The following is a 57,671-nucleotide window of genomic DNA, read 5'->3' on the forward strand; positions in this document are numbered from 1 at the left end:
CACCACGTAGCGGTAGTTGCCTTGGGCATCGAGTACCAGGCTGCCGTAGTTGCCAGCCAGGGCTTGGCCAGGCGTGCCGTTGACACCGCTGGGGTTGACCACGGCGCTGACGATCAGGGTGTCGCCATCGGGGTCGGTATACGCGCTGCGGATGCTGCCGCTCGGGTCCAGCCCCGGCTGGCCATTGTTCACTCCCCCGGCCTCAATGGCATCGACCGTGACCGGGTTTACCACGGGCGGGTCATTGACGCCGGTGACAGTGATCACCAGTTGCGCCTGGTCGGTCAGGCCGCCGCTGTCGTGGATCTGGTAGGTAAAGATCACGTCTAGGGTTTGCCCAGCCGCTAGCGCACGGATGGCCGGGTCGGCGCTGTTGACCTCGAAGGTGTAGCTGCCGTCTTCGTTCAGAATCAGCTGGCCAAAGTCGCCGCTGATCAGGCTGCTGTCAGCCAGGCGGGCGACTGTGCCAGTGAGGGTTGCAGGTGCGCCGTTGGCTACCGGCGTAAGGGTACCGCCAGTGACTTCCAGGCCGCTGCGCACGCCATCGACTTTGAGCTGTGTCGCGGTTGGCTGGTCGAAGTTGTCGACGTCAGTGTCGGCACCCACGCCGCCATCGCCGGTGATTACATTACCGCTGGCGTTGACCGGCACGGTGCTGCCGTCGCTGGCACCCGCGCTGGCGGTGCCGTGGTCGTCCACGGCCACCGGCGCATCGTTGGCGCCCTGAATGGTGATCACCAGCACGGTCACGGAACTCAGGCCCCCAGCATCGACCATCTGGTAGGTGAACTGCTCGACCAGTGTCTGCCCTGGGGATAGTGCCTGCACCGCGGCGTTGCTGTTGTCGATGACGTAGCGGTAGCTGCCGTCGGCGTTGATGGTCAAGCTGCCGAAGTCGGCGAGCACACTGCTCGATTGGCCGCTGACCACCGGAATGATCCGGCCGCCGCCCAGCCCATCGAAGCGCACCGCGCTGACCTGCTTGGTCTCGCCCAAGGCCACGGAGTCGACGTCGGTGTCGTTATCCAGCACATTGCCAGTGGCATCCTGCCCTAGGGTGCCGTTGTTGGTACCTCCGGCCTCGATGGCGGTGCCGATGTCGCCCTGAGCCACCGGTGTGTCGTTGGCGCCATGGATATTGATCTGCAGCACCGAGCTGCTGGTCAAACCGCCGGTGTCGACGATGTCGTAGCCGAAGAAATCACTGATGAAGTTGCCGGCGGTGCGCAGTGCCTGAACCTCAGGGTTGTCGTTGTCGACGATGTACTGGAAACCGCCGCTGGCGGTGATCGACAAGGTGCCGTACAGCCCTTGCAAGGTCGTGACCCCATTGGCGGCCACTGCGACACCACCGGGGGTGGTGGTGTTGGCGATGCGGGTGACGGTAAGTACGTCATTGTTGGTCTGGATATCGACATCGGTGTCGTTGGCCAGCACGTTGCCGGTGGGGTTCACGCCCGGGTCGGCGTTGTTGAAGCCACCGGCTTCCACGGCGATGGCCAGGTCGGCGTTGGCGATCGGGGCATCGTTGACCGGGTCGATGATGATGTTCATCACGTCGGTATCGGTCAGCGCATCAGCCGGGTTCTGCCCAGGCACACCGTCACCGTTGACCGGTGCGTCGCCGAAGTTGCCCTGGTCGTTGGTGACCATGGTCAGGGTTTCCGGGTCGCGGAAGGTGTTGAAGTCCTGGTCGCCTTTGTAATACAGCTGGCTCAGCAGCACGTTCAGTTCGGCCAAGGTGCCGGTAAGGACCAGGCTGCGCCCAGCGCCGGCAGGAGGTGTAGCTGTGGCCGCCGGCGGGGTGGCGGTTTGCCAGATGACCCCGTGTACCACGGTCAGGGTAATGGTCATGACGCCGTCGGCAGTGCCGGCGTTGACGTCCACGTCACTGATGGCCAGGCCACCGATGTGCAATACCGTGTCTTCCTGGCCATGCTGGTCGGACACCGTGTTGACCGGCGCCTCGTTAACATGCACGTAGCCGGCGTCAGCGGTGCCAGTTGCGCCTTCGCCGAGTGCCAGGTTGATACTGCCCAGGCCTGTAGCCGCAGCGCCCGTGTCGGTGTCTATACGCACCCGGAAGCTGTTGTTGGCGCTGACCTGGTGGTCTTGTGCCACCGCGATCAGGTAGCTGCCGGAGGGCAGCAGGGCGAACTGGTAGAGGCCGCCATTGGCGGTAACGGTATTGAACGTGCGGTCGTCCGCGGTGCCGAACTGACCGTCGTCACCGGCCCAGGTCAGGGTGACGTCGATGCCGTCCAGGCCGGGGCCGTCCGGGCTGACGTTGTCCGTGGCGCTGCGGGTGTCGTCCCACAGCGTGCCCTGGATCACGCCCATGCCGGCGCCATCGCTGAGGATGTAGTTGTTCAAGCCGGTTGCGCCGTCCTGGCCGGTGCGCTCGCCGTCGGCAGCGCCAGCGCCCGCCGGCAGCGAACCGCCCCAGCCGTTTGTTTCGAAGTCGGTGGGCAGGCTGGTCCAGGTGAGCACGGCGGAACTGGCGGTGTCATCGGCGATGGTCACATTGGGTAGGGTGACGGTGTAGATCACCTGGATCGCGTCGTTGGGCGCAAGCCGTGCGAAGTCCATGACGATACCGCTGCCATCGCTGAAGCTGATACCGCTGGGCAGGTTGCCCAGGTCCAGCGCCACGCCATTGAGCAGGATGCTTTGCACCTGGTAGTTGCTGCCATTGGGGAACTGGTCGGTCAGGTGGGTGTTGTAGGCGGGTGCACCGCCATCCTGGGTGAAGCTCACCGAGACGGTGGCGGTGGTCGTGCCGGCGCCCGGGGCCACGTCGATGACCGACTTGTCCATGCTGGTGAAGCTGGGTTCCACCACGCGCTCGAACACCGTATCGCTGCGGCCGCGGTCCACGCCATCGCCAGGGCCCACGTGTTCGAACACGGTCATGCCTAGCTGGGTGTTGGCCTGGTTGCCGGTCACGTTGTTGACGCGCACGTTGAACTCAAGGATCACGCCTTCGATATCGCTGTCGGCAGCCTCGCTATTGGTCACGTTGCCAAGGTTGAAGGTGATGGTCTGACTACCGTCTAGGTTGGTCGTGATCTGCAGTCGGCCATTGTTACCGTCGAAGATACCCGAAGGCGCCACGCCGCCCAGATCGGGGTGGATCGGCAAGGCCACTTCGCTGTTCTGGTTGCCGGTCATGTACAGCGTATTGCCATTACCGAGCACCAGGTCGGTGGCGTCGGTGGTCAAGCCGCCTAGCTGGCTCGACACCATGGCAATCAGGATGTTGTTGAGGTCGGCGGTGATGAACTCCAGGCCGGCGGCCAGCTCGATGCGGATCTGGTAATTGGGGTTGTCGCCGGTCGGTACCAGCACGGCCACGCGGTAACGGACGATTTCGCCGACTACCACGGTCTCCAGCAGGCCGCTAGTGTCGGTGGCGCCGCTGCCGTTGGTGGCCGGGGGCGTGTCGGTGACGCCGCCGACGCGGGACACCTGGATGCCGTTGGTGACCGGGATCAGCAAGGCACTCAGCACCCTGTAATCGTTGAGCACGCCTGAATTGAGCAGGCCATCGTCGCCGCTGCGCTCGCCATTGACGGTATCGGTGCTGTCGCTGCTGCCGTCCAGGCTGCTCCATCGAACCACGACGTTGTTGGCGATCGCAGCCTCGCCTGCGGCCGTGGCATTGACCACGCCGGTCAGGGTGATGACGATGCTCCCGCCGTTAGCGATGTCGATGTTGGCGCCATTGGCGGTCACCAACTGACCGTTGAGGATGACGAAATCAACGCCGCCATTGTTGGTGGCGCCGCCGCTGTACTGGACGGTGCCACTGATCACCAGGTTGTCGATTTCAGTCGGCAGCACGTCCAGCAGGCTGATGTCGAACGCGTCGGTGCCCGAATTGTTGGCCACGGTGATGGTGAAGGTGACGGTATCGCCCTGGTCGAAGCCGCCAAACGAGGGAGTCGAAGTGATCTGCTGGGTGACGCTGAGGGTCGGCTCGACGATGGTCACGCCGGGCTGTTCGGCACTGTTGATGTTGCGATCCACGGCGGTGGTGCCATTGGGGGTGTCGCCATCGGGGTCGCTGTACACCAGCTGCGCGCCGTTGTTCAGCGTGGTGCCTTGCTGGTTACCGGTCACGTTGCTGGCCACCAGTACCAGGCGGATGACGAAGCTGTTGTTGCCAGTGATGTTGTCGGCCGTGGCCCCGGCGCTGCCGAACACCAGCATCAGGTCGGCGCCGTCGCTGCCGTCCAGGGTCACCGGGTTGACGTTCAGTACACCGTTGAAATCGGCCGTGAGGGCGGCACTGCCTGTGGTGCTGGTGATGATTTCATAGCCTAGGTTGCCATTGAACCGTGGGTCCAGGCGCAGGCCCGGAGGGATCAGGTCATTGATGCGCAGGCTGCCCGTTGAACCCTCGGGCAGGGTGACGACGATGTCATAGGTGATGCTTTCGCCGATCACCAGGTTGCTGCCCGTGGTGTGCCCGGCGCTGGAGTCGTCCTCGGTCAGGCTACCGTCCTTGTAGGTCTTGCTGATGGTCGGCGCGGCGACTTGCTGGTTGGCGACCTCGGTCAGGTCGGTGGGGGTGAAGTCCTGGCCGCCATCGACGCTGGCGTAGTAGGTCAGCGCGGCAGTGCTCTGCAGCGTGCTGGAGGCGAGGATGGCATTGTCCACGCTGACGTCGTAGGTGATCACCACCACGTTGGCCCCGGACAGGTCGCTGGCGGTGCCGGCGCGGCCGGCCAGCAGGGTGGCCTGGCCGTTGGCGTCGAGGAAGGTGATGGCGTTGCCGTCGACACGGTAGTCGGTGCCCTGCACCAGCACGCTGCCGTCGCCGCGGTAGATCTGCAGGTTGGCCGCGCCCAGGCTGCCACCGACGAACGACAGGCCAGCGGGCAAGGTAATGCTGGTGCTGACATCGTAGGCACCGCCGCCGCCGGTGTTTTTCAGGGCGGTGGCCAGGCGAAGGTTATCGGCACCGTCGATGCCGCTGACATTGCCGTCCACCGCCGCCAGGCTGGTCACGCTGCCGCTGAACGGCACGCCACTGCTGCCAGGGGCGGCCCAGCTGCCGGTGGTGCCGGTGACCGTGCCGTTGCTGCTGGACACCACGCCGTGCTTGATGTCCAGCACCGGCTCGGCGACCGACTGGATCACCGCCACATCTGATGAGGTGAGTACGGTCTTGTCGACCGTGGTGGTCTGGCTCGACTGCGCTAGCACGTCGAGTTCTCGTTGGTCGGCATACGGCTGGTCGCCCACTACCATGGTGAAGCGTACCTGCACGGTGCCGCCACTGAGGCCGCCAGAGACGAAATCGCCGAAGTCGAAGATGATCGAGTTACCCGGGCCAGTGGTGACGCTATCGGGCACATCGAGAATGGTATTACCGCTGCCGAACGTCCACTGGCCAACCCCGTTGCCAATGCTCCAGTTGATGCCGCTGGCATTGAGCAAGGGCAAGGGCAGGTACGCCGTAAGTTTGAAGTTCTCGTAATCGGCCACCAGCAAGTCATAGCTAATGGTGAAGGTCACCACATCGCCCGGGCGCAGCTCGCCGTTGCTCGGCGGGTTGCCGCCGTTGACCTGGGTGAGTTCGATATCGACCGAGGAGCTTGCGATGGTGCTGGTGGTACTGGACCCGTCTGTCTGGGTCCCGCCCAGGTTGACCGCATCGCGCAGCACGGTGGCATCCACCGTGGCGCTGTTGCCGACGCTGTCACCTTCGTTGAGCTGGTCGTGGGGTGGGTGGTCACTGGTGTAGGTGGGGTTGATCAATGCGTCGTAGACGATGCTCAGGCGCGTGGCGCCTTCCTGCAGGGTGTCGTCGTAAAGGTCACCGAACAGTGCCGCCACGCCGGGGCCGGCAATCGCCTGGCGAATGGACTCGGCAATGTCGAAGACCAGCGTGGTGCTGCCGTCGGCATTCACCGTCTGGGTGTAGACCAGGGCAATCGCCTGGGACCCACCATGCTGCTGGATGATCAGCGTAGGCGGGTTGCTCGGGTCGAAGGTCTGGCCGTCGCCAAGCAAGTCGGTCAGGGTGAACTGGCCCTGCTCGAGGATGTTCTCGCCAAAGGCGAAGAAGTCGGAAATGGCCACGTCCATGGTGTAGCGCAAAGTGTCGCCGGGGGTAAGGCCGGGTGTGCCGACGTCGTTCTGCAGGTCGACCTGCTTGAGCAGGGTGATCGACTTGGCGACGAAGGTCACGCCCTGGCCGTTGCCGGTCTCGGTGAACGGGTAGCCGTCCGGGTCGGTGGGGCGGTCGCGTGGGTCGAGCGGGTTCCAGCCACCGCTCACGCTGGCGGTGCCGAAGTTGATGGTGACTGGGTTGCCGGTGGTCGGGTCGATCACTGGCCGGCCGTTGGCGTCGATTTCCGGCACGTAGAAGCTGACTTGGGTTTCGCTGGCCGCGCTTAGGGTGTCGTAATGGATCTCATAGCTGGCCACGAAGGCGTTGGGGTTGGCCAATGCCGCAGCGATAAGCAGGGGGTTGGTCAGCACCGTGCCGTCGTGCAGGGTGACCGACGTCAGGGTGCCGCCGGCCCCCGGCGTGATGGCGCTGACATGCACCTGGTCAGGCACGGTCTGAGTGACGGTGACATTGCTTAGCGTTTGCCCGGGGGCCGGGGTTACGGTCACGGTCTGGGTACGGGTGAAGTTCGGCCCGGTTACCGTTTCGCCTTCTGGCATGTTGACCGTTTGCGTGACCTTGAGCAGGGTCGGGGTGACGATGAAACTGTGTAGTGCGCTTTCTACCCGGCTTGGGTCCTGCACCGGATTGTTCAGCGAATCGTTGCCGTACTCGAAGCCTGCCCGGGCGTTGATGGTGAGGTCAGGCGTGCCGTCGGAGTAATGGGTGTCGGCCAGATTGCTCAACTGCGCGGTAATCTGCACATCGATGGCGGGCTGGCCGTTGGTGACGCTGGCATAAGGCAGTTGCAGTACCACCATCTGGTCACCGGGCTTCATGCCGACACTGGCGGCATTGATCACCAGGGCATTGCCGCTGGCGTCCTTGGCCAACGGGTGGGTGGCATTGCCGTTGGCATCGAAGGTGATCACGAAGCTGTTCACCGCCTGGCCCAAGTAGGTGGCGGAGACGAAGGTGGCGCCATCGTCGCCGTCGCGCCCGGTGGCCGGCATGAACACATCGAGGAACGGCGCGTAGCCTTCCTGGGTGGAGGGGTTGCTGAAACTGACGGTGAAGTTGAATTGCTCTCCCAGTTGCACCTCGGCGCCGCCGCTGCCCAGGCTGGCGGTGGGGCTGGCATCGGCCAGCAGACCCTGGAAGCCGTTCAGGGTGGCTGCTGCCAGGGCAATGGTCTTGTCGACATCGCCACTGCTGACCTCAAGGCGCCAGTCGCCGCCGGCCAGTTGGCTGCCGGTGGCGTTGCTGGAGGCACCGACGTCAGCGCCGGTCCAGCGCGCCAGTTCGTTCACCAGCGCCTGGCCTGCACTGCCGGCACCGACATCGCAGCCATACAACTGGATGTCCGCGCCCGCGTTGAGTTCACCGCGCCAGGCGCTCAGGCGGTCGCCCAGCTGCTCGACGGTTTGGCTGGTGAATACCTGGTTGCCCAGGGTGAACTGGCCAGACGCGCCGTGCGAGAACACTTGGATCGAGTCGACCTTGCCCAACTGCGCCAGCACATTGCTGATGGCTGCGATGGCATCCTGGCCAGGGTCCACCACCAGCGCGGTGGTGCCGGTTGGCAAGTTGGCGGCCAGCTGGTCGCGGTTTTCCACCCGGGCATCGATGACCACAAGGTTGCGTGGTGCGGGCGCTGCTGCGGTGGTTTGCGCCTCGCTGGCAGTGGGGGCAGGATGGCTGGTGTCCTTGGCCTCTGCTGTACCGGGATCACTGTGATGCTGCTGGTCGACAGCCGCTGCGCCAGCGCCGTCGAAGAGGATGCGTTGCTCAAGGGCAACTGTCTGCGACCGAGGGCGCGAAACCATGGCGAAGCCGGCTCTGCTCTTGATGTCCATTTCCAATCCTGCCCAGAAGTTACGATGCCATTTCCGAAACTAAATCAATCCTAGTCCGATTTTTTCGGGGTGCCGGGTGAGGCGCCGGAAGGTCTTCAGAAGCCGCTTTCGCGCAGCCCGACCCCCAGAATCCATTTAGCCAGCTCACCGAGGATGCTGCGTTTTTCCCCTTCGATCTTCAGCTTGCCGCGGGTTTCGCGCACGCTGGCCAACGGCTCATCCAACGCGACCAGTACCTGGAACAGCGCGTTGCTGGGCACCAGCGACTGGCCGCTGGTCGGCACCGGGCCGCCGAAGTGCGAAGACAACATGCGGTGGGCCAACTGCCCGGCGCGGGTGCTGCCAATGGCCAGCACTTTGCCGCGCAGCGCGGTGGCCTGGCCTTCGGGGTAGAACTTCACGGTATTGCCCACGGCCAGGTGATGCACTTGGTCCTGGGCGACGTAGGCATCGACCTGCCAGTGGCTGGGGTCGATCAGCATGCCCAGTGGCTCTTCGCGGTTGAGCCACTGGCCAGGGCGCCAGTCCGGGTCCAGGTCCAGCCAGGTGCCAGCGAATGGCGCCTGCAGGTTGAGGCGGGCGATTTCGATGCGTGCCGCGCGGGCTTCTTCGTTCTGCACCTTCAGGCGTTGCTGGGTGGCAGCGTCCTCGGCCAGCCCGGCGGGGTCGGCCAGCAGCCCAGAAAGGCGCGCCTGATAGCTGCGGGCGCTGGCCTGGCTGCTGCGCATGCGCGAATCCAGGTCTGGCTCTTCGAGCACTGCCAACACGTCGCCGGCCTTGACCTGGCCTTGCGAATGCAAGCTTTTCAGCCGCGCAGGGTAGGGCGTGTACACGCGCAACTGGTGTTCGGCCCGGGCCACGCCAACGGCGTCGACCTGGCTGTGCCAAGGCACCGCCAGCGCCAGTAAGGCAAGGCCTGCGCCTAGGTAGAACAGCCGTTTGCGCTGCCCCGGGATGCGTGCCCGCTGTTGCCACCAGTGGCTCAGCTCACGTTTCACCGGCAGTGCGATAAACCACGCCAACTCGACCATGAACAGCACGATCCCTAACAGTTTGAAGAAGAACAGGTACACCGCCGCGGCAATGCCGAGGAACAGCACCAGGCGGTACAGCCAGGTGGCAAAAGCGAACGCGACCAACAGGCGGCGTTGCCCCACCGGGAACGGCTCGGGCCACGGCTCGTTGAGCCCAAGCAGGTTGCGCCGCAGGGCCACCCGCGCCAGCGCCGAGGCGCGTTCGTGCAGGTTGGGGAAGTCGAGCAGGTCGCTGAGAATGAAGTAGCCGTCGAAGCGCATGAATGGGCTGGCATTGAGGGCCAGCGACAGCACCCAGCTAGTGGTCGCCAGGTACAACAGCGCGTTGCGCAGGGCGCCGTCGTCGCACAGGGCCCAGCCGAGGGTGGCCAAACCCGCCAGGGACAATTCGGTGATGATGCCGGCCGAGGCGATGGCCAGGCGCTGGTGGGCGCGCTTGAGCTTCCAGCTTTCGCCGGTGTCGGTGTAGAGCATCGGCCACAGCACCAGAAACGCCACGCCCATGTGCCCCACGCGCAAGCCCAGTCGCGTGGCGACCAGCGCGTGGCCAAGCTCGTGCAGGGTTTTTGCGACCACCAGAGCCAGGGCAAAACTGAACAGGCCTTCGGTGGAGAACGACTCGACCACCGCATGGGTGAAGGCGTCCCACTGCTGCATCACCAGGATGATCCCGAGCAGGGTCAGGCCGATCACCAGCACCCCGGTAAGCGGATGGAACAGCCAGCCCAGCGCTACCGCCAGGCGCTGCAGACCGGCTTGCGGGCGCAGCAGCGGCACGCGGAAGAACAGGTAGTGGTGCAACCACCAACGCCAGCTCGACCAGGTGCGCGCCTCGCTCGCGGCCTGCAGTTTGGCCAATTGCTCGGGGCCGGGGCGCAGCAGGTGGTGGTGTTCGAGGAACGTGCGCAGCGCCAGCACCTGCTCGACATCGGGGTTGAGCGCGCTGTCCCGCGACACTTGCTCGCTGATTTGGCGCGGCGTCTGGCCCCAGCGCAGCAGGCACTCGAACTCCAACCAGCCAATCCGGTAGAAACGGTTGACCACGGTGTCGTGGATCATCCATGCCGGTTCCCCTTCACGGCTGTCGGCGGCCTCGCACAGGCGCAGGTCCTCGCGCAGCGGGGGCAGTGGCAGGTCGGACAGGTCGAGCATTACCAGCCACTCCAGGCACGCACCGTGGCCAGCGGCCGGCGCAGCAGGTAATAGCCGAGCATTACCCGGCCACCGTACAGTTTGGCGGTGCCGTGCAGGCCCAGGCGGGCATGCTCGGAGCGTTCGTCGATGCTGGCCAGCAGGCGGTAGGCGACCACGCCGTCATCACTGGGCTTGGCCTGGTAGCTGGTTTCAAGGATTTTGCCCTTGAGCGGGCTGAGTGGGTAGGCGGTGAGGAACAGCGTGACCTCGGCGCCTGGCTCCAGGGCGATGGCATCGGCCACGGCCAGCTGGATCTGCATGGCCGGTTGCGCCGGGTCGGCCACGTGCATGATGCGCTCACCGGTCGACACCGGCTTGCCGAGCCAGTCGTTGGGGTCACTGAACACGGCAACCCCGGCCCGCGGTGCCAGTACCTGGGTACGCCGCAACTGCGCCTGCACTGCGGCCAGCTCGGCGCGGCGTTGCTGGGCACGGCCTTGCAGCAAGGTCAGCTCGTTCTTGCTTTGCGGGTTGTCGAATGCACGCTGGCTGGCAGCCAGCAGCTCGGCGTCGGCCACCGCGACTTCCTTGCCGAGTACCTCGGCGCGGCTGCGCAGGGTGGTTTCGTCGAGGGTGAACAACGGGGTGCCGGCTTCCACCGGCTGGTTCGGGCGCACCAGCACTTGGGCGATCACGCCGTCGATCGGTGAACTGACGATCTGTGCCTGGCGCGACACGATCTGTGCCGGTGCCAACGCCGTTTGCCGCACTGGGAGCAGCAACAGCCCGGCGGCCACCAGCAGGGTGATCAGTACCTGGCGGCGGCTGGGGCGCCAGCGGCCGATTCGCCGGCGCCGGGTCAGCGCATGCCAGCAATAGGCCCAGGTGCGCGTCAAACCATCCAGCTGCTGGTGCACCACCGCCGGCGGTGCTTCTTCCAGCAGCAACACCAGCAGGCCAAGGCGCTGGCCGGTCGGGGCATGCAAGGGTATGCACCACAGGCCGGTAGGCCACCACTCGGCCCAGCCCTCGGCGATGTCTTCAGGTGGCGCAGCGTTGGCCTGGGTCAACCAGGCGGGCTGCGGCTCGACCAAGCGCTCGGCCAACCAACGGCTGGCGCGCCTGAGCCAGACCAGGTAGGGCGAGTCTTCGCTGGGGCGCGCCAGGCCAGACACGCACAGCAGCTCCAATCCGCTGTTGCCTTGCTCGAACACCAGCGCCTGGTGGAAGGGCAGTAGCGGGTACAGGTCGTTGGCCATGCTGAATGCCAGCGCGCCCAGCGTCTCGGCGGCCATGGCTTTATCGCGCAGAGCGTCCAGTTGCAGCAACAGCTGCGGGTGGGGCAGTGGCCTATTCACGGTCATGGTCGAACCGCGCCGTGCCGCTCATGCCGGCCATCAGTTCGGGGTAGCGCTGATCGAAGCGCGCTTCAAGCTCCACCGTCTGCGCCACGGCATCGACCCTTGAGTTGATCACGCTGACCTTGGCCGGGTAGGTCTTGCCAGTCTCATGCACAGTCACCTGCAGCGTCTGACCGGGGCTTAGGCTTTTCAGTTGGCTGGAGGGCACATTCAGGCGCACCTTCAATGCGCCGTCGCTGACCAGGTCGAACAGTGGCGTACCTGCGCTGACGGTCTGGTATGGCTTGACGTAAACCTTGGCCACATGGCCCGAGAAGGGGGCCAGCACCTGGCAGTAGCTCATTTGCGCTTCGCCCATGGCGCGGGCGCCATCAGCCTTCTGCACTTCGGTATTGGCTGCGGCCACTTCGATATCGCCGACGGCGTCGAGCTTGCGCAGTTGCTTCTTGGCTTCCAGGTTCTGGCGGGCCATGGCCAGCTCGGCCACGGCGACCTTGCCGCGGGCTTGGGCCTCGTTGCAATTGAAGCGCGCCAAGGTTGCGCCTTTGGGCACGTGTTCGCCGAAGCTGGTCTTCAGCTCGCCCAGGGTGCCGCTCATCTGGCTGGACAGGGTGGTTTCCAGCTCGGCTGCCAGCAGGACACGGATCAGTTGTGGTTCTTCGGTGGTTGGCTCTTGCTCGGCGTGGGTGGCAACGCTGGCCAAGGCCAGCAACAAAGGCAGGTAACGGTGTGCAACGACAGTCAACGGCATTCTCAATTCCTTGCTGAGAGACATCGAGCAGCGCAACGCAAATCATTCAACGCCTTAATACTAGAAAGTAATTTTCCGTTTGCCCAACTTAGGGGTGTGCATTTTTGCATGGTCGTATATGCATAAATGCGCGACTGGTTTCTGCAGCTGCGCAAAGGCCATCCATGTGTACTAGGGTCAAGCATTGCTGGGTAATGTGCTGTTAGATCGGCTCGCAACAGGGCCGGCAGAACTGACCGTGGAGCGAGCGAATGGGGCACTGGGCACAGGTAGTGCGACGCATGCGGGTAATGGCCTGCTTGAGTGTTGTGTGGTTGTTGCTGAGCAGCGCCAACCTTGGTGCGGCTGCCTTGCCTTCCCTGGCCACTGAACGTGAGGGCTACGCCGAAGCCGGCAGTTGCCAGGCGTGCCATGTCGAACAGGCCAAGCAGTGGCAACACTCCGATCATGCCTGGGCGCTGCGCGATGCCAACCCGGCCAACGTGCTGGGCAACTTCAATGACGTGCGCTACGACCAGGATGGGGTCAAGGCCCGCTTCTATCGCAAGGGCGATGGGTTTTTCGTCAACATCGACGGCGAGGATGGCAAGCCGGCTGATTTTCAAGTGCTCTACACCTTTGGCTTCGAGCCGCTGCAGCAATACCTGGTGTCACTGTCGCGAGGCCGCTTGCAGGCCTTGACCCTCGCCTGGGACAGCCGGCCGACGGCGCAGGGCGGGCAGCGCTGGTTCTCGCTGTACCCTGGGCAACGCTTTGCCCCTGATGACCCGCTGCACTGGACTGGCCGCTACCAGAATTGGAACGGCATGTGCGCCGACTGCCACTCGACCCGGTTGGTCAAGCATTACGATGATGCGAAGGACAGTTTTGCCAGTACCTGGCAGGAAAAGACCGTGGGTTGCCAGGGCTGCCACGGCCCTGGCCAGGCCCATGTTGACTGGGCCAGCCAACACCCCGGCGTTTCGCCTGCCCAAGGGCTTGCGGTGGATTACAAGGCGCTGGGCAGCAAGGGCCTGGTAGAGCAATGCGCCTATTGCCACAGCCGCCGACAAAGCCTGGGCACTGGCCAGATGCCGGGCCACCCTCAGCTGGACCAAAGCTTGCCCGCCACGCTGCGCACGGGCCTGTACCATGACGATGGGCAGATCGACGGCGAAGTCTATGAGTACGGCTCATTTACCCAGAGCAAGATGTTCGCCGCCGGTGTCGGTTGTACCGATTGCCATAACCCCCATACCACCAAGGTACGCATAGAAGGTAACGGGCTGTGCCTGCAATGCCATAACACCCAGCCCAATACTGCACGTTTCACTGGCTTGCAGGCCAAGGACTATGACAGCCCAGCGCATCATCACCACGCGGTGGGCTCGCCAGGTGCGCAGTGCGTCAATTGCCACATGCCGAGCAAAAATTACATGGTGATCGACCCCAGGCGCGATCACAGCCTGCGTATACCCCGGCCGGACCTTGCCGCAGAGGGCAACGGCCCGGATGCCTGTACCACCTGCCACCAAGACCGCAAGCCCGAGTGGGCGGCCAAGGCCATTGAAGGTTGGTTCGGGTCACCGAAGCGCCCCGCTCATTACGGCCAGAACTTCCACGCCGTGCGCGAAGACCCGAGCACTATCCTGAGCCGCCTGGGTTATCTGCTTGCGGACAAGAGCAACCCGGCCATCGTCCGCGCCACCGCCGCCGACCAGTTGGCAGACTTGGGCCCCGCAGCGGCCAGCAACTTGCAATGGGCACTGCAGGACAAAGACCCGCTAGTGCGCGCCTACGCTGTGGCCGGATTCACCAGCCTGCCCCCCGAGCAGCGTTTGAAACCGTTGCTGCCCCTGCTCGAAGACCCCACCTTGGCCGTGCGCGACGAAGCCGTGCGGGCCTTGGCCGATGTCCCGGCAGCACAGTTACCTGAAGCCAGCCGCGAGTCGTTCAAAACGTTGCTTGACGATTACGAGCAGCGCTTGCGCAGTAACGCGGACCTGCCAGGGGGGCGGCTCAACCTGGCGGTGCTTATGCAGCGCCAGGGCCGCGACGAGCAGGCTGTGGAGCAGTATCGCCAAGCCTTGCGCATGGACCCGTATTTCGTCCCGGCGCGGGTTAACCTGGTGACCCTGGCCAGCAGCGCGCAACGCCTGGACGATGCTGAGAGCCTGCTGCGCGAGGGGGTGGCGCTGGACAAGATGCCCGCTGCCGACCGTGGCAACCTGGCCTACATGCTGGCTTTGCTGCTGGTCGAGCGCGGCAAGCCTGACGAGGCGCTGGGCTGGATGGAGCAGGCCGCCGTGGCGCTGCCGGGCAATACGCGCATTCGTTACAACCAGGGCCTGCTGCTGTCGCGCATGAACCGCCGTGATGAAGCCCTGCAAGCGTTACGCAGCGGCTTGGAGCAAGCACCGGAAAACGCCGACCTGCTGTATTCGCTGATCTACCTGCATGCATTGGCTGGCGAGCGCGAGCAGGCTTACGGCTATGTCGAGCGGATGCGCGCGGTGGCACCAGATGATCCGCGGCTGCAGGCCATAGAGCCGTATTACCAGAAGGGGCGGTGAAGGGGGAGGAAAGTGAAGCCGGAAACTTACCATGTTCTCTTCACGACACCCCATTGCACCCTGGCCTGGCACTACTAGATTTACCCAATTGCCAACCGCTGACAGGGACCGGGCCAGTGAACACCCATGAACACGTCAAAGCGCTGGAAGCGTCGGTCGCCGAGAAGGTCCTCGGCCAGGCCGAGACCATTCGCCATGTACTGCTGGGGCTGCTTGCCAACGGCCATGTGCTGCTCGAAAGCCTGCCGGGCCTGGCCAAGACGCGCACGGTCAAGGCCCTGGCCACGCACCTGGAAGCGCAGATGCGGCGCATCCAGTTCACCCCCGACCTGCTGCCCTCGGACATCACCGGCGGCGAGATCCTGCAGCAGTCGGCCGAGGGCAACAAAATCAGCTTTCAACCCGGGCCACTGTTCGGCAACGTGATCCTCGCCGACGAAATCAACCGTGCCCCGGCCAAGGTCCAGGCGGCCTTGCTTGAGGCCATGGAGGAGCGCCAGATCACCGTGGCCGGGCAAAGTTATCCGATGCCGGGGCTGTTCATGGTGCTGGCCACGCAGAACCCCATCGAGCAGGAAGGCACCTATCCATTGCCTGAAGCACAGATGGACCGGTTTTTGATGAAGCTGCAACTGGATTACCCACACCCTGATGACGAAACCCAGGTGCTGCGCCTGGTACGTGCAGAGGACCAGGCCAGCGATGCGGGGGCCGTGCAACCGGTGCGGCTGGCCCAGCAAGTGATCTTCGATGCCCGCAGCGAGGTGGCGCGGGTGCATGTTGCCGAGGCGATCGACCGTTACCTTATCGACTTGATCAACGCGACCCGTCACCCAGGCGACTACGATACCGACCTGGCGCGCTGGATCACCATCGGTGCCAGTCCGCGCGGTGGCATCAGCCTAGACCGGGTGGCGCGCGCGCATGCCTGGCTCAACGGCCAGGACTTTGTTTCACCGGACAACGTGCGCGCGGTGGTGCACCCGGTTTTGCGCCACCGGCTGCAACTGTCGTACGACGCGGTCAGCGATGGCGTGGCGGCGGACCAGGTTATCGACAGGCTGTTGGACAAGGTGGCCATTCCGGCCTGACGGACACGCTCATGCCCGCTAATAGCGCTACGCCTGACGGTTTTGTCTACGCCTCGCTCACCGAACTGGTGGGGCTGGACGCGCGCGCGCGGGGGCTGAGTTTCGTCGCCCGGCAGCCACTGTCGAGCATTCTTTCCGGTAACCATGCCTCGCGCCTGCGCGGGCGCGGGTTGAGCTTCGACGAGCTGCGTCACTACATCCCCGGCGACGATTTGCGCCACCTGGACTGGCGTGCCTCGTTGCGTTACGGCAAGCCTTTCGTGCGCACCTTCACCGAAGAACGCGACCGGCCTACGCTGGTGCTGGTGGACCAGCGCATGAGCATGTATTTCGGCTCCCAGCGCTATTTCAAATCGGTTACTGCGGCGCAGTTGGCGGCGTTGTGTGCATGGATGGCGTTTCACGCCGGTGACAGGGTCGGTGGCCTGGTGTTCGGCAATCAGCGGGTAGAGCACGTGCGGCCGTTGCGTAGTCGCGCGCGGGTCGAGGCCCTGTGCAGTGCAGTGGTCAGGGCCAACCACGCGCTGACGGCGTTCGCCAGCGAAGACGCAGATGGCCAGTTGGACAAGGTGTTGCGCACCTGCGTTGCCTCGGCAGGCCATGATCACTTGATCTGCATCATCAGCGACTTTGCGGGTATCAGCGAGCACACCTTGCCGCTGCTGCGCCAGTTACGCCAGCACAACGATGTGATCGCCCTGCAGGTGTACGACCCCATTGCACTTCAAGTGCCCGACAGGGGGCGAGTGAACGTGACCCAGGGTGCGCAGCAGGTGGAATTGGAAGTGGGCAAGCGCCGGGTTAGCAAACCGCTGGGTGATTTTCTCGCCGGGCGCCTGCGCGATGTAGAAGCGCTGCTGCGCCGCAGCCAGGTGCCGCTGATGCTGATCAGCACCGCCGGGGACAGCCTTGAACAACTGCGCAGGGAGCTGGGCCGCCTGGCCCAGGTGCCGCGATGAGCACTGCTGTCATACCGTCAATCGATCAGCTGCGCGAGCTGGCACCCGGCACGCCGCCGTTCAGTTACCTGCCGCATACCTGGGCTTGGTTGGTGTTGGGGCTGGTGATGCTGGCCTTGCTCCTGGTCTGGGCGGCCCTGCGCTGGCGGCGTTGGTCGCGTGAGCGCTATCGTCGCCAAGCCTTGCAGTATCTTGACCTGCTGGCCAAGGCCGAGGGTAATCAGCGCCTGGCCGCCCTGCGGGAAGTGCCCGTGCTGCTGAAACGGGTGGCGCTGTCGCTGCCAGATGCGCCGCCTGTGGCCAGCCTGGCCGGCGCGCAGTGGCAGGCCTTTCTTGAGCAGCGTGCCGGTCAGCCGTTACCTGCCGGTTTTGTGCAAACCCTGCAAACGGTCGCTTATGCGCCCGACGCCCAACTGCTCGCGCTCGACGCGCAGCAGGTCGCGGCGTTGTACAGCACCAGCCGACGCTGGATCGAGGGGCATCATGTGGCAGTTTGATTACCCGTGGGTGTTCTTGCTGTTGCCGGCTGCTTGGCTGGCCTATCGTCTGTTGCAGCCCTATAGCGAAAGCCGCAGTGCATTGCGGGTGCCGTTTTTTGCGGCGATGAGCCGCGCCACCGGGCAGCAGCCGGGGCAGGCGAGTGCAGCGGGCGGGCGCTGGCAATTGTGGCTGAACCTGCTGGTGTGGGGGCTTGTGGTGGCGGCCTGTGCACGGCCGGTATGGGTGGAGCGGCCGATTGAATGGGAGCGGCCGATCCGCGACATCATGCTGGCCATTGATATTTCCCAGTCCATGCAGGCCAACGACTACACCAACGCCAACGGCGAGCGAACCGATCGACTGACTGCGGTGAAGTCGGTGGTGCGCGACTTCATCGCGCGCCGCAAGGACGACCGCATCGGCCTCATCGTGTTCGGCACCGGCGCTTACCCTCAAGCGCCCTTGACCCTCGACCACGCCAGCCTGCTGATGCTGCTGGATGAAGTCGGCATCGGCATGGCCGGGCCGAACACCGCACTGGGCGATGCGATCGGGCTCACCATCAAGGCGTTGGCCAACACCCCCGAGCAGGAAAAGGTGCTGATCCTGCTGACTGACGGCAACGACACTGGCAGCGCCATCACCCCCGAGCACGCGGCTCGCCTGGCCCATGAAGAGCGTATCGTAGTACATACCATTGGTATCGGTGACCCAACCGCGACGGGCGATGACAAGGTCGACCTGGGCGCTCTGCAGGAGATTGCGCGTACTACCGGCGGGCAGTTCTTTCGCGCCGATGATCGCCAGGCGTTGCAGCAGGTATACGCGACCCTGGACCGGTTGACCCCGCATCAGGTCAAGACCTTCAGCCACCAACCCAAGCGTGACTTGTTCGTTTGGCCGTTGGGCCTGGCGCTAGGGTTGCTGCTGGTGGCCCACCTGCTGGCCTTGGCGCGCGCCCGCCTGGTCGGCCGCCGGCCAGTGCCCGGAGCACCGCCGGCATGACCTTCGACCCCGCTGCGTTCCATTTCATGCGGCCGCTGTGGTTGCTGCTGATCGTGCCGGGCCTGCTGTTGCCTGTGCTGTGGCTGCGCCGGCATGATCTGCGCCGACAATTGGAGGGCATCATCGCGCCTCACCTGGTCGAGCACTTGATGATCACGCCAAAGGAACAGCGGCGTTTGCGCCCGGTGCACCTGTTGGGGGCCAGTCTGGTACTTGGAGCTCTGGCCGCTGCCGGGCCGACCTGGGTGCAGGACACCCCCGACTTTCTCGATGACCGCGCCCCTTTGATCATCGCCGTGGACCTGTCGCCGTCGATGGATGCCGACGATGTGCCGCCCACTCGGCTGGCGGCTGCTAAACACACCCTGCACGACTTGGTCCTGCGCCGTGCGGGCGCCCGTACCGCACTCATCGTCTATGCCGGCAATGCCCACTTGGTGCTTCCTGTCACCGAGGATCCGGCGTTGCTCGATACCTTCATCCAGGCACTGGCCACGGACCTGATGAGCACCCCGGGCAAGGATGCCTTGGGCGCGATAGACCTGGCCTTGAAGCTGCTGGCGGCTGAGCAGACGCCGGGCACTTTGGTGCTGCTGACCGATGGCGGTGATGCCAGCCAATTTCCAGCGATTGCTAAACGCGTCTCAGGCTCGCCCTTGCAAGTATTGGTGTTGGCGGTTGGCAGTCAGTCGGCTGCGGCAGGCTTCGATGAGCAGGGCCTGAAGGGGCTCGCCAAGGCGGCCAGTGCGCCCCTAGGCAGCCTGTCGCTGAACGATGACGACCTGGACTGGGTCGAGCTGCATGCGCAGCGCCACTTCAAGGCTGCCCAGGGCGACGATGCCCAACTGCACTGGAAGGACGCCGGTTATTGGTTGTGCTGGCCGTTACTGCTGGTGGTGCTGGCGACGCTGCGGCGCGGCTGGCGAGTGAACTGGCTGCCTGGCGTGTTGCTGGCCCTGCTGCTGGGTGGCAATGCTGAGCCAGCAAGGGCCGGTGCGCTGGCCGATGCGTTTTTCACGGCCGACCAGCAAGGGCGCTGGGCGTTCGAGCAGGGCCACTATCCGCAGGCGGCAACGCGGTTCCACGACCCTTACTGGAAAGGCATCGCTGCATACCAGGCGGCTGATTTTGAGGCCGCGCTGGTCAGCTTGGGCAAGGTCGATAGTGCCCCTGCCTGGTTCTACCAAGGCAACAGCTATGTACGCTTGTTCAAGTTCCCACAGGCGATTGCCGCCTACCAGCAGGCCCTGCGCCTGCAGCCGTCGTTTACCGAAGCCAAGGCCAACCTGGCGTTGGCCGAGGCCTTGCTCAAGGATTACGAGGATCAACAGGAACAAGGCCCGCCCACTGAAAAGCCCGACAAGGTCGTCGAAGACCAGACGCCCTCGGGCGGCAAGACGCAGCAACAGAACACCCAGCAGGCTGCCTCGGACCAGCTGTGGCTGAATAACCTGACCACGTCACCGGCGCAGTTTCTCAAGCGCAAGTTTTCCATTCAGGACGCCGCCCGCCAGCAGGCGGCGAAGGAGGCGCCATGAGGCGCGGGGCCTTGCTGTTGTGCTGCCTGGCGGGTTGGGCGGTAGCGGATGACCCACAGGTGCGGGTGGAAGCGCGCCTGGTGCCAGGCACCACGGTCATGACCGGCGCCACACTCAGCCTGGAAGTCGACCTGCTGGTCGACACCTGGTTCACCGATGCCCCCGTAGTGCCCATGCTGCAGCTGCCGGGTGCGGTCGTCAGCCCACCGAGTGGCGAAGCCCAGCACCTCAACGAAAAACGCGAGGGCAAGGCGTTCTTCGGCCTGCGCTACCGCTATGCGATCACCCCGACACAGGCGCAGCGCTTCGACATCCCGGCGCTGACCTTTCGCGTGCAGCCTGGCCCCAGTGGCGGGCCGCAGGCGGTCACCAGCCAGCCACTGTCGTTTGAGGCCAAGGGCCTGGCGGGCAGCAGTGGCGAACAACGCCTGGTGGCGCGCAGCGTGCACCTCAGCCAGGCGATCCAGTATTCCCACCAGCCGCTGCGTGTGGGTGACAGCGTGACCCGGCACGTGCATGTCGACGCTGAAGGCACGCAGGCGATGCTGCTGCCGGCACCGACCTTCGCCGAGGTCGACGGACTCAAGCGTTACCTGCAGACGCCTAGCATCAAGCCGCTCAGCGATGGGCGTGGCGGCACGCTGGGCGGCCAGCGCGACGACAGCGCCAGCTACGTAGCCACGGCAGCTGGCCGTTATCGCTTGCCCGCCATCGACCTGCAGTGGTGGGACGCGGCCACGGGTGAGCAGCACAGTGTTTCGGTACCTGCGGTGGAGCTGGTGGCAGAGGAGGGCGTGTACCAGGCGCCGTTCTCGCTTGCCGAAGACCTGCGCGCACTGGGCCAGAACGCCCAGGTCAGCATTGCAAGCCACGGGCTGCTGTTGGCACTGGCATTGCTGCTTCTGGGTGGGTTGGCCTGGGCCGGGCGTGCCTATGGTCGGGCAGGCTGGCAATGGCTGCGCGCCTGGCGGCTGCGTCGTCGGCACGCCTGGCTGGCGTCTGAAGGCTACGCCTGGCGCCAGGCGCGGCAGCAATGCGGCCATGAGCCTGCTCGCCTCGATGGCCTGTATCTGTGGTATCGGCGGGCCAGCGGGCAGCGCACCTTGTCGTCAAGTGAACATCCTCCTGGCGGGGAGGATTTGCTAGCCTTTTTCGAGGCTGCCTATGGTCCGCACCGCGGCCAGGGGCTTACCACCAATGCCCGGCGGCGGCTGATGTCGGCCCTGCGCCAGCAACTCGGTACGCACCCACAGTCACGCCCCGATAGAAATGGGCTGCGTGACCTTAATCCCTGAAATGTGGAATACAGCTCAAGGAGGGCCAGATGTATCACTTCAAGCGCGATCTGCGGTTCGTGCGCAGTGTATGGTTTGTACTCTGCCTGCTGCCCCTGCTTGCCCAGGCCGCCGATCCATTGCCCGCCTGGCGCGAGGGCCCGTCACGCACGGCCATCGTCGCCTTTGTCAAGGACGTCACCACTGAAGGCGGCCCGCGCTATGTCGCACCTGCCGAGCGCATCGCTGTGTTTGACAACGACGGCACGCTGTGGAGCGAGCAGCCGATGTATTTCGAACTGCTGTTTGCCTTGGACGAGGTCAAGCGCCTTGCCCCTCAGCACCCGCAATGGCGCAACGAGCAGCCGTTCAAGGCGGTATTGGAGAACGATCAACAGGCACTCGCCGCCCAGGGTATGGACGGCTTGCTGAAAATCGTCGCCGCCACCCATTCGGGCATGAGCACGGAACAGTTCACCGCAGTTGCCCGCAAATGGCTGGCCAGCGCCCGCCATCCGCGTTCAGGCAGGCCCTACACCGAGATGGTGTTCCAGCCGATGCTCGAACTGCTGAGCTACCTACGCGCCAATGGCTTCAAAACCTACATCGTTTCGGGCGGTGAGGTGGCTTTCATGCGGGCCTTCGCCGAAGAGGTCTATGGCATCCCACCCGAGCAGGTCATCGGTACCACATTGGGCGCCAAATTCGAGGACCAGGCCGGTACTTTGAGCATCCAGCGCCTGCCCAGTATTCAGCACAACGATGATGGCCCTGGTAAACCGGTCAGCATCGATGCCGTCATTGGGCGCCGGCCGATCCTCGCGTTCGGCAACTCGGACGGCGACCTGCAGATGTTGCAATGGACCATGGCCGGCCAAGGCGCGCGTTTTGCAGGCCTGGTGCACCACACTGACCAGCGCCGCGAGTGGGCCTATGACCGCAAGAGCCATTTCGGCCGGTTGGACAAGGCGCTCGACCAGGCGCAAACCCAGGGTTGGACCGTGGTGGACATGGCGCGGGAATGGCGCCGGGTCTATCCCTTCGATTCGCAGTGACCATTCCAGTTGGTAAACAAAGCCGCAGGAGCACAGCAAGCCGGCCGCTACCGGTGTGCCCGAAGTCGTGGACTACAGCAGTGAGTGCATACGGAGAGCATAGCTATGAAGTCCAGTACAACCTGGTTGTCTGCGGTCGCCCTGACGGCCGCGACGACCCTCGGCGCCGGCATTGCCAGCGCGGCGGACAAGCCGAATATCCTGGTGATTTTCGGCGATGACATTGGCCAGACCAACATCAGCGCCTATGGCAAAGGGGTGGTGGGCTACCAGACGCCTAACATCGACCGCATCGCCAAGGAAGGCATGATGTTCACCGATTACTACGCCGAAAACAGCTGCACGGCGGGGCGCTCGACGTTCATCACCGGCCAGGCCACGCTGCGCACAGGCCTGTCCAAAGTCGGCATGCCGGGCGTGCCGGTGGGCCTGCAGGCGCGTGACGTAACCATCGCCCAGGCGCTCAAGGCCAAGGGCTATGCCACCGGGCAGTTCGGCAAGAACCACTTGGGTGACCGTGATGAATACCTGCCCACCAACCACGGCTTCGACGAATTCTTCGGCAACCTGTATCACCTCAATGCCGAAGAAGAGCCGGAACGGGCATTCTGGCCCAAGGACGATCAGGAGTTCGTCAAGGCTGCATCGCCACGCGGTGTGATCAAGTCGAGTGCCGACGGCAAGATCGAAGACACCGGTGCGCTGACCAAGAAGCGCATGGAGACCATCGATGACGAGACCACCCAGGCCGCGATCAACTTCATCGACAAGCAAGTGAAGGCAGACAAACCGTTCTTCGTCTGGATGAACACCACACGCATGCACGCGTTCACCCACGTGCGCGAGGCCATGCAGGGGCAGAGTGGCATGGTTGGCAATGAATACGCCGACGGCATGCTGGAGCACGATGGTGATGTGGGCAAGCTGCTCAAGACGCTGGATGACCTGAAAGTCGCCGACAACACCATCGTCGTCTACACCACCGACAACGGTCCCAACCAGTGGTCCTGGCCGGATGCCGCGACCACGCCCTTCCGCAATGAGAAAAACTCCAACTGGGAAGGCGCGTTCCGCGTACCTGCCATGATTCGCTGGCCAGGCAAGATCAAGCCAGACTCCGTCAACACCCAGATGATATCGGGCCTGGACTGGTTCCCGACCTTGCTCGCGGCCGTGGGTGACACCGACATCAAAGACCGCTTGCTCAAAGGCGCCGACGTGGGTGGCAAGACATTCAAGGTGCACCTGGACGGCTACAACCAGCTGGACATGCTGACTGGCAAGACCGACAAGAGCGCGCGCAACGAGTTCTACTACTTCAGCGACGACGGCGACCTGGTCGGCATGCGCTACGACAACTGGAAGATTGTGTTCTGCGAGCAGCGTGCACCCGGCGGCCTGCAGGTCTGGAGCGAGCCGTTCGTGTGCCTGCGGGTACCGAAAATGTTCAACCTGCGCATGGACCCGTACGAACGGGCCGATATCGTGTCTGATCAGTACTATGATTGGCTGACCAAGAACGACTTCTTGGTTTTCAACGGTGTGAGAAAAGCAGCGGCATTCCTGCAGACCTTCGTGGAGTACCCACCTAGCCAGCGGCCGGCCAGCTTCAGCATCGACCAGATCCGTGCTGACGTAGACAAAAAGATCGAAGAAAGGATGAAGAGCCAGTAACACCGATGCGGCCGGCTCCCTATAGGAGCCGGCTTGCCGGCGATGGGCTGCAAGGCAGCCTCGGCATCTCTCTACCCGACAAGGCATCCCTGCATGGCATCATCCGCAGCAACCCGCGCTGTTATCGATAAAGACCATTCCAAGGCGCGCATGCTGTGGGCCTTGCCGGCCACGCTGCTGTTCTTCTCTGGTGCTGCCGGCCTTGTCTATCAGGTACTTTGGATCAAGCAACTGTCACTGGTGGTCGGCGTCGAAGTGCACGCCGTGGCCACCGGCATCAGTGCCTTCTTCGCCGGCCTGGCGCTGGGCGGCCTGCTGTTCGGGCGCTGGGCCGACCGGTTGCGGCGCCCGGTGCGGCTTTATGTGTGCCTGGAGTTGGCCGTCGCCCTGCTCGGAATCGCCGCCACCCTTGGCCTAGCCCAAGCCGCTGGCCCGTTCGCCCGCCTGGAGGCCAGCGCGGGCCTGCTGGCCTGGGCCTTGCCGTTCATGCTGGTCGGGTTGCCGGCGCTCTTGATGGGCGGCACCTTGCCGGTGCTGGTGCGCGCGTTGGCGCCGGCCACGGGGCAACTGGCAGAGGCGGGTGGGCGCCTGTATGCCGCGAATACCGCCGGTGCCATTGCGGGCACCTTGCTGGCCGCCTTCGTGTTGCTGCCGCGCCTAGGCGTGACCGGCAGCGCCTGCGTCGCCGCCATGTTGAACCTGCTAGCTGCCTCGGGCGCGTGGCTGGCGCGCCATCGCGACACGGCCTTGCCAGCGCCTGGCAACCTGTCTTCGGCGCCCCGTACCGCACAAGCACGGCTTGCCATCGGCCTGTACTGCATTGCCGGGGGCGTGGCGCTGGGCTACGAAGTGGTCTGGAGCCAGTCGATCGTGCCGTTCATGAGCACCCGTGCCTTTGCCTTCGCAGTGGTGTTGGCGACTTATCTCGGCGGCCTGCTCGTGGGTAGCGCGGTGTATGCGCGGCGTGCCGACCGCATCCGTGACCCTTGGGGCCTGTTCGGCCTGTTGATTGCCTTCGCCGGCTTGCTGGCATTGCTGCAGATCGCTGGGCTTGGGCGCTGGTTGGTGCTGCTGCAGACCCAAGCCGAAGCCGTTGCCCTGCAACTGTTCGGCAGCGAACTGGCGGGCATGTGCGCGCGCTTCGCCATGGCCGCTGTGTGCATGGTGCTGCTGCCGACGACTTTGCTCGGCGCCGCGTTTCCGCTGGCCCTGCGCCTGGCGGTGGACAGCGGCCATGTCGGCCGTGACGTGGGGACTGTGGTGGCGCTCAATACCTTGGGCGGCATCGCCGGTGTGCTGCTCACCGGCTTCGTACTAGTGCCGCAGGTAGGCTTGGTGCGCGCTTTGGGCGTGCTGGCCGGCGTCGCTGCAATGGTAGGTCTGGTTGCTGTCTGGCGCGGGCCTGGCGTGCGGCGCCCAACGGCCATTGTTGTGGGTGTAGTGGTAGTGGCGACTCTGCTGGTAGCCGTTCTCACACCTCCACAGCGCCTGGCCGAGCTGTTGCCTGGCGCGCGTAACGGCCAGCTCACCTATTACCACGAAGGCAAGGGCGGCACCGTGGCGGTGGTTACTCAGGGGCGCCAAGGCAAGACGTTCAGCCGGCTTTACATCCAGGGTGTATCGAACACGGGCGATGCCATGCCGTCGCTTCGCTACATGCGCCTGCAAGCCTTGCTGCCGCTGTTGATCCACAGCGGTGAGCCACGTTCGGCGCTGGTGATCGGGTTTGGCACCGGCATCACCGCTGGCGCCATGCTGCGTTATGCCGGGCTGGAGCGCCCTGTGGTCGCCGAACTGCTGCCTGAAGTCCTGCAGGCGGCGCCTTTGTTCAAAGGCAACTATGCAGCGGTCGTCGACCCGCGGCTGGAAATCCGCTTGCGCGATGGCCGCCGCGAGTTGCTGCGCAGCGAACAGCGCTACGACCTGGTGACGCTGGAGCCGCCGCCCCCTTCGGCGGCCGGGGTGGTCAACTTGTATTCGCGTAATTTCTACCAACTGGCCGCCTCGCGCCTGCAGCCTGGCGGGCTGGTGGCCCAATGGCTGCCCTTGCCGACCCAGAACGATGAGGACAGCCGCGCGCTGGTACGCAGCTTCATCGACGTGTTCCCGCATGCCTCACTGTGGACCACTGAGTTTCACGAGATGCTGCTGATTGGCTCGCTGCAGCCGCTGCAACTGGACGTACCGCGCATTCGTCAACGCCTTGCGCAACCCGCCGTCGCCGCAGCCCTGGCCGAGGTGGGCATCGGTTCGGCGCAGGCGCTGTTGGCCACCTGGATCACCGACCGTGCCGGCCTTGAGCGTTACGCAGCGGACGCGTTGCCGGTCACCGATGACCAGCCCCGCATCGAGTACGCCAACTGGGTGCGACCGCGGGAGATCACCCGTGTGCTGCCGGCCTTGCTGGCCCTGCGCAGGGCACCGCCCTTGCAAGGGGGCGAGCCCGCCTTCGCCAGTGCGGTGAATGACCAATGGAACACGCTGGCGCGCTTCTACAGCCTTAGCCTGCATGCCTACAACGGCAATCGCCAAGCCTGGGCCCGCGAGGCGCGTGAGCTGGCCCGCAGTGACGGCGACAACCCTTACTTTCACTGGTTTCTAGGGGCAGCAGGCGGCCAGTGACAGCTGTGCTATCACTACAAGGATGCCGTCCGTCCGAAGGCTGGGGAGTGAGCGATGAATCACCTGTTTCGCGTGTTGATGGTGCTGTTGGCCTTCTTGCCCATGGTGGGGCAGGGTAATGACGCCGCCACCATCGCCACCGAAGGCATCCCTGCCGAACCAGCCGAGCTGGTGATCGCCAACCGCAGCGTTTTCACCTTCCACGCGACCTTGCTGGGGGAGACGCCAGTTGCCCGAGCGCAGCGGGCTACGTCAGTGATCGAAGAGGCCCTGCGCGGCACCGACGATCTGAAGGTCAGCGTCGACCCGATTCTCAGCAGCCACCTGGTGCTGCTGGGCGGCCGGCGCGCGTTCATCGTCGCGCCCCAGGACCTTGAAATCAGCGGCGCTGACACCCGCGAAGCGGCCGAGCAGGCAGCGGCGGTGCTGCGCCAGGTGGTCGAGGAGTCTGGCGAGGCGCGCAACCTGCATTTTCTGCTCAAGGCCTTGGGCTTGTCGGCCCTGGCCACGCTGATCTATGTGGCACTGCTCAAGGGCGCCCACCTGGCCCGGCACAAGCTGCGTGGGCGGCTGCCGCAACTGATGCGCGAACGTGCCCGGCAAATTCGTGTCGGCCAAATGCCGTTGTTCGACATGCAGTACGTGTACCGGCTGATCGACAGCCTGCTGCGCCTGCTGTATTGGGCGGTGGTGGTGCTGCTGAGCTACCAGTGGCTGAGCTTCGTGCTGTCGCAGTTCCCCTATACCCGGCCGTGGGGCGAAAGCCTGAACGTGCACTTGCTCGACCTGCTGCGCTACTTGCTTGACGGCATTCTGCAGGCCATCCCCGGGATTGTTGTGGCCATCACGATCTTCTTCATCGCCCGTGGCATCAGTGGTTTCAGCCGGCGCGTGCTGCAGCGTATGGCGCGCCCAGGCACGCTCAAGTGGCTGACCGAAGAGACGCTGCAACCCACCATGCGCCTGACCTCGCTGGCGATCTGGCTGTTTGCCCTGGTGATGGCCTACCCGTACTTGCCGGGTTCGGGCACCGATGCCTTCAAAGGCCTGTCGGTGCTGCTGGGGCTGATGATTTCACTGGGCGCATCCAGTGTAGTGGGGCAGGCGGCGGCGGGGCTTATCCTGACCTATTCGCGCACGTTGAAGGCTGGCGAGTACGTGCGGGTCGGTGACAACGAAGGCACGGTGACCGAAGTCGGCATGTTCAATACGACGATCCGTACCGGATTGGGCGAAGTGCTGACCTTGCCCAACTCGATGATCACCGGCGCCGTGACGCGCAACTACTCCCGTGCGGTGCAGGGCCAGGGCTACATCGTCGATACCGTGGTGACCATCGGTTATGACACACCTTGGCGCCAGGTGGAGGCGATGCTGGTGGCGGCTGCCGAGCGCACCGAGGGCATCCTCGAAAAACCGAGGCCGCAAGTGTTTCAGACTGGGCTATCGGACTTCTACCCCGAATACCGCCTGGTGGCCCAAGCCGTGCCAAGCGCGCCTCGGCCGCGGGCGGAGTTGCTGAGCCTGCTGCATGCCAACATTCAGGATGTGTTCAACGAACACGGCGTACAGATCATGTCGCCGCACTACCTGGGTGACCCGCAGCAGGAGAAGTGGGTGCCGCGCGAGAAGTGGTTCACAGCGCCGGCGCGCAGGCCGGACGGGGATGGCGATGGCATCTGAGGAAGTGGGAAGCGTCGGTTAAAGCGCGGCAGTCAGCGGATCGCCGTGCAGGCGCCGGTGCTCCATTGGTGTCATGTCGAACCAGCGCAGGTGGGCGCGGCAGAAGGAGGTGGTGCGGCGATAGCCCAATTCGCTGGAAATCTGCCCTACCGACAAGGTGGTGCTGCGCAGCATCTGCTGTGCTTGTTGACGACGCAGGTCGTCCAGGTAACCTTCAAAGTCGATGCCGTCACTGGCCAGGCGGCGCTGCAAGGTCCGGGGGTTGAGTTCTAGCGCCAGGGCCACCTGCTCTAGGCTGCAGCGTTGGTTCGGCAGCAACATCTGGATCCTACGTTCGACTTGTGCACGCAGGCTGTCACAAGCTACCGCTTGGTTTTCCAGGTAGTGGCGGACGATGGCGTGCAGGGTCGGGTCATGGCTGACAGACCCTTCCAGCAAGACATCCGCTGACAGCACCAGGCAGTTGTGATGTTGCCCGAACAGCACCGGGCAGTCGAAATAACGTGCATAGCCCTTGGCATCGCCCAACGCGCTGTGACGGAACATCACTGCCTTGGGCCTCAGCGGCACACCGCGCAGTTCAGCGATTAACAGCTTTGCGCCCATTATCGACTTTTCGATGATTTGTGGCGTCTGCTCGGACGAGGGCAGGCCGTTGTCGAAGTACAGCAGCGCCTGCCCTGCGCGTTGCTCCAGGCGATAATGTAGCGCAGGGCTGTAGTGGCGCATGTAGCGGATCACCGCTATCAGCGCATGCCCCACCGTGGGGGCTGACTTGGCCAGGTGTTGCAAGGGGCCTACCAGCGTTGAGCCTTGGCGCATGGCCAGTTCAAGGCCAAAGCGGGGAAGGCTCAGGGCATGCGCGCTACCCTCGAACAAGCGCACAAGGTTGAGGTAAGGCAATGTCTTGCCATAATTCCCAACTACCTCAAGGCCGATCTTCAGCGGGACCAGGAAATCTTGTTGCACTGCACCGTGCTCGGCCAGCAGTTGGTCGAATTGAAGCAGCGCGCTGCCGCGAATGCTCTCCATAGAATCGCGCCTCCGTTGTTACTGGATCGGTTCAACACACCCCGCTGCAGGCTCCGCCCCGCAGCGGGGTGAACGGCTCACTTTCTCAAGGTTTGGAATGAGCCGACCATGTCTTTTGCCCAGCCATCGAGTACCGCCTTGGCATCCTTGGCCTGCATCACTTGTGAGGAATTATCAAGTTCGGTCCCTGCACCTTTACGCACTACCTCAGCCACCACCTGATTGGTTTCACCATCGAGGAACGCGGCTTCGGTGGCAATACTGGTGTCCTGGTCACGGATACCGGTTGCGGTGCTGATGCCAGCGGCGATCAGCGCGATAGGGATCACTTCATACGGCCGCAGGCTTTTAGTCTGGGCGCTGACGGCGGTGATCGCCGGGCGCACTACCAGCACACCCTTTCCTGGGCTGGTGGCCAATGGCAGTACCTGGGAGAAGTGGTTTTTCAGGGTTTGGTCGTAGTACTGAGTGATGCCTTGCAAGGTCGATTGTGGAACCTTTTCGGTCGGTTGCGGCTTGGGATAGAGCTGGCTAGGTTCGATGTAGACGCTGGTGTAGCGCTTGGCGTCGACCCCAGGCTTGATCCAGCGCATGACCGGCGCCCCCGACGGCGACTTGTCTTCCTTGAGGACGCTGTAGTCCTTGAGAAACCCCGAGTACTGGTCGGATTCCACGTACTTGCTGGCACAGCCTTGCAGCATGAGCGTTGCCAGGCACAGCGATGCAGCCAACGTCTTGGTGTTCATGCAGCTTCTCCTTCTCACAATGAACCGTGCCCCCTTGCGCGCAGGGGCCTCAGAACCGCCAGGTCGCGCCGCCACCGACGATGTGCAGCGCGCTGTTGTCGTAACTGCCGGACAACGTATTGCCGGAACGGGCCTTGGTCTGCTCGACATCCATGTTGCCGAGCCACACCAGGGTATAGGCCAGGTGCAGGTCGAAGCCTTCCTCGACCTGGTAATTGACCCCGGCTGCCAACCGCCAGGCTTCGCCCATGGGGTTGTCGACGGTGCGGTCCTTGTCATCCACGGCCGAGCTGTCGTAACCCAGGCCGACACTCCAGCGCCATTGCCGGGTGGCCTGGTATTGCGCGCCCAGCGAGGCGTGCCAGGTGTCTTTGTACTGGCGGTCTACAGTGCGGCTGGTGCCGCCGGCGTTGCTGTCGACGTCTACGCCGACGTCGCCGAAATCGCTCCAGTCTTGCCAGTTCAGGCTGCCCAGCAAGGTCCACTGGTCGTCGAGCTGATGGGCGATGCTGAAGGTCACCGTCTGCGGCACGTTCAGGTCCAGTTCCAGCGCGTCCACATCCAGGCGGCGCAGCGCGACATTGAGTAGGGGGTTGCTGATGTCCTTGAGGTGCGGCTTGTCTTCGAACTCCAGCTTGACCTTGCTGGTGTAAGCCAGGCCGACGCGTGTACGGGCATCGACCTGGTAGAGCAGGCCGAGGTTGACGCCAACCCCGACGTCGGTGTCTTTGTATTCGAGCTGGCCGTCCGGCCGGTCGGCCAGGCCGAGCAGGTTGTTGTTGATGGCCATTTCAGTGCGGTAGTAACCGACCATGATGCGCGGGCCGATGCCGATCGACAGGTCGTCGGTGAACTTGTAGGCCAAGGTGGGCTGCATCGAAACGCCGATGACTGCGGCTTCCTGGGTGAAGTAGCGGCCGGCCCAGTCATCGTCATAGTCCAGCGCCAAGCCGAAGTTGCCGTACATGCCAAAACCGATGGCAGAGCGCTCGTCCAGCTGGTGGCTGATGAACAGGCTGGTGCCTGGCAGGTACTGCAAGGCATTGCCGCCCTCGTTGCCGTCGAACTGGTTATTGCTGGCCCGCGAGAAGCGCAGGTCGCCGAGGATCACCTGGGCATTGGCGCTGATCTGCGTGCCTCTGAGCTGGGTGATACCGGCCGGGTTGCTCATCAATACACTGGGGTCGTTGGCCAGTGCAGCAGCGCCTGCGTTGGCCAGGCCATTGCCTTCCTGGCCTGCTTCGTAGATGAGGATGCCGCCGGCCCACGTGGTGGTGCCATGCAGCAGTACCGCACAGGCGACTGCGAGTGCCAGTTTGCCCGACAGGCGAGGGCGGTAGTCCATATCACACGCTCCTTGTTCAGTCAGAAGCGCTGTACCGACGGGCGGTAACTGCCAGCGAACAATGTGCTAGCAAAGCAGGGTAGCTGTGTCGAAATGAAGCAGCGGGTGAACAGCCTTCTCATTTCGCGACATCGCATCAAGTGTTGAATGAGAAGCAAAGGCTGTTTGCCCGACTTGATACTTTAGACGACACCGTTTGCCGCGCAAGGCTGCCAAGCCTGTCATCAAATGTGTACAGCTTGAAAAAGCAGGTTGCCTGACAGTTGGCTAATCTTGCCTGCCAGGTAAGCGCCATTTCGGGGGGGCATGCATGGCCCAGGCGGATGATGTGATCATTTGCGAGTATTGCGACGCCGTGTACCGGCGCACGCCTTTGCAGCGTCATCAAAGTGCGTGCTGCCAGCGCTGCGGCGGCGTGCTGTATCGCCACAATCCACTGAATGTTCAGCAGCGTCTGGCGTTGTGCATCACCGGTGGGGTACTGCTGGTCTTCGCCAACGCCTACCCGGTGATGACCATCAGCATGAGCGGCTTGAGCAATTCGGCGACCTTGTGGGATTCGGTGCAGATCCTCAGCCAAGGCAGCATCACCTTCATCGCCCTGGTACTGGCGCTGGCGATCATCTTTGCCCCGGTGCTACAGATTGCCCTATTGTGCTGGGTGTTAGGGTTTGCCCTGGGCAGGCGCCGCGCGCCGGGCTTTGCCGCCTGCATGCGGGCGCTGGAGGGGTTGCGGCCCTGGAGCATGCTGGAGGTGTGCCTGCTGGGTGCCATGGTCGCGGTGATCAAGCTAGCGGGCTTGCTTGATGTGATCCCGGGGATCGGGCTGATGGCCCTTGCAGCGCTGAGTGTTTTGCTGATCTTCATCGCGGGCCGCGACATTCGCGACTTGTGGGTGCAGGTATGACCGCCCCGGCGCTGGCCGACCAACTGCACCTGTGCCTGTGCCACGGCTGCGGCCAGGCCTGCGACCTGCGCCAAGGCCAGCACCAGTGCGACCGCTGTGGCGCGCCGCTGCACCGGCGCAAGGCCAACCCGATTGCACGGGGCTGGGCATACCTGTTTGCCGCGCTGATCTTCTACGTGCCGGCCAATGCGCTGCCGGTGATGCGCACCGAGATGCTCGGCCAGGGCAGCGACAGCACCATCGTTGGCGGGGTGCTGGAGTTCTGGGAGGCGGGCGCGTGGGACATCGCGCTGATCATCTTCATCGCCAGCATCGGCGTGCCGGCGATCAAGTTCATGTCCCTTGGCCTGTTGCTGTTCACTGCCCAGCGCCGCAGCCAGTGGGCGCGCCGCCAGCGTTCGCAACTGTTTCGCTTCGTCGAGCTGATCGGCTACTGGTCGATGCTCGACGTCATGGTGGTGGCGTTGGTGGCCGCGCTGGTGCAACTACGCGGGCTGGGCACCATCGAGCCACGGCCGGGCATCCTGTTCTTCGGCCTGGTGGTGGTACTGACCATGCTCTCGGCCATGAGCTTCGACCCACGCCTGATCTGGGACGACCATCCACACGACGGGGAGCATCACGATGGCGCTGGAGACTGAGAACCACGCAGGGCCCGGCCAGGCCCAAGTGCGGACACGCCGCTTCAACGTTTCGCTGGTGTGGATCGTGCCGATTTTGGCACTGCTGGTAGGCGCCTCGCTGGTGGTGCGCAATTGGATGGAGCAGGGGCCGGTGATCTCGATTTCCTTTCGCAGCGGCGAGGGGCTGGTGGCGCACAAGACCCAGGTGCGCTACCGCAGCGTGGTGATCGGCGAAGTCACCTCGGTAGAGCTGGCGGCGGACCACAAGAGCGTGGTGGCCAAGGTCGAACTGTCAAAAGAGGCGGAGTCGTTTGCCACCGAAAGCGCCCGCTACTGGGTGGTGCGCCCGCGTATCGGCGCCGGTGGCATATCCGGGGTCGACACCTTGCTTTCGGGAAGTTTCATCGGCGCCGATGCCGGTGAGTCGAAAAAGCCCGCGAAGACCTTCGTCGGCCTGGAATCACCACCGGCCATAACCTATGGCGAGAAGGGCAAGCGCTTCGTGCTCAGCGCCAATGACCTCGGCTCGCTGGATATCGGCTCGTCGATCTATTTTCGCCGGATCCCAGTGGGCGAGGTGGTGTCCTACGCGCTGCAGCCCGATGGCAGGGGCGTGGACATCGACATCTTCGTGCAGGCCCCCTATGACGCGTTCGTCACCCTCGACACGCGCTTCTGGAACGCCAGCGGCATCGACATGCAGCTTGGCGCCAACGGGCTGAAGGTCGAGACCCAGTCGTTATCGTCGATTCTTATGGGCGGCTTGGCCTTCGGCACGCCCGAATATGCCGTTGCAGCCGAGCCCGCCGCCGACCAGCAGGCGTTCGAGCTGTTCGTCGACCGCGATGCGGCCCTTGCTCCGCCGACTGGCAGCCCACAGTACTTGCGCCTGCGCTTCGACCAGTCGATGCGCGGGTTGACGGTGGGGGCGCCGGTGGAGTTCAAAGGGGTCGAATTCGGCAAGGTGACATCGATTACGCTGGATTACGATCCGAAGAAGCAGATTTTTCCCGTGGTGGTCGATGCGGCGATCTACCCGAAACGTTTGGGGCCGGTGCACCAGAAAATGCTCAAGGTGTTCAACCATGCAGAAGGCGACGCCGCCGGTGCCCGACGCTTGATAGGCACCTTCGTCGAACACGGCCTGCGCGCTCAGGCGCGCAGTGGCAACCTGATCACCGGGCAGATGTACATCTCGCTCGACTTCTACCCGGAGGCCCCGAAAGTGGCCTTCGACATGAGCGCCGAGCCCATCGTCATCCCCACCGTGCCCGGCAGCCTGGAAAAACTCCAAGAACAGCTGCAAGGGGTGGTCGAGCGCATCGGCAAGCTGCCGCTCGAAAGCATTGCCGGCAACCTGGACGGTACGCTGCGCCAGCTGCGCAGCACGGTCAAGCGCGTTGATGCGCAGACCCTGCCGGGTGTCGCGACCACGCTGGATGAACTACAGAAAACCCTGCGCACGGCCAATTCGGCGATCTCCGAGAACTCGCCGCAGCGGGAGAAACTCGGTGACACGCTGCAAGAGCTGGAGCGTATGTCCCGTTCGCTGAGGGACCTGGCGGATTACCTCGGCCGTCATCCCGAATCGCTCATTCGCGGCCGGCCAAAAGCGGCAGGCGCGGACGACGTGCAACCCTGACCACGCCCAAGGAGTGAGAGCCGATGCGCACGTTGCCTACCCTGTTGCTGGCCACGCTGGTGGTGCTGACCGTGGGCTGTCGCAGCGCGCCCAACAACTACCACACGTTGGTCGCAGCGCAGCCCAGCCACGCGGCGGGCGAGAAGATCCTGGTCGAGCGGGTCAGTATGCCGCCGCAGGTGGACCGCCCGCAGCTGGTGATCCGCCAGGGCACGAGCAGCCTGGTGATCCTCGAAACCGAGTGGTGGGGCGCCAACTTGGTTGATGAGTTCCGCAGCGCCTTGCAGGACCAGCTAGGCGGGCCGGTGGGCGGCACGCCCAGCACACTGCTGCGGGTGGATGTGCAGCGCTTCGACTCAGTCCCTGGCCAGTACGCACTGCTGGAGGCGGTGTGGCGGCTGAAGCGCCCTGGGCAGGACGAGATCACCTGCCGCACCTCCGTACAGACCCCCGCGCAAAACAGCGTCGGCAGCCTGGTTGGCGCCCAGCAGGCCAACCTGCAGAAGCTCGCCAGCGCCGTGCGAGCCAGTGCGTCGGGTTGCCCTAGGTCTTAGGCTTTGTTGCGCAATTTCTAAAAATTGACGCACGTGGGAGCGGGCTTGCCCCGCGAACACCGGCGAAGCCGGTGCCATGCACCGCGGAGCCCCATTCGCGGGGCAAGCCCGCTCCCACATAACTTTTCGTACAGAGCCTACTAGGCGGCGTTCAGCGCAGCCGCAACACGCGGTCCAGTGACAGCGCGCCAGCGCCCTTGGCCACCAGCAACAGCAGCAGGCCCGCCCAAGACAGGTGGGTAGGCCAGGCGTCCGGGTAGACGAACACCTCGATCACCGTGGTCATGCCCAGCAGGGCCAGCGCCGAAAGCCGCGTAAACAGACCAACCATCAGCAGCAGCGGGAACAGGTGCTCGGCATAGGTCGCCAGGTGGGCCGCGAGCCAGGGTGAAACCAGAGGCAGCGCATACTCGCTCTGGAACAACTCATAGGTACTGGGCGTGATGCTCAGAAGGCCCTCGACCTTGGTCCGGCCAGACATGAAGAACACCGAGGCGATACCCAGGCGCGCGACCAGGCACAGCACGGTGTCGTTGAGCAGCAATTGCAGGCGTTCGGCCAGGCTGTTCCAGCGTTGGCGCAGGCTGATTGCCGGGGCAGTGGGGCGCAGGGTGTCCATGGCCATTCCTTCATGCGAATGAGAGTGGGCGAAAGACCCGGGCTTGCAGCAGGCGGCCGAGCAGGTCGCTGAAGTCCAGGTCGGGTTGGCGTTGCTGGGCGCATTGCGAAGCGCTTTCCAGCGTGTGGCCTGCCGCGCAGGCATCGAGAAAGGCGCAACCACCGGCTTCCAGCGGCTGATGGCTGACGCCGTCAAAGCCGCCGCTGAGCAGCACGCCTTCGGCCACCCACGGTTGCGCGCCCGACCACGGAAGGCCTTCTCGGCTGCAGCGCCAGAGGCTGAGCACCGGGTGCGGATCGAACCACTGCCAGCGCACGCTCTGGCGGGGGGCCAGGTAGCTGTGCATCAAGTCGCTGGCGGTCATGCCGGCCAGGTCGGTGAGCGCCAGGCAAGGGTCTTCGGTAGCGCTGAACGCTTCACACCAGTAAAAGTCCAGGCGTGCCACATCAGCCAGGTAGGGCAGCCCATGGCTGGCCTGCAACTGTTCCAGAAACGCCGCAAAGCCCGCACCGTAGTGGATCAACCGGGCATCGTCCGGGGGGGACTGCTGGGCGTAGGCGGTCGAGGCCTCCTGCATCCAGTCGGCGCCGACCAAGGTCTCGACGCTGGGGAAGTTGGCCCGCAGCGCGTCGACGCAACCCGCCAGCACGGTATTGCGGTAGACCGCGAACGCCGCTTGCCCGGTCAGGCTTTGCAGCGCCGGGGCCGGGCGCTGGTAAAGCGCGTCGATGAAGGCGTCCTGGAACTGGCCGAGGGGCATGTTCATGGCAAGGCTCCCGCAGACGTGAGGGTGGTTTGGGCGATGGCGCGTTCGCCAAGCAAGTCGTCGAACGCCGGCAGGTTGCCGTCACGCTCGATCAGCGTCGGGCGCGGGCCGATTCGTGCGATCAAGCGGCGGAACAGCGCCCATACAGGTTCGGCAATCGCGGCATCGTGGGAGTCGATCAGCAGCGCGCCCTGCGCGTCGTGGCTGTGCCCGGCCAGGTGCACTTCGCTGATGGCCTGGGCAGGGAAGCGGTCTAGATAGGCTGCGGCGTCGAAACCCAGGTTGTGCGCACTGACATGCACGTTGTTGACGTCCAGCAGCAGGGTGCACCCAGTGCGGCGCACCAGTTCGTCGAGAAAATCGATCTCGTCCCAGTCATGCCCTTGCACTTGCAGGTAGTGGCTGGGGTTTTCCAGGGCGATTGACCGCCCCAGTGCATCCTGGGTGCGCAGGATATTGTCGCTGATGCGCGTTAGCGCTTCGCTGCTGCGGGGAAACGGTAGTAGGTCGGGGTGGTATTGGCCGCGCCAGGTGGACCAGGCCAGGTGCTCGGACACCAGCGCCGGCTTAACCTGGTCGATCAGCGTGCGCAAGCGGCGCAGGTGGGTGGCATCCGGCTCGGCGTCCGCTGCCAGTGACAGTGCCACGCCATGCAGCGACAGCGGATGGCGCTCGGCCATGCGCAGCAGCCAGGCCAGGCGCGGGCCGCCGACCATGTAGTTTTCCGGATGGACCTCGTACCACAGGCCTTCGGCGTTGCACGCCAGGGCCTGGGCATAGTGCTCGGCCTTGAGCCCTAGCCCAGCGCCCAGCGGTAAGTTCCGGTTCATGGTCGGCGACCTCTGCTCAGGACTTGATCGGGGTCAGCGACCCCATGCCGTTGGGGGTCTTGATCGAGGTGCAGGTACCGGCCGGGACGTTCTTCCAGTGCATGCCGTCGTAGTCCTTTTTCGCGCTGCCGGCGCAGGTGGTGCCAGCGCCGGCCTTGCAATCGTTTTTGCCGGCCATGGCGACGCCGTAGCATTTTTCCATGGCAGTACCCGTGCCGGCGGTGGTGCCGGCGAAGGCGACACTGGCCATTGAAGCGAGGGCCAGGGCGGCGGTGGCGAGGGCGAGGGTTTTCATGAGGGTGTCTCCAGAGGATGGGGCCAGGGTGTTGTACCGAAGGCTCATTGAGTAGTTCGCGGCGATCGCTGCCCGGGTTACAGGCCGACAAAATTTTTTTTCCAGTGGCTGTGGCTCATCTAAGGTTCGATAAAAGAAACCTTCCGACGGTGTAACCCTGGCGCCCAATGCAACGAACTAACCCACAGGACCTCCTCGCCGCTCGCGAGACGCAGTTGCAGGGTTTGCTGCTGCGCGGGCTGGCGGGGGATACGCAGGCCTACCGCGAATTTCTCGCGGCACTGGCGCTGCACGTGCGGGGTTTTCTCAAGCGGCGCCTGCAACAGCGCCCGGCCGAGGTCGAAGACCTGTTGCAGGAAGTGTTGCTGGCCGTGCATAACGCGCGGCAAACCTATCAGCCGCAACAGCCGCTGACAGCCTGGGTGCAGGCGATTGCCCGCTACAAACTAGCGGATTACCTGCGCCGCTACGCGCATCACGATGCGCTGCACGACCTGCTGGACGACGACAGTGACCTGTTCGCCGCCAGCGACGAAGCGCCAGCCCAGGCCAGCCGAGACCTGGGTAAACTGCTGGGGCAGTTGCCGGAGCGCCAGCGCTTGCCGATCGTCCACGTCAAGCTCGAGGGCCTGTCGGTGGAGGAAACCGCGCGTATCACCGGGCTCTCCAGTTCGGCGGTCAAGGTAGGCATACACCGTGGGCTCAAGGCCTTGGCCAGGCTGATTCGAGGCAGTGAAGACGATGAAAACCGATGAACTGATTACCCTGCTGGCCGCTGGCGAAGGGCCGGTGGACCGCCATGCCCTGGCGCGGCGCATGGCCCAGGCGTTGCTCGCGGGCCTGCTCGCCGCAGTACTGATGACAGTGGCCCTCTATGGCGTGCGCAGTGACCTTGCCGACGTGGCGCGCACGCCGTTGTTCTGGGCCAAGCTGGCCTTGCCTGGCAGCCTCGCGCTGCTTGCGCTATGGCTCACGCAACGTTTGGCCCGGCCGGGTGTGAAGGGTGGGCTGGCCTGGGGGCTGCTGGGGCTGCCGTTGCTGGTGGTCTGGCTGGGGGCGGCGATCAGCCTGTCGGGCGCCCCGGTCGAGGCCCGTGCCGAGTTGATCTTCGGCCGTACCTGGCGCACCTGCGCGTTGAATATCTCGCTGCTGAGCGTACCGGTGTTCATCGCTGTGTTCTGGGCAGTGCGTGGCCTGGCCCCAACACGGTTGCGCCAGGCCGGCGCTGCCGCAGGGCTACTCGCCGGTTCGACTGCGACCTTGGCGTATTGCCTGCACTGCCCGGAAATGCAGGTGCCGTTCTGGGGGACCTGGTACCTGTTGGGCATGCTGGTACCGACGCTGGTGGGGGCGTTGGCAGGGCCCCGGTTGTTGCGCTGGTGAGAGGCAGCGAAAACGCTAAAACCCGCGCGAATGTGTTAACCAATCGGCTGTTCTTCGCGAAAACGATAACGGTCAGAACAATCGAAGAGACTATGTGATCCCCTGTTAGTCGCGCGTCATCTGCACGGAATGTACAGGCGTTGATGACCTGTCACTCAAATCAGAATGTAATCGCTACGTTGCACAATGCCGTAATGCTCCCCCTCAACCAGGTGCACATAGCGCCCTTCCAGCAGATCAATCGGTAAGCAATCGTCGACATCGAGCACCGCGTCGGTATGGGGTTTCAACCAACCTGCCGCCATACGCTGCTTCCCCAGTTGCTTGGCGGCGGCTTTGTCAGTAGCAGCCACTAGCAGGTAACGGTGAGCTTCACCAAACACCTGCCGCTCGTAACCCCCCAGGTTCAGGAAGAACAGGCGCATGGCCCCTGGCGGTGGCGCAGCCTGGCTGAACGCGATGCGATACCCATCCACCCCGTGCACTTCCAGCCAGGAGTCGATGTGCAACCCTTTTGGGCTGCCGAACCAGGCGTTGCGCAAGAGGGGGTAGGTTTGCTCCAGCGAGTCGGCCTGGGCAAATACCACATCGTGAACTTCGATGCTGGCGCGGGGGTGGCGTCCGCCGAGCATGACGACGTAGAGCATGGATGATCCTGCAATTTCGAAAGGGGGCATGCGGATGATGACACACTGGGTGCCTGGCTGTTCATCAGGCGTACACCCTTGGTGTTGCCTCCTGGCCTAAGCCGGTCTCGGGCCTTAATCATCGCGCCACGCGCGCCGGCCCAAAGCAGCTTGCAACCCCCTCCAAGGCAGCGTACCGAGCGGTATGCCCGCTTCTGATAATCGCCTCCAACACCGAGCCCACGTTTTTGGAGCGCGTCATGCACAACAACAATAAGAAACTATCGCCTCGTATTCTGACGGCTGTCATCGCCAGCCTTTCGACCCTGGGCCTGAGCGGCGTCGCCGAGGCCGAGATCATGCTGTACGACAAGGACCAGACCACGTTTTCCACCGACGGCTACATCAATGCCTTTTACGTCAACAGTGATGTCGACCGGGCGGGCGATCAATTCGACCGCCGCCAGTCACGGGTGAAGATGGGTTTTTTGCCCAACTACCTGGGCTTCAACATGGGTAAACAGGTGGATGACCTGAAGCTCGGGGCGCGTGCCTCGTTCTGGGTGACCATCAACGACAGCGAAACCAACGGCACCGACACCGCCATCGACGTGCGTCAGTTCTACGGCACCGTGGCCAACCCCGAGTGGGGCGAGGTGCTGATCGGCAAGGACTTCGGGCTGTTTGCGCGTTCCAACATTCTGCTGGACGAACTGCTTGCCGGTTACGGCCAGGTCAGTGACAGCCTGGGGCTGGTGGACGGCGGCGGGGTATCGTTCGGCAACATCGGCAGCGGTTACCCGTACCCGTTCCCCACCTCGCAGATCACCTACCGCACACCGGTGATGGAGGGCCTGCGCGTGGCAGTGGGCATCATGGACCCGGTGGACACCAACGACAGTAGCCCGACCGGCAAGGCTTATCAGGAAAACCCCCGCACCGAGAGCGAGATCACCTACCAGTTCGACCTTGCCGGCGCCAAGATCTACAGCTGGATCAATGGCAGCTACCAGACCTCGGACAACACCGACTCGACGGTCAAGTCGATCACCTCCAAAGGTGTCGGCTATGGCGTGCAGGCGAAGATGGGCGGGCTGTCGCTCACCGGCTCCGGCTTCCAGGCCAAGGGTATCAACCCGTTCTTCACCAACAACGCCGGCGAACCGACCCTGCGCAATGTCGACAGCGACGGCTACCTGCTGCAGGGCTCGTACAAGGTCGGCAAAAACCGCCTGGCGTTGTCCTACGGCAAGACCAAGGACGATGGCAACGGCGTGGTGGGCAGCGGCGCGGATTACGAGACGCGGGGTGTGGCGCTGTTCCATGACGTCAATGACAACCTCACGTTGGTGGCCGAGTACAACCAGTTTTCCATTGATGGGCATGACACCAGCGACCAGAACGAAGACACCGATACCCTTGCATTGGGCGCGGTGCTGACCTGGTAGACCGCTGGGGCCGCGAAGCGGCCCCAGCAATTGCACGTGAAACCCATACTCCTATGGAACCGCCTACCCGCTACCCAAGTAGCATTCGCCCTCCAGGACGTCCTCCGTACACTCAACCTTCAGCCAACCCGCGCCGGAGACCACGATGCAGCAGGCCCAGAACGACGGTGTGGTCAGCGCCATGTCCCAGGCAACCGATGCGCGGCTTGCAGCCCAGGACCTGGCGCGGCAGCTGCTGCACCCGCACCTGGGGTTCGTGCTGTTCTTCTGTTCTGCCGAATATGACCTGCAGGAATTGGGCGAGGCCTTGGAACAAGGTTTCGGCGGTATTCGCCTGGCGGGCTGCACCAGTGCCGGCGAAATCACCCCGCTAGGCTACGGCCGTAACTGCGTGACGGCGCTGGGGTTCGATCATCGGCAGTTTTCCATCGCCACCGAACTGATCGATGAAATGGAACGCTTCAGCCTGATCGACGCCCAGCAGATGGTCGAACGGCTGGTCGGCACCTGCCGCAGCAATACCCTCGCGCCGATCAAAGGCCACAGCTTTGCCCTGACCCTGCTCGACGGCTTGTCCAGCCGCGAGGAGATGTTCCTTGGCGCCCTGAGCGCGGCATTGGGGGACATCCCGCATTTCGGCGGGTCGGCCGGCGACGACAACTACCTGACCCGTACCCACGTGTACTTCGGCGGGGCGTTCCACAGCGGCGCGGCGGTAGTGGTGCTGGTCAATACCTGGCTCGACTTTGAAGTGTTCACCACGCACCACATCCTGCCGCGCGATGAAAAGCTGGTGGTGACCGGCGCCGACAGCGCTCAGCGGCGGGTCTTCGAACTCAATGCCGAACCCGCTGCCGAGGAATACGCCCGGCACATCGGCGTGCCGGTGGCCGAGCTCGATCACCGGGTATTCGCTGCCCACCCGTTGGCGGTGCGGATTCACGATCAGTATTACGTTCGGGCAATCCAGCAGGTGCACCCGGACCTGAGCCTGAGTTTCTACTGTGCGGTGGAAAACGGCATCGTGCTCACGGCCATGACACCGGGCCCGCTGTTGCCAAAGCTGCACGCCCTGTTCGACGGGCTGCACCAGCGCCTGGGCCCCTTGCTGCTGACCATTGGCTGCGATTGTTTCCTGCGGCGCCTGGAACTGGAAGCCCACGACGGCCTGGAGCAGGTCGGCGCGTTTTTGCGCGAGCAGCGGGTGATGGGCTTCAACACCTATGGAGAACAGTTCAATGGCATGCATATCAACCAGACCTTCACCGGGGTCGCCATTGCCCGCAACCGGCCACCCGTCAGCCGCTGAACTGCAGGCCGAGGTCGTTCGGCTGCAGCACGAGAACCGCAAGCTGCAGCGCATCAACACTGCGCTGATCGAACGCGTCGAGTCGGGCGTGACCCGCGGCAACGACCCCTACGCGGCATTTCAGCACTCGGTGGTGCTGGCCGAGCAAGTCCGCGAGCGCACCGACGCCCTCAGCCAGGCCATGGCCGAGCTCAAGGCCGGTAACCATCTGCTCAGCGAAGCGCGGCTGCGGGCCGAGACCGCCCACCAACACTTGATCGACGCCATCGAAAGCATCTCCGACGCCTTCGTGCTGTTCGACCAGAACCAGCGCATCGTGCTGTGCAACAGCCGTTTCAAGGCGTTCTGGGCCAACAGCCGGGTGCGGATCATCGCCGGCATGCGCTTGGCCGAGGTCAAGCAACTGATGACCGCCAGCGGGGTGTTCACCGAAGAGCCCCGCGGGCCGGCCGATGAGCACCTGCTGTACCGTCTGCAGAACGGGCGCTGGCTGCAAGTCAGCGAACGGCCCACTTGCGAAGGTGGGCGGGTGTTCCTGTTCACCGACATCACCGAGGTCAAGCTCAGCGAGACCTTGCGCCGCGAGCAGGCGGTGGCGCAGAAATCGCAACTGATTCGCTTGATCACCGACCATGTTCCGGCGCTGATCGCCTACCTGAATGCTGACCTGGTCTACGAATTCACCAACAAGGTGTATGAGGAGTGGTACTGCTGGCCCCGCGGTGTGATGTTGGGCCAAAGCCTGCGCGAGGCCCACAGCGAGTCGCATTACCAACGCCTGGAGGCCTACGTGGCGCGCGCGTTAGCGGGGGAGAGCGTGACCTTCGAGTTTGCCGAAAACAACATCAACGGCCAGGAGCGCTACATGCTGCGCTCCTACGTCCCCAACCGCCTGGCCAATGGCGAAGTGGTGGGGATTTTCGTGTTGATCCGCGACATTACCGAGCGGCGCAAGAGCGCCGAGGCGCTGCACCAGGCTTACCAGAACCTTGAGCAACGGGTGCGCGAGCGCACCGCCGAGCTGACCAGCCTCAACGACCAATTGCTGCGCGAGATCGATGAGCGCAGCCGGGCCGAATCACGGTTGCGCGAGGCCAAGCGCGAGGCCGAGCAGGCCAACCTGTCGAAGACCAAATTTCTCGCTGCGGTCAGCCATGACCTGCTGCAACCCCTGAACGCGGCGCGGCTGTTCACCAGCGCGTTGCTCGAACGCCGCGAGCCGCACCAGAGCGTTCAACTGGTGCGCAACGTCAGTAATTCCCTGGAGGACGTGGAAAACCTGTTAGGCACCCTGGTGGATATTTCCAAGCTTGACGCCGGGGTGATCAAGGCCGATATCGCGCCCTTCGCCCTTAGCGAGCTGATGGACAATTTGGCCGCCGAATACGCCCAGGTGGCGCGCAGCGAAGGGCTGGAACTGCACTTTGTGGGCTGTTCGGCCTTGGTGCACAGTGACATCCAGCTGTTGGCGCGGATCCTGCGCAACCTGCTCAGCAATGCCATCCGCTACACCCGCACCGGCCGCGTGGTGCTGGGCTGTCGGCGCCAGCGCCGGGGCCTGTGGATCGAAGTCTGGGACAGCGGGATCGGCATCGCCGAAGAGCGCCTGGACGAAATGTTCCAGGAGTTCAAACGGGGCGATGTACAGCGCCCGGACCAAGACCGTGGCTTGGGCCTGGGCCTGGCAATCGTGGAAAAGATCGCGGGCATCCTCGGCCATCGGATTCGGGTGCGTTCCTGGCTCGGCAAAGGCTCGGTGTTCGCCGTCGAAGTGCCGCTGAGCGCAACCGCGCCCAAGGCCCCGCCGAGCTTGGCCATTAGCGAGCCGATGCTCGAACGCCTGCGCGGTGCGCGGGTGTGGGTGCTGGATAACGATGCGGCGATTTGCGCCGGCATGCGTACCCTGCTGGAAGGGTGGGGTTGCCGGGTGGTCACTGCGCTGTCGGAGGAAGACCTGGCGCGGCAGGTGGACAACTACCACGCCGACGCCGACCTGTTGATCGCCGACTATCACCTGGACAACGACTGCAATGGTGTCGATGCCGTGGCGCGGATCAGTGCCCGCCGCGCCGTGCCGATTCCGGCATTGATGATTACCGCCAACTACAGCAACGAACTCAAGCAACAGATCCGCGAGCGGGGCCACACCCTGATGCACAAGCCGGTGCGGCCAATGAAACTCAAAGCGGCGATGAGCCATTTGCTGGCCAACAGCCCCGTTCAGCCGCTTTAACGGCGCAGGTAGTCGCCGAAGTCGATATCGCCAGCACTGAGGATGGCCTGCACACGGTTGTGCACGTTGAGTTTGCGCAAGATCGCCGAAACGTGGGCCTTGACCGTGGTTTCGGCGATGTCCAGGGTGTAGGCGATTTGCTTGTTCGACTCGCCTTTGGTCATGCGCTCGAGTACCAGCAACTGCTTGCGTGTCAGGGCCTGGAGCATCTCGGGTGGGAAGCTTGGGGTATCGCTCTGGCGCCGGCTGGTGCTGCTTTTGTTGGCGCGAATGATGTCGGGTGGCAGGTAGACATTGCCGGTGAGGATCTGCTCGATCGCTTCGATCATCTGCGAGCGTGGCGAGGACTTGGTGATGAAACCCACGGCGCCATAGGTGATAGCCTGCAGCACGATCTGTTTTTCCTGTTCGGCCGAGACGATCACCACCGGTGTGGTCGGTGCCTCGTTGCGCAGGGTGATCAGGCCATTGAGGCCGTGCATGCCGGGCATGTTCAGGTCGAGCAGGATCAGGTCGAGGTCGTCATGCTCCAGGGTCAGCGCCAGGGCGCTGTCCAGGTCGGCAGTCTCCATGACTTCGCTGCCTGGGAAGCCATCGCTGATGACGTTGTGGATGGCTTCGCGAAACAGTGGGTGATCGTCGGCAATCAGAATTTTGTACATGGCCTTTTCACCTCGTTTTTATTGGATGGGGCGCGCACGCGTTTACTGGTGGTGAGTTCAGGGGAAGGGCTCTGGCTGGGCCGGCTGCAGTGGCAGGTTGGCAGCTTCCCAGGCGTCCAGGCCGTCGCGGTACCAATACAGCGTCTTATAGCCCAGGGATGCTGCGCGTTTTACCGCGTTCCAGCTTAACCAGCAATCGGAGCGGCAGTAAAAGACCAGCGGTTGCTCCAGGCGGCCGGCGGTGGCTTTTTGCAGGTGGCGCACGAAGTAGTCTTGCCAGGCCGGGCTCAGCTCGCCGTCGCCGACGTTGGCCAACCAGTGGCTGCCGGGGAGGTTGGCGTGGGGTTCGTCTTCGATGAAGCGGCCTTGCAGCCATTGCCGGCGGTACACATCGACCAGCACCGGCTTGGGGTGCTGGCCCAGCAGGCTTTGCAAGGTGGCGGTGTCGATGACCTGGGCGCCCTCGACCTGGTGCGGTGTCGGGCTGCGGTAGAGGGTGGTGCGATACCCCTCGGCAGAAAACAGCGGCGTGGTGCCGGCCTGGGCGACGCCCAGCAGCAGACTCAGCGAAAGGGCTGCCAGCAAAGCACGTGGCAGCCTGGGCAGGGCACGAGGCATGGGGTTTATCCTTTTTGTTATAGGCCCATTACATGCCAGCGGCGGTGCTTTGTGAATGCGACGATAGACAGTAAAGCCAGTACTAAAGTAGTAGGTGGTCAAGCGCTTGAGGAGCATCTTGTGGGAGCGGGCTTGCCCCGCGAACACCGGCGAAGCCGGTGCCATGCTCCGCGTGGCCTCATTCGCGGGGCAAGCCCGCTCCCACAATGACCCTTGTTCTCTGCGTGACAGCGCAAGCTGTCAGCGCGGCTTGCGCAGCGCTGCGTGCTGGGGGTTGAAGGTCAGTATCGCGAGCAGGGTGAACAGCACGGTCAGGCCCAGGCAAACCGCCAGCGCCAGCGGATTGAAGCGTTCGTACAGCGCGAAACGCACCAGTTCCACGGCGTGCGTGAAGGGGTTCAGGGCGCACAGCCAATACAGCCACTGGCTGGCCTCGCGCATCTTCCACAGCGGGTACAGCGCCGAGGACAGGAAAAACAACGGGAAGATCACGAAATTCATCACCCCGGCAAAGTTTTCCAACTGGCGAATCGCATTCGACAGCAACAGCCCCAGGGCGCTGAGCATCAGGGCCACCAGCAACAAGGCCGGCAGCGCCAGCAACAACCCCGCAGCTGGGGGCTGCACGCCATACAGCCAGGCGATGGCGAGAAACGCATAAACCTGTAGCAGGGAAATCAACGAGGTCGCCAGCAGCTTGCTGCCGAGCAGAAACGCGCGCGGTAAGGGGCTGGTCAGCAGCACGCGCATACTGCCCATCTCGCGGTCATAGACCATCGACAGCGAGCCCTGCATGCCGTTGAACAGCAGAATCATGCAGGCAAGGCCGGGGATGATGTACACCTCGTAGGGGATGTAGGTGTCGTAGGGCTCGATGATCGCTATGCCCAGGGCCGCACGAAACCCGGCGGCAAACACCAGCAACCACAGCAGAGGGCGCACCAGGGCGCTGAGAAAGCGCGTGCGCTGCAACACGAAACGCAGGCATTCGCGCAGCAGGATGCCGTTGAAACATTGCCAGTAGGCGTTCATCAGGCCTTCACTCCTGGGGTGGGGCCAGGCGCGCGGGTCAGGCGCGCGAAGGCGTTGTCGAGGTCGCCGCCGTGCGCTTGGCTCAGGGCATCAGCGGTGCCACTGGCCACCAGGCGCCCCTGGTGCAGGATCAGCAGGTCATCACTGGGCTGCACCTCATCCAGCAGGTGGGTGGTCCAGAGCACACTCAGCCCCTGCTCGCGGCACAGGTGCCGAAGGTGTTGGTTGAGCGCCAGGCGGCTGGCCGGGTCGAGGCCGACGCTGGCTTCGTCGAGCAACAGCAAGCGCGGTTCGTGGAGCAGGGCGCGGGCAATTTCCACCCGACGCCGGTGCCCGATATTCAGCGCACGAACGGGCTCGCGCCGGCGCTCGTCGAGGCCCTGGCGGGCCAGTTCGGCCTCGACCCGCAGGTTGCCCTGGCGCCGCGACAGGCCATGCAACGAGGCGTGGTAGCGCAGGTTCTGTTCGACGCTCAGGTCCAGGTCCAGGGTGCTTTGCTGAAACACCACGCCCAGCTGGCGTAACGCCGGGCGCGCCGCGTTGCGCAACGAGCAGCCGCAGACGCGGATGTCGCCCTGTTGCACGTCGTAAAGCCGGGTGAGCAGTGCGATCAGGGTCGACTTGCCGGCACCATTGGGGCCCAGCAACGCAGCAAAACGCCCAGGCGCCACACTGAACCCCACGTGCTTGAGCGCCTCGCGCTGGCCGTAGGCGAAACTCACGTCACTGACGTCGAGGGTATTCATGGCGTGACCACCACGCCCCAGGGGTAGCGCCCGACCTTTACCGATTTGAGCACCTTGAGGGTTTTCGTATCGATCACCGAGACGTCGCCGCTGACCCCGTTGGTGGCCAGCAATTGGCTTTGGTCTGGGGTGAACGCCAGCTGCCAGACCCGCCGCCCAACCAGCAGGTAGTCCAGCACCTCGTAGGTCTTGGCATCGATCACCGCCACATGGTTGGCCGGGCCCAGGGCGACGAACGCGTACTGGCCATCGGCGCTGAGCTTGATGCCCACCGGCTGGACTTTGTCCGGGTGCACGCCCTTGATCTGGAAATTCAGGGTTTTCAGCACCTGACGCGTGGCCACGTCGAGAATGGTCACCGTGCCGCCGATTTCTGCCGAGGCCCAGAGCCGCGAGCCATCCTGGTTGAATTCGACGAAGCGCGGCCGTTGATCCACCAGGGTGCTGTCGGCCAGGGTCTGGGTGCTGGTGTCGATCCAGTGCAGCATGTTGGTGGTTTCGCTGGTATTGACCGCCCATTTGCCATCGGGGCTTACCGCCATGCCCTCGGGCTCGATGCCGACGTTGATCTGCCCGAGTACTTTGTCGGTTTCGGTGTCGATCACCGTTACCAGTGCGTCGTCTTCGTTTGACACATACAGCCAGCGATCATTGGGGTGCAGGGCGAACTGCTCGGGGTCCTTGCCGGAGGGCAGCTCCTTGATGATCTTGCGGGTGGCCACGTCCATCACCTGCACCCGGTCCGAATCGCTGGCGCAGATGTACAGCCGCTTGTTGTCGTGGGACAGCAGCAGGCCACGTGGGCGCTGGCCCACGGGCAGGGTCTCGGTAACTTCCAGGCTTTGCAGGTCGATCAGGCTAAGGCTGTTGTCCTTCTCGTTCGAGACCCAGGCGGTGGCGGCGCTGGCGTGCCCGGTGGCAAGCGCCAGCGCGCCGGCCAGCAGGGTGGGGAAAAGCACAGGCCGGTAGCAAAGGGGGCGACGCATGGCGGAATCCTTTTTTTGTGATTATCGGTTTCAGGGGTAGCCGCAGGTCACTTCGGGCTTGTCGAAGCCCAAGCTGTCCATTTCGTTGAAGGGGTGCAGGAAGCCCTCCTGGGGCGAAGTACTGACCAGCGCGCGGGGCTGAACCAGCGGGATGGGTTGGCGCAGTTCGCCGTTCCATGGGCGGTAGCTGAGCTTGCGGCCTTTGAAGCCATCCAGCGGCAGCTGGTCGCTGAGCAGCAGTTGCTGCAGGGCGCGTGGTTCGGCCTGGCGCAGTTTGCTGACGGCGCTGGCGATGCTGCGCACGGCCATCCAGGCGGCGAAGTCGCGGTCGTTCATCCAGCGTCCGGCCTGGGCTTCGAAGCGTTTTTGCAACTGCGCTGCGCCAAAGGTTTCCACGGTCTTGTGCCAGCCGGTGGGGGTCAGGCCCTGGGTGCCGGCCACGGGGCGGGGGTACCAGGTCTGATAGGGCAGGTATTCGCCGAAGTCGCCGCGTTCGTCGGCCACCAGCACCACGTCGTACTCGGCGGTCTGGGTGAACAGGGGCATGTCGGCTTGGGCGCTGCGGCGCTGGTCGTTGTCGAAGCGCCAGGTTTTTTCCGCCACCAGCTGCACGCCGAAGCGCTTCACCGCCCGGCGCAGGGCCGCGGCGTATGCCTGGTCGTCTTCGGTCTGGCCGACGACGAGCAACGCCCGCTGCCATTTGCGCAGCACCAGAAACTGCGCCAGGGCATCGGCCAGCATGGCGCGGCTGGGCAGGCTATGCAGCACATTGCCCAGGCACTGGCTGCTGCGCAGGCTGTCGTCGGGGCTGCCGGCGTTGAACAGCAGGCTGTCGGGCAAGGCAGCAGACAGTGCGCGCAGGCTGGCGGCCGGCGCGTTCACCACGAACAGCCGCAGGCCCTGGTCATGCTGGGCCTTGGCGGCTTGCAGCAGGGCCTCGGGGCTGTCTACGTGGGTGCTGGCAAGGGTGAACGCCTGCTTGAGAAAACGCCCCGTACTGTTGCTGTCGACAACCGCCAGCTCAGCGCCCTGCAGCCCCGCGTCGGCGGGCTCGGGGATGATGTTGGACAGCAGCGGGCCGGGGTCGGGGCGATAGCCCAGGTAGCCGATGCGCACCTGTAATTGCGGCTCTGGCGGGGCGGCCGATGCGAAGGCCGAACACAGCGCCGTGGCCAGGGCCAGCAGGCAGGTCAGGGCAAGAGGGGCAGGCTGGCGCATAAACGCACTCCACGGCAGATGGCGCCAGCATAGGAAGCCGGCCGGGAGGGGGAAATATGCAGAAAGTAGCGCTCGGCCGGTACCAAGGTAGTAAATCACCGCTAAGGCCTCGGTTTTACGATGGGTCGCAGCCCTGGCCGCGTGCAACTGGAGGAAACTGCCCAATGCGCCTCATCAACCTGTCGGCCCAGTGGCGGATCAACCTGTGGGTCACGTTCTTTTTCGCCTTGGTCACCTTGGCCTGTGGCGGGTTGCTGCTGCACCAGGCGGTGGCCGATGTCGAGCGCGAATTGCAGTCTGCCGAAGCTGTGGTGGCGTACCTCGCCGACACGGTCGAACGCGACCCGGCGAGCCTGCAACCGCGGCTGACCCAGAGCCTGCGCCACGTGCGGGTGCACTGGCTGGCGGCGGGCGAAACCGCGCAGATGCCGCGGGAGGCCGGCCTGGATGCCTGGCTGGGGCGCCAACTATTCGGTGATCGCCGCCACAGCACCCGCTTGCTGGACTTGAGCGAGGGGCGCCGGGTACTGATCGCCGTGGATGCGCGGGATGAAATTGACGAAGTCCGGGATTCCCTGCAGCAGTTGCTGGGCTTGTGTGGCCTGGCCTTGCTCGTGAGCCTGTTGACCATCCGCTGGGCGGTGCGGCGTGGCATGGGCCTGCTGGATGAACTGCTGCGTGCGTTGCGCCAGGTCTCGGGTGGGCAGCTGACCACTCGCCTGCGCGAATCCGGACTGCCGGAGGCACGCCAGTTGGCGGCGCATTTCAACCGCATGACCGCGACCCTGGAGCAGACCCGGGCTGACAATGCGCAGCTGACCCAAACCCTGTTGGCGGTACAGGAACAGGAGCGCACCCACCTGGCGCAGGCCCTGCACGATGACCTCGGGCAGTACCTGGCGGGTATCCGCGCACAGGTCTGCCTGCTGCGAATGGTGGCAGGCCAGCCGACGGTGGTGGAGCAGACCGCGCAAGCCCTGGAGCTTAATTGCGAACGCCTGCAGCAAGGCTTTCGTGCCTTGGTACACGACTTGTATCCGGTGGCGTTGCAACACGTGCCATTGGCCGAAGCCTTTGGTGTGCTGGTGAGCCAATGGCAGGCCAGCCAAGGCATCGATTGCCGTTTGCGGGTCGGTGAGCGCCTGCCGGTGCTGCCTGGGCCCAGCCGAACGCATTTGTATCGCCTGCTGCAGGAGGCGTTGACCAACGTTGCCCGGCATGCCGGCGCCAGCCAGGTGCGGGTGCGCCTGCAACGCAGTGCCAAGGGCTTGCGCCTGTTGGTGCGTGACAACGGCTGCGGCGCGAGCCAGCCCCAGCGGCCCGGCGTAGGCCTGCATTCGATGGCCGAGCGCGCGCGCAGCCTGGGCGGCGAATTACGCATCCTGAGTCGCCCCGGTGCCGGCTGGGCGTTGGCCCTGAACATTCCCATGGAGGCCTGATGAATATCGTATTGGTGGACGACCACGCCGTGGTGCGCCAGGGTTATGCCAGCCTGTTGCGGGCGGTGCTGCCGGCGATGGAAGTGCGCGAGGCCGCTAGTGGCGAAGAGGCGCTGGTGCGGGTTCAGGAGCAAGTGCCGAACCTGGTGATCATGGACTTCGGCCTGCCCGGCATCAGCGGCCTGGAGACCACCCGCCGGCTGCGCCAGCGCCTGCCGCAGCTACGGGTGCTGTTTTTCAGCATGCATGATGAACTGCCCCTGGTGCGCCAGGCCCTGGAGGCGGGGGCTTCGGGCTACCTGACCAAGAATTCGGCGCCCCAGGTGTTGATCGAGGCGGTGCACCGGGTGTTGGCCGGGCATGCCTATATCGAGCAGCCTTTAGCCACACAACTGGCCTGCACACCGCAACAGAACGCCAGCGACCCGCGCTTGCAGCGCATGACCCAGCGCGAGTTGGAGATTTTCGTGATGCTGGCCAAGGGCACCCCGGTGCGGGTGATTGCCGAACAGCTGTGCATCAGTGCCAAGACCGTTTCCAATCACCTGACCTTGCTCAAGAGCAAGTTGCAGGTGAGTTCTCATGCTGAGCTGGTGCACCTGGGGATCGATCTGGGGGTGGTGCGGGTGGCGGGGTGAGGTTTTGTGGTGGTTGTCCGGGCCTCGGACAAACACATGACTCATGGATTTAGCAGGGCCCCTTTGGGAGCGAGTCGCTGCAGACGGGCTGCGCTCACTTGTCCCAGGTTTCAGGGCATCCCTTGCACCCTTCCATGTTGGCCTCCTGAAAATTCCCATAATGCTGCCGCGCACCACGCAGATCGGCTTGCGCCAAGTTGCTCTGGCCAAATTTGGCTTCCTGCAGGTTGGCATCGCCGAGGTTGGCCCCTTGCAGGTCGGTTTTACTCAGCCAGGCCATCTCCAGGTCCGCCGCCCGCAGGTTGGCCTGGTGCATGTTCGCCCCGGAAAGCCTGGCGAACTGCAGGTACGCCGCACTGAGGTCGGCCTTCTGGAACTGCGCCCCCTGAGCAAACAACCCCCAGCCTTGGATGGCAATCAGCGTGCTATGGCTCAGGTCTGCCAACCGCAGGTTGCTTTGCTGCAGGCTGGCGCGGGTCAGGTTGGCGCCCTGCAAGCGGGCCTTTTCCAGGTTGGCCAGGTCCAGGCGGGCATGGCGCAGGTCGGCATCGCGCAGGTCGGCGCCGGCCAGGTTCATCTTGCGCAGGTCCTGGTTGGCCAGGTTGGCGCCACGCATATTGGCACCCGGGCACTGGCTGCCTTCGGCAATTACGCAGCCGTTGACGGTCAAGGGGGCATCGTTGTCGTCGGCATTCACAGCCAGGGCAGGGGCAAGGACCAACAGCAGGGCAAAGGGCAGGTAATTCATGTTCGAAGACTCTCGGTGAATGGAGGGCAGGTGCGGGGAGGGCGCTGGGCGCTCCCCGCAGGCGATCACCGCGGCGCGGTCTTGTTGTCCCAGCTTGGGATCTTGAACACCCAGAACGAGCCGCCCTGGGCCACCGGCTTGGTCAGTTCGGCCATGTCGCCGCCCCACAGCGGCACCGCGCCGCCATAGCCCACGGTCACGCCGATGTACTGCTCGCCGTCCTGTTCCCAGGTGATGGGTGGCGAGACGATGCCGCTGCCGGTCTGGAACTTCCACAGTTCCTTGCCCGTCTTGGCGTCGAAGGCCTTGAAGAAGCCGTCGCCAGTGCCGGTGAACACCAGGTTGCCCTTGGTCGCCAGTACGCCGGCCCACAGTGGCAGGTGCTCTTTGTGCTCCCAGACCAGCTTGCCGGTGGCCGGGTCCATGGCGCGCAAGGTGCCGACGTGGTCGTCATACATACGCTTGATGCGGAAGCCCATGCCCAGGTAGGCCGAGCCCTTCTTGTAGTTCACTTCTTCGGTCCAGTACTCCTCCTTCCACTGGTTGCCGGGGATGTAGAACAGGCCGGTGTCCTGGCTGTAGGCCATGGGGTTCCAGTTCTTGCCACCCAGGAACGGCGGCGAGACTTCCACCGGCTTGCCCTTGGTTTCACCCGGCAGGGGCTTGGCTGGCCGCTGGCCGGGGTTTTCCACCGGGCGCCCGGTCTTGAGGTCGATATGGCTGGCCCAGGTGATGTTGTCGACGAAGGGGAAGGCGTTCTGCAATTTGCCGTTGTTGCGGTCCACCACGTAGAAGAAGCCGTTGCGGTCGGCGTGGCCGGTGGCCTTGACCACCTTGCCGTCCTTGTCTTTGTAATCGAACAGCACCAGCTCGTTGTTGCCGGAGAAGTCCCAGGCATCGTTCGGCGTGTGCTGGTAGAACCACTTCACTTCGCCGGTGCTGGGGTCGACGCCGACCTGGCCCGAGGTGTAGAGGCTGTCGTAGTCGTGGGGGTTGCCGTCCTTGGACGTGCGCGCCCAGGTGTTCCAAGGGCCAGGGTTGCCGGCACCGACGATGATGGTGTTGCTCTCGGGGTCGAAACTGGCGCTCTGCCAGGGTGCGCCGCCGCCGTGGCTCCAGGCCTCGACCTTGCCGGTCTCGGTGGTCGGGTCGTCTGGCCAGGACGGCGCCTTGACGTCGCCGGTCGGGGTGCTGTCCTTGCCATTCAGGCGGCCCATGTGGCCTTCGACGAAGGGTCGCATCCACACTTCTTCACCGGTGTCCGGGTCGCGGGCGAACAACTGGCCGACCACGCCGAACTCATCGCCGGAGCTGCCGTGGATCAGCAACACCTTGCCGCTGGTCTTGTCTTTGATCAGCACCGGGGCGCCGGTCATGGTGTAGCCGGCGCTGTGGTCGCCGAACTTCTTGTTCCACACCACCTTGCCGGTGCGCTTGTCGAGGGCGATGAGGCGGGCGTCGAGGGTGCCGAAATAGATCTTGTCGCCGAAGATGGCCGCCCCGCGGTTGACCACGTCGCAGCACGGGCGAATGTTGTCTGGCAGGCGGTGGTTGTAGGTCCACAGGCGTTTGCCGGTCTTGGCATCGAGGGCAAATACCCGCGAGTAGGAGCCGGTGACGTAGACCACGCCGTCGCTGACGATGGCCTGGGATTCCTGGCCGCGCTGTTTTTCGTCGCCGAAAGAATAGGACCAGGCCGGGGTCAGCTTGAACACGTTCTGGTCGTTGACCTGGGCCAGTGGGCTCCAGCGCTGGGCATTGGTGCCCATGCCGTATTGCAGCACGTCCTGGGTAGTCAGGTGGTCGTTGGCGATGTCTTCCCAGGTCACGTTCTTGCTGGCAGGTGCAGCGGGGGCGGTGGCCGCGGTGGCCGCCGTGCAGAGGGCCAGGCTACCGGCCAGCAGCAGGGCCCGCACGCTGAGGGCCAGAGGGGAAAGGGCGGGTAGCGATCTTATTGTCATGGTTGCAGTTCCCTGTGGAGGTTTTGGCCTGCACAGGGTGGCGGCGGGACGGCGGCTGGGGATACGGAAAAAGTCCCGCCCTTGCCGGGAATAGTTCCCGGGCGGCACCTCATTTGGCCCTTCGCCACAAGCCCTACTACCAAGGGAGTAAGGCCCGGCCACCAAAGCAGCATACGGCCGCGCGCGGGCTGTTTCTAAGATGGCGGCACGGCCTCTGTGGTTGAGGCCTTGCGTGCAATCTTGAGGGCATAACAATGACAAAAAAACGCAACGTCTTGCTCGCTACAGGCCTGCTGGCCGGTGCTTTGCTGACGGGCACGGTGTGGGCTCATGGCAATGTGGTGCCCCAGGCGGTGGAAACCCAGGGCTTGACCCCGATCAAAGATGCCGGGGTAAGCCTGGACGGTGACGGCTGGGCCGCGGTCAACCCGTACCGCACCTCCCCCGAGCACGACAAAGCCGTAGAAATCGGCGCCTCGGCCTACAACCAGAACTGCGCTGCTTGCCATGGCCTGGAAGCCAAGTCTGGCGGTATCGCCCCGGATTTGCGCCTGCTCGATGTGGGCGAGGCCGGGGATGAGTGGTTCGTCGAGCGGGTGCGCCACGGCGCGGTGCGTGACGGGCGGGTGTACATGCCGAAGATGGCCGATTACCTGAGCCAGGAAGCCCTGTGGGCGGTACGCACCTACCTGGACAGCGTGCACGTCGAGGAGTGATCGCCATGCGTCTGTCGGCCGTGCTGTTGAGTGGCCTGCTGCTGTGCTGCGCGGCAGTGCAGGCACAGGTGCGCAACTACGACGCGATCATCGCTGCCGGTGAATTGAAGGTGGCGGTGTACAAGGATTTCGCGCCCTACAGCTTCGAGGACCACGGCCAGCCGCGTGGCGTCGATGTGGAGCTGGCGCAAGCGCTGGCCACGGCCTTGGGGGTGCACCTGCAATTGATCTGGGCACCGCCAGGGGAAAAGCTCGACGACGACCTGCGCGACTACATCTGGCGCGGCAGCCCGCTGCGCCACCAGCAGTTGGCCGACCTGATGATGCGGGTGCCCTACGACCACGCCTACGCGCAGAAGCGCAACGAGCTGGGCGAGCTGGAAAACGCCCAGGTGGTGATGTTCGGGCCCTATCAGGAGGAGCGCTGGCAGATGGCCTATGACCGCCGCCGCCTGCCCTCGGTGGCCAGTGTCGCGGTGTTCCAGCAGCACCCCATCGGGGTCGAGGTGGACAGTGTGCCGTCGTTCTACCTGACCTCGGTGTTCAACGGCATGCTCAGCGCCAACACCCACCATTACCCCAGCGTGCAACAGGCGTTCAGCGCGCTACAGGCCGGCCAGGTGGACGCGGTGATGGCGATGCGCGGCGAGGTTGACTGGCAGTTGCATCAGGCCGCCGACCCACAACTGGCCCTGGCGGAAAACGCCTACCCGAACCTGGGCAAGCAAGCATGGGACATCGGCATGGCAGTGCATGAAAGCAACCGGCAGTTGGCCTATGCGGTGGAGGAAGCCCTCGAGGCGATGATCCGCGATGGCCGGCTGAAGGCGCTGTACGCCACCTACGGCCTGCGCTACGAGGTCCCGGAGATGTACCAATGAACTGGCGAGCGACTTTATTGCTGGCCTGCTGGATGCCTTGGGCAGCCCAGGCCAGTGAACCGAGCAGCAAGACCGACCCGGTGCCCTCGGTGATGTGGGATTTCTACCACAAGCAACTGCTGGGGCAGGCACCGTTCGTTTTCGATGAGCGGGTCAAGCTGCTGGCGCCGCCCTTTGCCGAGGACGCCCGGCAAGTGCCGCTGGAGATCGATGCCCGCGCATTCGCGGGCGACGTGGTACGGATTCTTGCCTGGGCCGAACTCAACCCCCTGCCGCGTATTGTCGACTTCGAGCCTGGCGAACGTGTGCTGCCGTGGCTGTCGATCCGTATCCGCATCGAACAGGCCACGCCGCTGCGCGCTGCGGTGCTGACGCGTGACGGCGTGTGGCATGTCGGTTCAACCCTGATCGATGCGGCCGGCGGTGGTTGTACCGCGCCCAGCGTGGTGCGCACCCAGCCTGGCTGGGAGGAGCATGTCGGTGAGGTGCTGGGCGGGCGCTACCCGCGCGGTGATGGCAGCCGCTTGCGCCTGCAGGTGTCCCACCCGATGGACAACGGCCTGGTCAGCGGCATCCCTGAGTTCTTCCTCGAACATGCCGAATTGCAAGGCGCGGATGGCCAGCGCCTGGCCAGCCTCGCGCTGTATCCGGCAGTCAGCGAGAACCCCAACCTGGGGTTCGATATCCAGGGCCCCGGGCTTACCCGGCTACTGTTGCGGGACAACAGCGGTAACCAGTTCGAAGCGGCGGTGCCGTGAGCGCGTTGCTTGCCTTCACCCCCTGACCAGAGGCGCCTGTCATGCGTTGGATGCTGCTGTTGTTGCTGTGCCTGGGCCTGCCGGCCTGGGCGGACCTGGACTATCGACTCACGCCCCGGCAAATCGCGGAAGGCACTTGGCTGCTGGAGGGCAGCACCGACAATTTCGCCAAGGCCAATGGCGGCAATATCGTCAATACCGCGTTCATCGTCACCGACAGCGGCGTGGTGGTGATCGACAGCGGGCCGTCCAAGCGTTACGGCGAGGCCCTGCGCCAAGCCATTGCCGCCACCACCGACAAGCCGGTGGTCGAAGTGCTGCTGACCCACCATCACCCCGACCATGTGCTGGGCAACCAGGCCTTTACCGACGTGCCCATCGGTGCCCTGGCTGGCACAGGCGACCTGTTGCGCCAGCAGGGCGAGGCGATGGCCGAGAACATGTACCGCCTGGTCGGTGACTGGATGCGCGGCACCGAGGTGGTGCTGCCGACCCGGGTGCTGGAACCGGGTGTGCATGAGGTGGGGGGGCACCGGTTGCGGCTGTTGGCGCTGGGCGGGCATACCGGTGCGGACCTGGCGATTCTCGATGAGAAGACTGGCGTGCTGTTTGCCGGCGATTTGGTGTTTTACGAGCGCGCCCTGACCACCCCCAACAGCCCAGGGCTGGACGTTTGGCTCAAGGACCTGGACACCTTGCAGGCCTTGCCCTGGAAGCAGC

46 protein-coding genes (1 of these 46 running past the window's edge) are annotated in these 57,671 nt (G+C 64.2%); 26 read left to right on the top strand and 20 right to left on the bottom strand.

The window, feature by feature from the left end:
- The 4 genes from MFF34_RS13975 to MFF34_RS13990 form a co-directional block, all read right to left on the bottom strand.
- Positions 1-7,977, bottom strand: a 7,977-nt coding sequence (locus MFF34_RS13975) for a DUF4347 domain-containing protein (RefSeq protein WP_238214692.1), incomplete at its 3' end; no start/stop codon positions are given.
- Between the two features lie 95 nt (positions 7,978-8,072).
- Positions 8,073-10,163: an HlyD family efflux transporter periplasmic adaptor subunit gene (locus tag MFF34_RS13980; RefSeq protein WP_238214696.1), complete on the bottom strand. Its 2,091-nt coding sequence runs from the start codon at positions 10,161-10,163 to the stop codon at positions 8,073-8,075.
- Positions 10,163-11,509: an efflux RND transporter periplasmic adaptor subunit gene (locus tag MFF34_RS13985; protein ID WP_238214697.1), complete on the bottom strand. Its 1,347-nt coding sequence runs from the start codon at positions 11,507-11,509 to the stop codon at positions 10,163-10,165. The genes MFF34_RS13980 and MFF34_RS13985 overlap by 1 nt, the downstream gene beginning before the upstream one ends.
- Positions 11,496-12,257: an efflux RND transporter periplasmic adaptor subunit gene (locus tag MFF34_RS13990; protein ID WP_238214699.1), complete on the bottom strand. Its 762-nt coding sequence runs from the start codon at positions 12,255-12,257 to the stop codon at positions 11,496-11,498. Before MFF34_RS13990 ends, MFF34_RS13985 begins: the two co-directional genes overlap by 14 nt.
- Before the next feature lie 251 nt (positions 12,258-12,508).
- On the opposite strand from MFF34_RS13990, the gene MFF34_RS13995 reads away from it, so the two are divergent.
- The 11 genes from MFF34_RS13995 (at position 12,509) to MFF34_RS14045 (ending at position 28,190) form a co-directional block, all read left to right on the top strand.
- Positions 12,509-14,809 carry a tetratricopeptide repeat protein gene (locus tag MFF34_RS13995; protein WP_238214701.1) on the top strand — a complete coding sequence of 767 codons (2,301 nt, stop codon included), beginning with the start codon at positions 12,509-12,511 and terminating at the stop codon, positions 14,807-14,809.
- Between the two features lie 116 nt (positions 14,810-14,925).
- Positions 14,926-15,900 (top strand): MoxR family ATPase, encoded by a 975-nt coding sequence (locus MFF34_RS14000; protein WP_238214703.1) that lies wholly within the window; start codon positions 14,926-14,928, stop codon positions 15,898-15,900.
- Positions 15,901-15,911: 11 nt separating this feature from the next.
- The gene (locus MFF34_RS14005) at positions 15,912-16,859 is read left to right on the top strand and encodes a DUF58 domain-containing protein (protein WP_238214708.1); all 948 of its coding nucleotides are present in this window, start codon (positions 15,912-15,914) and stop codon (positions 16,857-16,859) included.
- On the top strand, positions 16,856-17,356 hold the full coding sequence (locus tag MFF34_RS14010) for a DUF4381 domain-containing protein (RefSeq protein WP_238214710.1): 501 nt from the start codon (positions 16,856-16,858) through the stop codon (positions 17,354-17,356). The genes MFF34_RS14005 and MFF34_RS14010 overlap by 4 nt, the downstream gene beginning before the upstream one ends.
- A complete protein-coding gene (locus tag MFF34_RS14015) occupies positions 17,343-18,344 on the top strand; it encodes a VWA domain-containing protein (protein WP_238214711.1) in 1,002 nt (333 codons plus the stop codon). Before MFF34_RS14010 ends, MFF34_RS14015 begins: the two co-directional genes overlap by 14 nt.
- Positions 18,341-19,882, top strand: coding sequence for a VWA domain-containing protein (locus MFF34_RS14020; protein WP_238214712.1), 1,542 nt, complete (start codon positions 18,341-18,343; stop codon positions 19,880-19,882). Before MFF34_RS14015 ends, MFF34_RS14020 begins: the two co-directional genes overlap by 4 nt.
- Positions 19,879-21,177, top strand: a complete 1,299-nt coding sequence (locus MFF34_RS14025; protein ID WP_238214713.1) for a hypothetical protein — start codon at positions 19,879-19,881, stop codon at positions 21,175-21,177. The genes MFF34_RS14020 and MFF34_RS14025 overlap by 4 nt, the downstream gene beginning before the upstream one ends.
- Before the next feature lie 29 nt (positions 21,178-21,206).
- On the top strand, positions 21,207-22,211 hold the full coding sequence (locus MFF34_RS14030; protein WP_238214714.1) for an HAD family phosphatase: 1,005 nt from the start codon (positions 21,207-21,209) through the stop codon (positions 22,209-22,211).
- Positions 22,212-22,316: 105 nt separating this feature from the next.
- The gene (locus MFF34_RS14035) at positions 22,317-23,885 is read left to right on the top strand and encodes an arylsulfatase (RefSeq protein ID WP_238214715.1); all 1,569 of its coding nucleotides are present in this window, start codon (positions 22,317-22,319) and stop codon (positions 23,883-23,885) included.
- A gap of 93 nt (positions 23,886-23,978) precedes the next feature.
- Positions 23,979-26,507, top strand: coding sequence for a fused MFS/spermidine synthase (locus tag MFF34_RS14040; RefSeq protein WP_238214716.1), 2,529 nt, complete (start codon positions 23,979-23,981; stop codon positions 26,505-26,507).
- Between the two features lie 54 nt (positions 26,508-26,561).
- Positions 26,562-28,190 carry a mechanosensitive ion channel family protein gene (locus MFF34_RS14045; protein WP_238214717.1) on the top strand — a complete coding sequence of 543 codons (1,629 nt, stop codon included), beginning with the start codon at positions 26,562-26,564 and terminating at the stop codon, positions 28,188-28,190.
- 18 nt (positions 28,191-28,208) lie between these two features.
- Here MFF34_RS14045 and MFF34_RS14050 read toward each other — a convergent pair whose 3' ends face one another.
- The 3 genes from MFF34_RS14050 to MFF34_RS14060 all read right to left on the bottom strand — a co-directional run bounded on the left by MFF34_RS14050 (position 28,209) and on the right by MFF34_RS14060 (position 31,313).
- Positions 28,209-29,222: an AraC family transcriptional regulator gene (locus tag MFF34_RS14050; RefSeq protein WP_238214720.1), complete on the bottom strand. Its 1,014-nt coding sequence runs from the start codon at positions 29,220-29,222 to the stop codon at positions 28,209-28,211.
- Between the two features lie 77 nt (positions 29,223-29,299).
- Positions 29,300-29,968 (bottom strand): DUF3313 domain-containing protein, encoded by a 669-nt coding sequence (locus MFF34_RS14055; protein WP_238214722.1) that lies wholly within the window; start codon positions 29,966-29,968, stop codon positions 29,300-29,302.
- A 49-nt stretch (positions 29,969-30,017) separates the two neighbouring features.
- Positions 30,018-31,313 carry an OmpP1/FadL family transporter gene (locus MFF34_RS14060; protein ID WP_238214728.1) on the bottom strand — a complete coding sequence of 432 codons (1,296 nt, stop codon included), beginning with the start codon at positions 31,311-31,313 and terminating at the stop codon, positions 30,018-30,020.
- Between the two features lie 310 nt (positions 31,314-31,623).
- Here MFF34_RS14060 and MFF34_RS14065 point away from each other — a divergent pair, with 310 nt between their 5' ends.
- The 4 genes from MFF34_RS14065 to MFF34_RS14080 are packed head-to-tail and all read left to right on the top strand — an operon-like array spanning position 31,624 to position 35,039.
- Positions 31,624-32,220, top strand: a complete 597-nt coding sequence (locus MFF34_RS14065) for a paraquat-inducible protein A (RefSeq protein WP_238214730.1) — start codon at positions 31,624-31,626, stop codon at positions 32,218-32,220.
- Positions 32,217-32,861, top strand: a complete 645-nt coding sequence (locus MFF34_RS14070; RefSeq protein ID WP_238214732.1) for a paraquat-inducible protein A — start codon at positions 32,217-32,219, stop codon at positions 32,859-32,861. The genes MFF34_RS14065 and MFF34_RS14070 overlap by 4 nt, the downstream gene beginning before the upstream one ends.
- Positions 32,845-34,485, top strand: coding sequence for an intermembrane transport protein PqiB (locus MFF34_RS14075; RefSeq protein WP_238214736.1), 1,641 nt, complete (start codon positions 32,845-32,847; stop codon positions 34,483-34,485). The genes MFF34_RS14070 and MFF34_RS14075 overlap by 17 nt, the downstream gene beginning before the upstream one ends.
- Before the next feature lie 23 nt (positions 34,486-34,508).
- Positions 34,509-35,039 carry a membrane integrity-associated transporter subunit PqiC gene (locus MFF34_RS14080; protein WP_238214737.1) on the top strand — a complete coding sequence of 177 codons (531 nt, stop codon included), beginning with the start codon at positions 34,509-34,511 and terminating at the stop codon, positions 35,037-35,039.
- A gap of 151 nt (positions 35,040-35,190) precedes the next feature.
- Here the strand turns inward: MFF34_RS14080 and MFF34_RS14085 are convergent, their stop codons facing one another.
- The 4 genes from MFF34_RS14085 to MFF34_RS14100 are packed head-to-tail and all read right to left on the bottom strand — an operon-like array spanning position 35,191 to position 37,549.
- Complete coding sequence (locus MFF34_RS14085) at positions 35,191-35,658, bottom strand: DoxX family protein (protein ID WP_238214739.1); 468 nt, start codon at positions 35,656-35,658, stop codon at positions 35,191-35,193.
- A gap of 10 nt (positions 35,659-35,668) precedes the next feature.
- Positions 35,669-36,424 (bottom strand): DNA-binding domain-containing protein, encoded by a 756-nt coding sequence (locus MFF34_RS14090; RefSeq protein WP_238214740.1) that lies wholly within the window; start codon positions 36,422-36,424, stop codon positions 35,669-35,671.
- Positions 36,421-37,254, bottom strand: a complete 834-nt coding sequence (locus MFF34_RS14095; RefSeq protein ID WP_238214742.1) for a DUF692 domain-containing protein — start codon at positions 37,252-37,254, stop codon at positions 36,421-36,423. Before MFF34_RS14095 ends, MFF34_RS14090 begins: the two co-directional genes overlap by 4 nt.
- Positions 37,255-37,270: 16 nt before the next feature.
- The gene (locus MFF34_RS14100) at positions 37,271-37,549 is read right to left on the bottom strand and encodes a DUF2282 domain-containing protein (RefSeq protein WP_027596420.1); all 279 of its coding nucleotides are present in this window, start codon (positions 37,547-37,549) and stop codon (positions 37,271-37,273) included.
- 167 nt (positions 37,550-37,716) lie between these two features.
- Between MFF34_RS14100 and MFF34_RS14105 the strand changes: the two genes are divergently transcribed.
- Positions 37,717-38,304, top strand: coding sequence for a sigma-70 family RNA polymerase sigma factor (locus tag MFF34_RS14105; RefSeq protein WP_238214744.1), 588 nt, complete (start codon positions 37,717-37,719; stop codon positions 38,302-38,304).
- Positions 38,291-38,932: a DUF1109 domain-containing protein gene (locus tag MFF34_RS14110; RefSeq protein WP_238214745.1), complete on the top strand. Its 642-nt coding sequence runs from the start codon at positions 38,291-38,293 to the stop codon at positions 38,930-38,932. The genes MFF34_RS14105 and MFF34_RS14110 overlap by 14 nt, the downstream gene beginning before the upstream one ends.
- A 155-nt stretch (positions 38,933-39,087) precedes the next feature.
- Here MFF34_RS14110 and MFF34_RS14115 read toward each other — a convergent pair whose 3' ends face one another.
- A complete protein-coding gene (locus MFF34_RS14115; protein ID WP_099453837.1) occupies positions 39,088-39,579 on the bottom strand; it encodes a DUF1543 domain-containing protein in 492 nt (163 codons plus the stop codon).
- 239 nt (positions 39,580-39,818) lie between these two features.
- On the opposite strand from MFF34_RS14115, the gene MFF34_RS14120 reads away from it, so the two are divergent.
- From MFF34_RS14120 to MFF34_RS14130, 3 genes are all read left to right on the top strand, one after another.
- Positions 39,819-41,006 carry a porin gene (locus MFF34_RS14120; protein ID WP_027596431.1) on the top strand — a complete coding sequence of 396 codons (1,188 nt, stop codon included), beginning with the start codon at positions 39,819-39,821 and terminating at the stop codon, positions 41,004-41,006.
- 145 nt (positions 41,007-41,151) lie between these two features.
- Positions 41,152-42,315 (top strand): nitric oxide-sensing protein NosP, encoded by a 1,164-nt coding sequence (gene nosP / locus MFF34_RS14125; protein ID WP_238214746.1) that lies wholly within the window; start codon positions 41,152-41,154, stop codon positions 42,313-42,315.
- Positions 42,245-44,548, top strand: coding sequence for a PAS domain-containing hybrid sensor histidine kinase/response regulator (locus MFF34_RS14130; protein ID WP_238214748.1), 2,304 nt, complete (start codon positions 42,245-42,247; stop codon positions 44,546-44,548). Before nosP ends, MFF34_RS14130 begins: the two co-directional genes overlap by 71 nt.
- On the opposite strand, the gene MFF34_RS14135 is transcribed toward MFF34_RS14130, so the two are convergent.
- The 6 genes from MFF34_RS14135 to MFF34_RS14160 all read right to left on the bottom strand — a co-directional run bounded on the left by MFF34_RS14135 (position 44,545) and on the right by MFF34_RS14160 (position 49,810).
- The gene (locus tag MFF34_RS14135) at positions 44,545-45,210 is read right to left on the bottom strand and encodes a response regulator transcription factor (RefSeq protein ID WP_027596434.1); all 666 of its coding nucleotides are present in this window, start codon (positions 45,208-45,210) and stop codon (positions 44,545-44,547) included. The two genes, MFF34_RS14130 and MFF34_RS14135, sit on opposite strands and share 4 nt — an antisense overlap.
- 57 nt (positions 45,211-45,267) lie before the next feature.
- Entirely contained in the window at positions 45,268-45,828 is a 561-nt protein-coding gene (locus MFF34_RS14140; RefSeq protein WP_238214751.1) for a PQQ-dependent catabolism-associated CXXCW motif protein, read from the bottom strand.
- Positions 45,829-46,068: 240 nt separating this feature from the next.
- Positions 46,069-46,860, bottom strand: a complete 792-nt coding sequence (locus MFF34_RS14145) for an ABC transporter permease (protein WP_027596436.1) — start codon at positions 46,858-46,860, stop codon at positions 46,069-46,071.
- Positions 46,860-47,606: an ABC transporter ATP-binding protein gene (locus tag MFF34_RS14150; RefSeq protein ID WP_027596437.1), complete on the bottom strand. Its 747-nt coding sequence runs from the start codon at positions 47,604-47,606 to the stop codon at positions 46,860-46,862. Before MFF34_RS14150 ends, MFF34_RS14145 begins: the two co-directional genes overlap by 1 nt.
- Positions 47,603-48,592, bottom strand: a complete 990-nt coding sequence (locus tag MFF34_RS14155) for a YVTN family beta-propeller repeat protein (RefSeq protein ID WP_099453848.1) — start codon at positions 48,590-48,592, stop codon at positions 47,603-47,605. Before MFF34_RS14155 ends, MFF34_RS14150 begins: the two co-directional genes overlap by 4 nt.
- 30 nt (positions 48,593-48,622) lie before the next feature.
- Positions 48,623-49,810 (bottom strand): ABC transporter substrate-binding protein, encoded by a 1,188-nt coding sequence (locus MFF34_RS14160; RefSeq protein WP_238214753.1) that lies wholly within the window; start codon positions 49,808-49,810, stop codon positions 48,623-48,625.
- A 164-nt stretch (positions 49,811-49,974) separates the two neighbouring features.
- Here MFF34_RS14160 and MFF34_RS14165 point away from each other — a divergent pair, with 164 nt between their 5' ends.
- A complete protein-coding gene (locus MFF34_RS14165; protein WP_238214755.1) occupies positions 49,975-51,249 on the top strand; it encodes a HAMP domain-containing sensor histidine kinase in 1,275 nt (424 codons plus the stop codon).
- Positions 51,249-51,887 carry a response regulator transcription factor gene (locus tag MFF34_RS14170; protein WP_027596441.1) on the top strand — a complete coding sequence of 213 codons (639 nt, stop codon included), beginning with the start codon at positions 51,249-51,251 and terminating at the stop codon, positions 51,885-51,887. The genes MFF34_RS14165 and MFF34_RS14170 overlap by 1 nt, the downstream gene beginning before the upstream one ends.
- A 94-nt stretch (positions 51,888-51,981) precedes the next feature.
- On the opposite strand, the gene MFF34_RS14175 is transcribed toward MFF34_RS14170, so the two are convergent.
- Complete coding sequence (locus tag MFF34_RS14175; protein WP_238214757.1) at positions 51,982-52,635, bottom strand: pentapeptide repeat-containing protein; 654 nt, start codon at positions 52,633-52,635, stop codon at positions 51,982-51,984.
- A 65-nt stretch (positions 52,636-52,700) separates the two neighbouring features.
- Positions 52,701-54,596 carry a quinoprotein ethanol dehydrogenase gene (gene exaA, locus MFF34_RS14180; protein WP_238214759.1) on the bottom strand — a complete coding sequence of 632 codons (1,896 nt, stop codon included), beginning with the start codon at positions 54,594-54,596 and terminating at the stop codon, positions 52,701-52,703.
- A 254-nt stretch (positions 54,597-54,850) separates the two neighbouring features.
- Between exaA and pedF the strand changes: the two genes are divergently transcribed.
- The 4 genes in view from pedF to MFF34_RS14200 are tightly spaced (at most 41 nt apart) and all read left to right on the top strand, a layout consistent with a single transcriptional unit that may run on beyond the window.
- Positions 54,851-55,312, top strand: coding sequence for a cytochrome c-550 PedF (pedF, locus tag MFF34_RS14185; RefSeq protein WP_027596444.1), 462 nt, complete (start codon positions 54,851-54,853; stop codon positions 55,310-55,312).
- 5 nt (positions 55,313-55,317) lie between these two features.
- Entirely contained in the window at positions 55,318-56,193 is an 876-nt protein-coding gene (locus tag MFF34_RS14190) for an ABC transporter substrate-binding protein (RefSeq protein ID WP_238214761.1), read from the top strand.
- Positions 56,190-56,951 carry a quinoprotein dehydrogenase-associated SoxYZ-like carrier gene (locus tag MFF34_RS14195; RefSeq protein ID WP_238214764.1) on the top strand — a complete coding sequence of 254 codons (762 nt, stop codon included), beginning with the start codon at positions 56,190-56,192 and terminating at the stop codon, positions 56,949-56,951. Before MFF34_RS14190 ends, MFF34_RS14195 begins: the two co-directional genes overlap by 4 nt.
- Before the next feature lie 41 nt (positions 56,952-56,992).
- Positions 56,993-57,671, top strand: the 5' portion of a protein-coding gene (locus MFF34_RS14200; RefSeq protein ID WP_099429604.1) for a quinoprotein relay system zinc metallohydrolase 1. Its footprint extends 260 nt past the window's final position; 679 of the gene's 939 nt are visible here — the first part of the coding sequence; the start codon lies at positions 56,993-56,995; its stop codon lies beyond the right edge, outside the window.

The sequence above is a fragment of the Pseudomonas sp. PAGU 2196 genome (assembly GCF_022179005.1).
GTDB classification, from domain to species: Bacteria; Pseudomonadota; Gammaproteobacteria; order Pseudomonadales; family Pseudomonadaceae; genus Aquipseudomonas; species Aquipseudomonas kermanshahensis.

Bases quoted from the DNA above. Each gene is read 5' to 3' on its own strand.
- MFF34_RS13980 (WP_238214696.1), bottom strand. From the start codon at position 10,163: ATGCTCGACCTGTCCGACCTGCCACTGCCCCCGCTGCGCGAGGACCTG.
- MFF34_RS13985 (WP_238214697.1), bottom strand. From the start codon at position 11,509: ATGACCGTGAATAGGCCACTGCCCCACCCGCAGCTGTTGCTGCAACTG.
- MFF34_RS13990 (WP_238214699.1), bottom strand. From the start codon at position 12,257: ATGCCGTTGACTGTCGTTGCACACCGTTACCTGCCTTTGTTGCTGGCC.
- MFF34_RS13995 (WP_238214701.1), top strand. From the start codon at position 12,509: ATGGGGCACTGGGCACAGGTAGTGCGACGCATGCGGGTAATGGCCTGC.
- MFF34_RS14005 (WP_238214708.1), top strand. From the start codon at position 15,912: ATGCCCGCTAATAGCGCTACGCCTGACGGTTTTGTCTACGCCTCGCTC.
- MFF34_RS14010 (WP_238214710.1), top strand. From the start codon at position 16,856: ATGAGCACTGCTGTCATACCGTCAATCGATCAGCTGCGCGAGCTGGCA.
- MFF34_RS14015 (WP_238214711.1), top strand. From the start codon at position 17,343: ATGTGGCAGTTTGATTACCCGTGGGTGTTCTTGCTGTTGCCGGCTGCT.
- MFF34_RS14020 (WP_238214712.1), top strand. From the start codon at position 18,341: ATGACCTTCGACCCCGCTGCGTTCCATTTCATGCGGCCGCTGTGGTTG.
- MFF34_RS14025 (WP_238214713.1), top strand. From the start codon at position 19,879: ATGAGGCGCGGGGCCTTGCTGTTGTGCTGCCTGGCGGGTTGGGCGGTA.
- MFF34_RS14030 (WP_238214714.1), top strand. From the start codon at position 21,207: ATGTATCACTTCAAGCGCGATCTGCGGTTCGTGCGCAGTGTATGGTTT.
- MFF34_RS14035 (WP_238214715.1), top strand. From the start codon at position 22,317: ATGAAGTCCAGTACAACCTGGTTGTCTGCGGTCGCCCTGACGGCCGCG.
- MFF34_RS14040 (WP_238214716.1), top strand. From the start codon at position 23,979: ATGGCATCATCCGCAGCAACCCGCGCTGTTATCGATAAAGACCATTCC.
- MFF34_RS14045 (WP_238214717.1), top strand. From the start codon at position 26,562: ATGAATCACCTGTTTCGCGTGTTGATGGTGCTGTTGGCCTTCTTGCCC.
- MFF34_RS14050 (WP_238214720.1), bottom strand. From the start codon at position 29,222: ATGGAGAGCATTCGCGGCAGCGCGCTGCTTCAATTCGACCAACTGCTG.
- MFF34_RS14055 (WP_238214722.1), bottom strand. From the start codon at position 29,968: ATGAACACCAAGACGTTGGCTGCATCGCTGTGCCTGGCAACGCTCATG.
- MFF34_RS14060 (WP_238214728.1), bottom strand. From the start codon at position 31,313: ATGGACTACCGCCCTCGCCTGTCGGGCAAACTGGCACTCGCAGTCGCC.
- MFF34_RS14065 (WP_238214730.1), top strand. From the start codon at position 31,624: ATGGCCCAGGCGGATGATGTGATCATTTGCGAGTATTGCGACGCCGTG.
- MFF34_RS14070 (WP_238214732.1), top strand. From the start codon at position 32,217: ATGACCGCCCCGGCGCTGGCCGACCAACTGCACCTGTGCCTGTGCCAC.
- MFF34_RS14075 (WP_238214736.1), top strand. From the start codon at position 32,845: ATGGCGCTGGAGACTGAGAACCACGCAGGGCCCGGCCAGGCCCAAGTG.
- MFF34_RS14080 (WP_238214737.1), top strand. From the start codon at position 34,509: ATGCGCACGTTGCCTACCCTGTTGCTGGCCACGCTGGTGGTGCTGACC.
- MFF34_RS14085 (WP_238214739.1), bottom strand. From the start codon at position 35,658: ATGGACACCCTGCGCCCCACTGCCCCGGCAATCAGCCTGCGCCAACGC.
- MFF34_RS14090 (WP_238214740.1), bottom strand. From the start codon at position 36,424: ATGAACATGCCCCTCGGCCAGTTCCAGGACGCCTTCATCGACGCGCTT.
- MFF34_RS14095 (WP_238214742.1), bottom strand. From the start codon at position 37,254: ATGAACCGGAACTTACCGCTGGGCGCTGGGCTAGGGCTCAAGGCCGAG.
- MFF34_RS14100 (WP_027596420.1), bottom strand. From the start codon at position 37,549: ATGAAAACCCTCGCCCTCGCCACCGCCGCCCTGGCCCTCGCTTCAATG.
- MFF34_RS14105 (WP_238214744.1), top strand. From the start codon at position 37,717: ATGCAACGAACTAACCCACAGGACCTCCTCGCCGCTCGCGAGACGCAG.
- MFF34_RS14110 (WP_238214745.1), top strand. From the start codon at position 38,291: ATGAAAACCGATGAACTGATTACCCTGCTGGCCGCTGGCGAAGGGCCG.
- MFF34_RS14115 (WP_099453837.1), bottom strand. From the start codon at position 39,579: ATGCTCTACGTCGTCATGCTCGGCGGACGCCACCCCCGCGCCAGCATC.
- MFF34_RS14120 (WP_027596431.1), top strand. From the start codon at position 39,819: ATGCACAACAACAATAAGAAACTATCGCCTCGTATTCTGACGGCTGTC.
- nosP (WP_238214746.1), top strand. From the start codon at position 41,152: ATGCAGCAGGCCCAGAACGACGGTGTGGTCAGCGCCATGTCCCAGGCA.
- MFF34_RS14130 (WP_238214748.1), top strand. From the start codon at position 42,245: ATGGCATGCATATCAACCAGACCTTCACCGGGGTCGCCATTGCCCGCA.
- MFF34_RS14135 (WP_027596434.1), bottom strand. From the start codon at position 45,210: ATGTACAAAATTCTGATTGCCGACGATCACCCACTGTTTCGCGAAGCC.
- MFF34_RS14140 (WP_238214751.1), bottom strand. From the start codon at position 45,828: ATGCCTCGTGCCCTGCCCAGGCTGCCACGTGCTTTGCTGGCAGCCCTT.
- MFF34_RS14145 (WP_027596436.1), bottom strand. From the start codon at position 46,860: ATGAACGCCTACTGGCAATGTTTCAACGGCATCCTGCTGCGCGAATGC.
- MFF34_RS14150 (WP_027596437.1), bottom strand. From the start codon at position 47,606: ATGAATACCCTCGACGTCAGTGACGTGAGTTTCGCCTACGGCCAGCGC.
- MFF34_RS14155 (WP_099453848.1), bottom strand. From the start codon at position 48,592: ATGCGTCGCCCCCTTTGCTACCGGCCTGTGCTTTTCCCCACCCTGCTG.
- MFF34_RS14160 (WP_238214753.1), bottom strand. From the start codon at position 49,810: ATGCGCCAGCCTGCCCCTCTTGCCCTGACCTGCCTGCTGGCCCTGGCC.
- MFF34_RS14165 (WP_238214755.1), top strand. From the start codon at position 49,975: ATGCGCCTCATCAACCTGTCGGCCCAGTGGCGGATCAACCTGTGGGTC.
- MFF34_RS14170 (WP_027596441.1), top strand. From the start codon at position 51,249: ATGAATATCGTATTGGTGGACGACCACGCCGTGGTGCGCCAGGGTTAT.
- MFF34_RS14175 (WP_238214757.1), bottom strand. From the start codon at position 52,635: ATGAATTACCTGCCCTTTGCCCTGCTGTTGGTCCTTGCCCCTGCCCTG.
- exaA (WP_238214759.1), bottom strand. From the start codon at position 54,596: ATGACAATAAGATCGCTACCCGCCCTTTCCCCTCTGGCCCTCAGCGTG.
- pedF (WP_027596444.1), top strand. From the start codon at position 54,851: ATGACAAAAAAACGCAACGTCTTGCTCGCTACAGGCCTGCTGGCCGGT.
- MFF34_RS14190 (WP_238214761.1), top strand. From the start codon at position 55,318: ATGCGTCTGTCGGCCGTGCTGTTGAGTGGCCTGCTGCTGTGCTGCGCG.
- MFF34_RS14195 (WP_238214764.1), top strand. From the start codon at position 56,190: ATGAACTGGCGAGCGACTTTATTGCTGGCCTGCTGGATGCCTTGGGCA.